At 69.7% G+C, this 56893-nt stretch carries 47 protein-coding genes, 1 tRNA gene and 8 pseudogenes (1 of these 56 running past the window's edge); 42 read left to right on the top strand and 14 right to left on the bottom strand.

The features are described from left to right. The first annotated feature begins 150 nt into the window (after positions 1-150). Together GVO57_RS00635 and erpA are read left to right on the top strand one after the other, a co-directional pair. Positions 151-807, top strand: coding sequence for a M23 family metallopeptidase (locus GVO57_RS00635; protein WP_233281409.1), 657 nt, complete (start codon positions 151-153; stop codon positions 805-807). Between the two features lie 71 nt (positions 808-878). Next, complete coding sequence (gene erpA, locus GVO57_RS00630) at positions 879-1205, top strand: iron-sulfur cluster insertion protein ErpA (RefSeq protein ID WP_407695733.1); 327 nt, start codon at positions 879-881, stop codon at positions 1203-1205. A 97-nt stretch (positions 1206-1302) separates the two neighbouring features. Here erpA and purL read toward each other — a convergent pair whose 3' ends face one another. Together purL and GVO57_RS00620 are read right to left on the bottom strand one after the other, a co-directional pair. Next, entirely contained in the window at positions 1303-3516 is a 2214-nt protein-coding gene (purL, locus tag GVO57_RS00625; protein ID WP_160590994.1) for a phosphoribosylformylglycinamidine synthase subunit PurL, read from the bottom strand. Between the two features lie 32 nt (positions 3517-3548). Then, positions 3549-4085, bottom strand: coding sequence for a DNA-deoxyinosine glycosylase (locus GVO57_RS00620; protein WP_160590992.1), 537 nt, complete (start codon positions 4083-4085; stop codon positions 3549-3551). Positions 4086-4161: 76 nt separating this feature from the next. Here GVO57_RS00620 and GVO57_RS00615 point away from each other — a divergent pair, with 76 nt between their 5' ends. From GVO57_RS00615 to GVO57_RS00470, 30 genes and pseudogenes are all read left to right on the top strand, one after another. Then, complete coding sequence (locus tag GVO57_RS00615) at positions 4162-5151, top strand: cysteine synthase A (RefSeq protein WP_160590990.1); 990 nt, start codon at positions 4162-4164, stop codon at positions 5149-5151. Between the two features lie 69 nt (positions 5152-5220). Then, positions 5221-5562 carry a hypothetical protein gene (locus tag GVO57_RS00610; protein WP_233281408.1) on the top strand — a complete coding sequence of 114 codons (342 nt, stop codon included), beginning with the start codon at positions 5221-5223 and terminating at the stop codon, positions 5560-5562. Between the two features lie 301 nt (positions 5563-5863). Next, positions 5864-6325 (top strand): division/cell wall cluster transcriptional repressor MraZ, encoded by a 462-nt coding sequence (locus tag GVO57_RS00605; RefSeq protein WP_160590989.1) that lies wholly within the window; start codon positions 5864-5866, stop codon positions 6323-6325. After that, entirely contained in the window at positions 6322-7308 is a 987-nt protein-coding gene (rsmH, locus tag GVO57_RS00600) for a 16S rRNA (cytosine(1402)-N(4))-methyltransferase RsmH (protein WP_160590987.1), read from the top strand. The genes GVO57_RS00605 and rsmH overlap by 4 nt, the downstream gene beginning before the upstream one ends. Next, positions 7305-7931: a hypothetical protein gene (locus GVO57_RS00595; protein ID WP_160590985.1), complete on the top strand. Its 627-nt coding sequence runs from the start codon at positions 7305-7307 to the stop codon at positions 7929-7931. The genes rsmH and GVO57_RS00595 overlap by 4 nt, the downstream gene beginning before the upstream one ends. 95 nt (positions 7932-8026) lie before the next feature. Then, positions 8027-9652, top strand: a complete 1626-nt coding sequence (locus GVO57_RS00590; RefSeq protein ID WP_160590983.1) for a peptidoglycan D,D-transpeptidase FtsI family protein — start codon at positions 8027-8029, stop codon at positions 9650-9652. Between the two features lie 3 nt (positions 9653-9655). Then, positions 9656-11074, top strand: a complete 1419-nt coding sequence (locus GVO57_RS00585) for a UDP-N-acetylmuramoyl-L-alanyl-D-glutamate--2,6-diaminopimelate ligase (protein WP_160590981.1) — start codon at positions 9656-9658, stop codon at positions 11072-11074. After that, positions 11071-12459, top strand: a pseudogene (locus tag GVO57_RS00580) (UDP-N-acetylmuramoyl-tripeptide--D-alanyl-D-alanine ligase); the annotation flags it as partial. The gene GVO57_RS00585 and the pseudogene GVO57_RS00580, both read left to right, overlap by 4 nt. Positions 12460-12472: 13 nt before the next feature. Beyond that, on the top strand, positions 12473-13543 hold the full coding sequence (gene mraY, locus GVO57_RS00575) for a phospho-N-acetylmuramoyl-pentapeptide-transferase (RefSeq protein WP_160590979.1): 1071 nt from the start codon (positions 12473-12475) through the stop codon (positions 13541-13543). Continuing rightward, positions 13540-14822 (top strand): annotated as a pseudogene (gene murD / locus GVO57_RS00570) (UDP-N-acetylmuramoyl-L-alanine--D-glutamate ligase). The gene mraY and the pseudogene murD overlap by 4 nt, the downstream one beginning before the upstream one ends. Continuing rightward, positions 14819-16023: pseudogene (locus tag GVO57_RS00565) on the top strand (FtsW/RodA/SpoVE family cell cycle protein). The pseudogenes murD and GVO57_RS00565 overlap by 4 nt, the downstream one beginning before the upstream one ends. Positions 16024-16088: 65 nt before the next feature. Continuing rightward, positions 16089-17145 (top strand): annotated as a pseudogene (locus GVO57_RS00560) (UDP-N-acetylglucosamine--N-acetylmuramyl-(pentapeptide) pyrophosphoryl-undecaprenol N-acetylglucosamine transferase). After that, positions 17142-18547: pseudogene (gene murC / locus GVO57_RS00555) on the top strand (UDP-N-acetylmuramate--L-alanine ligase). Before GVO57_RS00560 ends, murC begins: the two co-directional pseudogenes overlap by 4 nt. An 11-nt stretch (positions 18548-18558) precedes the next feature. Beyond that, positions 18559-19439 (top strand): annotated as a pseudogene (gene murB / locus GVO57_RS00550) (UDP-N-acetylmuramate dehydrogenase). Further along, positions 19436-20368 carry a D-alanine--D-alanine ligase gene (locus GVO57_RS00545; protein WP_160590977.1) on the top strand — a complete coding sequence of 311 codons (933 nt, stop codon included), beginning with the start codon at positions 19436-19438 and terminating at the stop codon, positions 20366-20368. Before murB ends, GVO57_RS00545 begins: the two are co-directional and overlap by 4 nt. Beyond that, positions 20368-21399, top strand: coding sequence for a cell division protein FtsQ/DivIB (locus GVO57_RS00540; protein WP_160590975.1), 1032 nt, complete (start codon positions 20368-20370; stop codon positions 21397-21399). Before GVO57_RS00545 ends, GVO57_RS00540 begins: the two co-directional genes overlap by 1 nt. Continuing rightward, entirely contained in the window at positions 21396-22682 is a 1287-nt protein-coding gene (gene ftsA / locus GVO57_RS00535; protein ID WP_160590974.1) for a cell division protein FtsA, read from the top strand. Before GVO57_RS00540 ends, ftsA begins: the two co-directional genes overlap by 4 nt. A 110-nt stretch (positions 22683-22792) precedes the next feature. Next, positions 22793-24265: a cell division protein FtsZ gene (gene ftsZ, locus GVO57_RS00530; RefSeq protein ID WP_160590972.1), complete on the top strand. Its 1473-nt coding sequence runs from the start codon at positions 22793-22795 to the stop codon at positions 24263-24265. Between the two features lie 141 nt (positions 24266-24406). After that, positions 24407-25981 (top strand): SPOR domain-containing protein, encoded by a 1575-nt coding sequence (locus GVO57_RS00525; RefSeq protein WP_160590970.1) that lies wholly within the window; start codon positions 24407-24409, stop codon positions 25979-25981. Next, positions 25978-27144: a deoxyguanosinetriphosphate triphosphohydrolase gene (locus tag GVO57_RS00520; protein ID WP_160590968.1), complete on the top strand. Its 1167-nt coding sequence runs from the start codon at positions 25978-25980 to the stop codon at positions 27142-27144. Before GVO57_RS00525 ends, GVO57_RS00520 begins: the two co-directional genes overlap by 4 nt. Before the next feature lie 342 nt (positions 27145-27486). Beyond that, a complete protein-coding gene (gene argS / locus GVO57_RS00515) occupies positions 27487-29214 on the top strand; it encodes an arginine--tRNA ligase (RefSeq protein WP_160590966.1) in 1728 nt (575 codons plus the stop codon). Further along, positions 29214-29963 carry an SPOR domain-containing protein gene (locus tag GVO57_RS00510; RefSeq protein WP_160590964.1) on the top strand — a complete coding sequence of 250 codons (750 nt, stop codon included), beginning with the start codon at positions 29214-29216 and terminating at the stop codon, positions 29961-29963. The genes argS and GVO57_RS00510 overlap by 1 nt, the downstream gene beginning before the upstream one ends. A gap of 10 nt (positions 29964-29973) precedes the next feature. After that, on the top strand, positions 29974-31002 hold the full coding sequence (nagZ, locus tag GVO57_RS00505) for a beta-N-acetylhexosaminidase (RefSeq protein WP_160590962.1): 1029 nt from the start codon (positions 29974-29976) through the stop codon (positions 31000-31002). Positions 31003-31059: 57 nt separating this feature from the next. Then, positions 31060-31884: a segregation and condensation protein A gene (locus GVO57_RS00500; RefSeq protein WP_160590960.1), complete on the top strand. Its 825-nt coding sequence runs from the start codon at positions 31060-31062 to the stop codon at positions 31882-31884. After that, positions 31787-32404 carry an SMC-Scp complex subunit ScpB gene (gene scpB, locus GVO57_RS00495; RefSeq protein ID WP_233281406.1) on the top strand — a complete coding sequence of 206 codons (618 nt, stop codon included), beginning with the start codon at positions 31787-31789 and terminating at the stop codon, positions 32402-32404. Before GVO57_RS00500 ends, scpB begins: the two co-directional genes overlap by 98 nt. Positions 32405-32464: 60 nt before the next feature. Further along, entirely contained in the window at positions 32465-32722 is a 258-nt protein-coding gene (locus tag GVO57_RS00490) for a twin-arginine translocase TatA/TatE family subunit (RefSeq protein ID WP_160590958.1), read from the top strand. A gap of 602 nt (positions 32723-33324) precedes the next feature. Continuing rightward, positions 33325-34575 (top strand): lipoprotein-releasing ABC transporter permease subunit, encoded by a 1251-nt coding sequence (locus GVO57_RS00485; RefSeq protein ID WP_160590956.1) that lies wholly within the window; start codon positions 33325-33327, stop codon positions 34573-34575. Continuing rightward, a complete protein-coding gene (locus GVO57_RS00480; protein WP_160590954.1) occupies positions 34568-35266 on the top strand; it encodes an ABC transporter ATP-binding protein in 699 nt (232 codons plus the stop codon). Before GVO57_RS00485 ends, GVO57_RS00480 begins: the two co-directional genes overlap by 8 nt. A gap of 39 nt (positions 35267-35305) precedes the next feature. Beyond that, on the top strand, positions 35306-35785 hold the full coding sequence (locus tag GVO57_RS00475; RefSeq protein WP_233281405.1) for a RidA family protein: 480 nt from the start codon (positions 35306-35308) through the stop codon (positions 35783-35785). Further along, on the top strand, positions 35786-36376 hold the full coding sequence (locus tag GVO57_RS00470; protein ID WP_160590952.1) for a GNAT family N-acetyltransferase: 591 nt from the start codon (positions 35786-35788) through the stop codon (positions 36374-36376). A gap of 30 nt (positions 36377-36406) precedes the next feature. Here the strand turns inward: GVO57_RS00470 and GVO57_RS00465 are convergent, their stop codons facing one another. Further along, entirely contained in the window at positions 36407-37141 is a 735-nt protein-coding gene (locus GVO57_RS00465; RefSeq protein ID WP_160590949.1) for a hypothetical protein, read from the bottom strand. Positions 37142-37201: 60 nt separating this feature from the next. Here GVO57_RS00465 and lipB point away from each other — a divergent pair, with 60 nt between their 5' ends. The 3 genes from lipB to GVO57_RS00450 all read left to right on the top strand — a co-directional run bounded on the left by lipB (position 37202) and on the right by GVO57_RS00450 (position 39058). Next, the gene (lipB, locus tag GVO57_RS00460; protein WP_160590947.1) at positions 37202-37858 is read left to right on the top strand and encodes a lipoyl(octanoyl) transferase LipB; all 657 of its coding nucleotides are present in this window, start codon (positions 37202-37204) and stop codon (positions 37856-37858) included. A gap of 90 nt (positions 37859-37948) precedes the next feature. Then, the gene (locus GVO57_RS00455) at positions 37949-38221 is read left to right on the top strand and encodes a hypothetical protein (RefSeq protein ID WP_201752661.1); all 273 of its coding nucleotides are present in this window, start codon (positions 37949-37951) and stop codon (positions 38219-38221) included. A gap of 225 nt (positions 38222-38446) precedes the next feature. Then, positions 38447-39058 (top strand): hypothetical protein, encoded by a 612-nt coding sequence (locus GVO57_RS00450; protein ID WP_160590945.1) that lies wholly within the window; start codon positions 38447-38449, stop codon positions 39056-39058. A 26-nt stretch (positions 39059-39084) separates the two neighbouring features. Here the strand turns inward: GVO57_RS00450 and dnaE are convergent, their stop codons facing one another. From dnaE to GVO57_RS00435, 3 genes are all read right to left on the bottom strand, one after another. Continuing rightward, positions 39085-42579, bottom strand: a complete 3495-nt coding sequence (dnaE, locus tag GVO57_RS00445) for a DNA polymerase III subunit alpha (RefSeq protein WP_160590943.1) — start codon at positions 42577-42579, stop codon at positions 39085-39087. Positions 42580-42676: 97 nt separating this feature from the next. After that, positions 42677-43153 (bottom strand): glutathione peroxidase, encoded by a 477-nt coding sequence (locus GVO57_RS00440; protein WP_160590941.1) that lies wholly within the window; start codon positions 43151-43153, stop codon positions 42677-42679. A gap of 82 nt (positions 43154-43235) precedes the next feature. After that, positions 43236-44699, bottom strand: coding sequence for a glycerol kinase (locus GVO57_RS00435; RefSeq protein ID WP_160590939.1), 1464 nt, complete (start codon positions 44697-44699; stop codon positions 43236-43238). A gap of 179 nt (positions 44700-44878) precedes the next feature. Between GVO57_RS00435 and GVO57_RS00430 the strand changes: the two genes are divergently transcribed. Further along, positions 44879-44955, top strand: a tRNA-Asp gene (locus GVO57_RS00430). Positions 44956-45047: 92 nt separating this feature from the next. Here the strand turns inward: GVO57_RS00430 and GVO57_RS00425 are convergent. Both GVO57_RS00425 and GVO57_RS00420 read right to left on the bottom strand, forming a co-directional pair. Continuing rightward, the gene (locus GVO57_RS00425) at positions 45048-45257 is read right to left on the bottom strand and encodes a DUF2842 domain-containing protein (RefSeq protein WP_201752660.1); all 210 of its coding nucleotides are present in this window, start codon (positions 45255-45257) and stop codon (positions 45048-45050) included. Then, complete coding sequence (locus tag GVO57_RS00420; protein WP_160590935.1) at positions 45254-45832, bottom strand: 5-formyltetrahydrofolate cyclo-ligase; 579 nt, start codon at positions 45830-45832, stop codon at positions 45254-45256. Before GVO57_RS00420 ends, GVO57_RS00425 begins: the two co-directional genes overlap by 4 nt. A gap of 210 nt (positions 45833-46042) precedes the next feature. Here GVO57_RS00420 and GVO57_RS00415 point away from each other — a divergent pair, with 210 nt between their 5' ends. From GVO57_RS00415 to mltG, 3 genes are all read left to right on the top strand, one after another. After that, the gene (locus tag GVO57_RS00415; protein ID WP_160590933.1) at positions 46043-46279 is read left to right on the top strand and encodes an acyl carrier protein; all 237 of its coding nucleotides are present in this window, start codon (positions 46043-46045) and stop codon (positions 46277-46279) included. 107 nt (positions 46280-46386) lie between these two features. Then, a complete protein-coding gene (gene fabF, locus GVO57_RS00410) occupies positions 46387-47646 on the top strand; it encodes a beta-ketoacyl-ACP synthase II (protein WP_160590931.1) in 1260 nt (419 codons plus the stop codon). A gap of 7 nt (positions 47647-47653) precedes the next feature. After that, positions 47654-48613 carry an endolytic transglycosylase MltG gene (gene mltG, locus GVO57_RS00405; protein ID WP_160590929.1) on the top strand — a complete coding sequence of 320 codons (960 nt, stop codon included), beginning with the start codon at positions 47654-47656 and terminating at the stop codon, positions 48611-48613. 84 nt (positions 48614-48697) lie between these two features. Here mltG and argC read toward each other — a convergent pair. The 3 genes and pseudogenes from argC to GVO57_RS00390 all read right to left on the bottom strand — a co-directional run bounded on the left by argC (position 48698) and on the right by GVO57_RS00390 (position 51607). Continuing rightward, positions 48698-49629: pseudogene (gene argC, locus GVO57_RS00400) on the bottom strand (N-acetyl-gamma-glutamyl-phosphate reductase). Between the two features lie 42 nt (positions 49630-49671). Then, positions 49672-49971, bottom strand: a complete 300-nt coding sequence (locus tag GVO57_RS00395; RefSeq protein ID WP_407695732.1) for a MarR family transcriptional regulator — start codon at positions 49969-49971, stop codon at positions 49672-49674. 230 nt (positions 49972-50201) lie between these two features. Continuing rightward, positions 50202-51607 (bottom strand): annotated as a pseudogene (locus GVO57_RS00390) (leucyl aminopeptidase family protein). A gap of 240 nt (positions 51608-51847) precedes the next feature. On the opposite strand from GVO57_RS00390, the gene GVO57_RS00385 reads away from it, so the two are divergent. The 3 genes from GVO57_RS00385 to GVO57_RS00375 are packed head-to-tail and all read left to right on the top strand — an operon-like array spanning position 51848 to position 53378. Then, entirely contained in the window at positions 51848-52453 is a 606-nt protein-coding gene (locus tag GVO57_RS00385) for a phage tail protein (protein WP_160590927.1), read from the top strand. Continuing rightward, positions 52396-52851 carry a phage tail protein gene (locus tag GVO57_RS00380; RefSeq protein ID WP_233281587.1) on the top strand — a complete coding sequence of 152 codons (456 nt, stop codon included), beginning with the start codon at positions 52396-52398 and terminating at the stop codon, positions 52849-52851. Before GVO57_RS00385 ends, GVO57_RS00380 begins: the two co-directional genes overlap by 58 nt. A gap of 11 nt (positions 52852-52862) precedes the next feature. Further along, positions 52863-53378, top strand: a complete 516-nt coding sequence (locus tag GVO57_RS00375; RefSeq protein ID WP_160590923.1) for a phage tail protein — start codon at positions 52863-52865, stop codon at positions 53376-53378. Between the two features lie 249 nt (positions 53379-53627). On the opposite strand, the gene GVO57_RS00370 is transcribed toward GVO57_RS00375, so the two are convergent. The 3 genes from GVO57_RS00370 to surE form a co-directional block, all read right to left on the bottom strand. Beyond that, positions 53628-54356: a PEPxxWA-CTERM sorting domain-containing protein gene (locus GVO57_RS00370; RefSeq protein ID WP_233281404.1), complete on the bottom strand. Its 729-nt coding sequence runs from the start codon at positions 54354-54356 to the stop codon at positions 53628-53630. 393 nt (positions 54357-54749) lie between these two features. Beyond that, positions 54750-56105, bottom strand: a complete 1356-nt coding sequence (gene rimO, locus GVO57_RS00365) for a 30S ribosomal protein S12 methylthiotransferase RimO (RefSeq protein ID WP_160590921.1) — start codon at positions 56103-56105, stop codon at positions 54750-54752. A gap of 75 nt (positions 56106-56180) precedes the next feature. Next, positions 56181-56893 carry the 3' portion of a 5'/3'-nucleotidase SurE gene (gene surE, locus GVO57_RS00360; protein WP_160590919.1) on the bottom strand. 52 nt of this gene lie beyond the right edge of the window, so the window shows 713 of its 765 coding nt (coding positions 53-765); the start codon falls outside the window, past its right edge — the gene reads right to left on this strand; it ends in the stop codon at positions 56181-56183.

Raw genomic sequence — 56893 nt, 5'->3', positions numbered from 1 at the left:
ATGTCCGCCGGCTCCAAAGCCCGGCAAGTCCGTGTGGCGCAACGCCATCTGGGGATTGTCGGGCGCAGGGTCGCTGGGGTTTGGATGCGTTTGTTCGGAAACGATAAACAAGGCTGGATCCGTTTGTGGGCCGCATGCGCCCGCAGCATCGTGGTCGCCGCTTCGCTGATCCTGGGCGCCGTGGCGCTCGGCACGCCCGCTGCCGCCGATCCGGGCCGCACCGATGCCGCCGCGACCAAGTCCGATGCCCAGTTCCGCGCATTGTTCATGACGTGGAAGCGGCTCGACCAGGCCGAGCATGGCGTGATGTCGGTGCCGTCGATCAAGCCGGTCGATAACCTGACCCTGACCTCGTTCTTCGGCGTGCGCGCCGATCCGTTCCGCGGCACCGCCGCGATGCATGCCGGGGTCGATATTCCCGGTGCGGTCGGCACGCCGATCTACGCCACCGCCGACGGCATTGTCGGCCGCGCCGGCTGGTATGGCGGCTATGGCAATCTCGTCGAACTCGAACATGGCCAGGGCCTGCAGACCCGCTACGGCCATCTGTCGCGGATCATGGTCGCGCCGGGCGCGCGGGTGAAGCGCGGCGACGTGATCGCGCTGATGGGCTCGACCGGCCGTTCGACCGGCAGCCATCTGCATTATGAAGTGCGCATGGACGGCCGTGCCGTCGATCCGATGCCGTATCTGGACACCGAACGCTATGCGGTGGCGATGCGCCAGCGCGTCAATGCGATGACCGCGCGGCTTGCTCAGGGCGGCCCTGAGGATCTGGCCCCCGAACAGACCGGCAGCGCCGACTGACAGCCCGCACACCGCGCCTGGCACGCCCGAGCTTGCCGCGCGGGGCCTGACCCCCTAACTTATCGGACATGATCGATCCGATTCAGCTGACCCCGTCGGCGGCCGCACGCGTGGCCGCCATTGCCCAGCGTCAGGGCAAGCCCGCGATCCTGCGTCTGTCGGTCGAAGGCGGGGGCTGTTCGGGGTTCCAGTATCGCTATGGTCTTGCCGACACGGTCGAGGCCGATGACGTGCGCGTCGATACCGACGGGGTGGCGCTGGTCGTCGATCCGGTCAGCCTTGATCTGGTGCGCGGCGCGGCGGTCGATTTCGTCGAGGATCTGGGCGGCGCGGCGTTCCGCATCGTCAACCCCAATGCCGCCTCGGGCTGCGGCTGCGGCGCCAGCTTCTCAGTCTAGAGCTTCGGCAAACCGGGTCGAACGCCCGGCGGAGCGAAACCAGGTTTGACAGGCGCGGCAGCCGCTTTCGGGGCCGCCGCGCCTGATCCTTTTCCTGTCAGGCCGCCGGACCCATCAGCGCGGGGAAAAAGCCCTCGTGTGCGGCGCGCAGCTCGTCGAGCGTGATCGCGCAGTCGCGGTCGGGCCGTTCGAAGATGATCCGCGACCGGATCGTCCGGCCCAGCGGCTCGACCGGCACGCCGGCGGCGTCGGCGGTCGCCAGAAACTCGATCAGCGCGCCGTCCTCGACGGTGACGATGTACAGCCCCTGATCCTCGCCGAAGAACGACCGCGCACAGTCGAACGGCTGCGGCTTGTCGATGATCGCCCCGATGCCGCCGGCCAGCGCCATTTCGGCGATGGCGACCGCGATGCCGCCGTCCGACACGTCATGGGCGGCGGTGACATGGCCATGCTCGATCGCCGCGCGCACCAGCTCGCCCGCCCGGCGTTCGGCCGCCAGGTCGACGGGCGGGGGCGGGCCGTCCTCGCGGCCATGGATTTCGCGCAGCCACAGCGACTGGCCGAGATGCCCCGAACGTTCACCGACGACGAGGATGATGTCGCCCACGCCCTTGAACGCGATCGTCATCGAGCGCGACCAGTCGTCGAGCAGGCCGACCGCGCCGATCGCCGGCGTCGGCAGGATCGCGCTGCCCGTTCCGTCCTCATTCTTGGTTTCGTTGTAGAGCGAGACATTGCCCGACACGATCGGCATGTCGAGCGCGGCACAGGCCTCTGCCATGCCCTCGATGCAGCCGACGAACTGGCCCATGATTTCGGGCCGCTGCGGGTTGCCGAAGTTCATGCAGTCGGTGGTGGCAAGCGGGCGCGCGCCGACCGCGCACAGGTTGCGGAACGCCTCGGCAATCGCCTGACGGCCACCCGTCACCGGATCGGCAAAACAGTAGCGCGGCGTGCAGTCGGTGGTGATCGCCAGCCCCTTGTCGGTGCCATGGACGCGGACCACGGCCGCGTCGCCGCCGGGGCGCTGCACGGTGTCGGCGCCGACCATATGGTCATATTGTTCCCAGATCCACCGCCGGCTGGCGAGATCGGGCGAGGCGAGCAGCGCCTTCAGCTCGCCGGTGATGTCGATGCTTTCCGGCACATCGGCCAGCGGCGCGCGCGGCGGCGTCGGCACGTGCGGCCGGTCATAGACCGGGGCATCGTCGCCCAGCGGGCCGAGCGGAATGTCGGCGGCGGTCGCACCCTGCCATTTCAGCACCAGCCGCCCGGTGTCGGTGATCCGGCCGATGACCGCGAAATCCAGTTCCCATTTGCGGAAAATCGCCTCCGCCTCGGCCTCGCGGCCGGGCTTCAGCACCATCAGCATCCGCTCCTGGCTTTCCGACAGCATCATTTCATAAGGCGTCATGCCGGTTTCGCGGCAGGGCACGGCATCCATGTCCAGCTCGATGCCCACGCCGCCCTTGGACGCCATTTCGACCGAGGAGGAGGTGAGCCCCGCCGCGCCCATGTCCTGGATGGCGACGATGGCGTCGGATGCCATCAGCTCAAGGCATGCCTCGATCAGCAGCTTTTCGGTGAACGGATCGCCGACCTGCACGGTCGGGCGCTTTTCCTCCGAATCCTCTGAGAAATCGGCCGAGGCCATGGTCGCGCCGTGGATGCCGTCGCGCCCGGTCTTGGAGCCGACATAGACGACCGGATTGCCGATGCCGGCGGCTGCCGAATAGAAAATGCGGTCGGTGCGCGCGACGCCCACCGTCATCGCGTTGACCAGGATGTTGCCGTCATAAGCGCGGTGGAAGTTCACCTCGCCGCCCACCGTCGGCACGCCGACGCAATTGCCGTAGCCGCCAATGCCGTGAACGACGCCGGCGATCAGGTGGCGCATCTTGGGATGGTCGGGCCGGCCGAAGCGCAGCGCATTCATGTTGGCGACCGGCCGCGCGCCCATGGTGAACACGTCGCGCAAAATGCCGCCAACGCCCGTCGCCGCGCCCTGATAGGGCTCGATATAGGACGGGTGGTTGTGGCTCTCCATCTTGAAGATCGCCGCCAGCCCGTCGCCAATGTCGATGACGCCGGCATTCTCGCCCGGACCCTGGATCACCCAGGGGGCCTTGGTCGGCAGCTTCTTCAAGTGGATGCGCGAGGATTTGTAGGAGCAATGCTCCGACCACATGACCGAGAAGATGCCGAGTTCGGTCAGGTTCGGCTCCCGGCCGAGCGCGGCGAGGACGCGCTGATATTCTTCCGGGGACAGGCCGTGCTCGGCGACGGTTTCGGGCGTGATCGCGGACATGCCCGGCCCTTTAGCGAGGTGGTTCGCTTTCGTCACCCCGCCCGTTGCGCGCGCGCGGCGGATGGCGGCCGGCCGGCAAAGCCGGCAATCGCCGCCCAGCGGTCGCGCTTGGCGGCATAGGGCAGGGCGGCATAAGCGGGGCTGGACGAGGGCAGGTCGATCAGCGCCAGATTCGCCAATCCGGGCAATCCCGCCAGCCGCGCCCGCCCGATCCGTGCGGCGGTCGCGCCGTTGAACGCGATGGCGGCGAGCGCGGGCAGGGTGCGGCAAAGGGCCGCCAGATCATTGGCGTTCGCCGCGCGGATCGCCGCATCGAGGCTGCCGGGCCGCGTCGCATCGGCGATCACGTCCCACAGCCCGATGCCGTGCGCGCCGAGCGTCGCCAGCCGCGCCTCGTAATCAAGCGCGGCCAGATCCACGCCCAGCGCGTCGCCCGCCAGCCGCCAGAACAGGTTGCGCGGATGGGCATAATAGCGCCCCGCCGCCAGCGAGGCGCGTCCCGGCAGGCTGCCCAGCAGCAACAGCCGCGTGTGCGGATCGACGACCGGGGGGAAACAGGCGGCGTGCATCACCGGCAATGTCGGCTTGGCCGCGCCCAAGACAAGCCCGCTTGCCCTGATGCGGCGCGCTGCCTAGGTCAGTGACATGATCCGTTCCGACACACTGGCCCTGATCGGCAACACCCCGCTGGTGCGCCTTGCCGGGCCGAGCGCGGCCACGGGCTGCGACATTTACGGCAAATGCGAGTTCTACAATCCCGGCGCGTCGGTGAAGGACCGGGCGGCGCTCGGCATCATCGAGGATGCCGAGGCGCGCGGCCTGATCGGCCCGGGCGGCACCATCGTCGAGGGAACGGCGGGCAATACCGGCATCGGCCTCGCGCTGGTCGGCAATGCCAAGGGCTATAAGACGATCATCGTCATGCCCGAGACGCAGAGCCGGGAGAAGATGGACACGCTGCGCGCGCTGGGCGCGGAACTGGTGCTGGTGCCCGCCGCACCCTATGCCAGCCCGCAGCATTTCGTGCACACCTCGCGCCGCATCGCCGAGGAAACGCCCGGTGCCTTCTGGGCCAACCAGTTCGACAATGTCGCCAACCGCCATGTTCATATCCGCACGACGGCGGAGGAGATCTGGGAGCAGATGGGCGGGCAGATCGACGGCTTTACCTGCGCGGTCGGCACCGGCGGGACGCTGGCGGGCGTCGGCATGGGGCTGAAGGCGCACGACCCGTCGGTCACCGTCGCACTCACCGACCCGCATGGCGCGGCGCTGTTCAGTTTCTACGAGTGCGGCGAGCTGAAGGCCGAGGGCAATTCGGTCGCCGAAGGCATCGGCCAGGGGCGGATCACCGCCAATCTCGACGGCGCGCCGATCGACATGCAGTTCCGCATTTCCGACGCCGAAGGGCTGGCGCTGGTGCATGAGCTGCTGCGCGACGAGGGGCTGTGCCTCGGGCTGTCGTCCGGCATCAATGTCGCCGGCGCGATGGCGCTCGCCCGGCGGCTGGGGCCGGGCAAGCGGATCGTGACCATCCTGTGCGACACCGGCTTTCGCTATCTCTCGACGCTGCACAATCCCGAATGGCTGGCGGCCAAGGGGCTGGCGGTGCCCGACTGGCGGCAACGGGGCTGAACCGGGGGCAAATCCCCCCACCTGACCAAGCGGCTTTCACTTTGCCGCCGAACGCGTTACCCTGTGCCAATGCCTGAAGACACGCAGGTCCGCATGCAGCGCGTGCGCGTCGGCCTGACCGGCCTGGCCGCCGTGCTGCTGATCGTCGCGGTTTCGACCGCGATCTTTGAATCCGCCAAGGTCCGGCCCGAAGCCGGTCCGGTGGCGGCGGAAGACGTGCGCTCCGGCCAGGCGGTGGCCAACATGATGGCCAATGTCGCCGCCGCACCCAGCGAGCCGCTCGCCGAAATCGGCGTCACCCCGGCGGCGCCCGCCGCCCAGGATCAGGCCGCGCCCGCGCAAAATCCGGCCCAAAACCCGGCCCAGACCCCCGCACAGGCCCCGGTCCAGCCCGCCCAGCCGGCGCGCTGACCCGCATTTTCCCGCGCCGCCCCGCAGCCCGACCATGAACAGGTGAAGAACATGCGCCCGGATTCCGTCCATCCGGCCCGATCCTTGCGGCAATTACGGGGCTTTTGCCCGTAAAATCCCGTGAAAACCCGTTGTCTCCCGTAAGTGCCCAAGCTATGACTCGGCGCATTACGTGGGGCGATTCCTGCTTGGAATGATCGTGGCCGGCTGAGCGACGCATGCGCTTTTCCGGGCGGTCCGCTGTGCGCCCCGCGCGGGAAGAGTGGCGTTGGGCGAGCGAGAGGCCTTTAACGGGTTTGCGATGACCGCGATCGACGGCAAGGGCCGCGTCGCGATCCCCGCCGCCATGCGCGCCGTCATCGAAAAGAATGTCGAGCGGTTCGGCGGCGAGCAGCGCACCGTCGTCATCGGCCTGCACCCCAAGGATCCGTGCCTGATCGGCTATGACCCCGCCTGGCTGAAGCTTGCCCATGCCCGGATCGAGCGCATGGCCGAGGACGCGGGCGACGAGGTCGATTTCAACCTTGCCCGCCGCCGGCTGGGCCTGACCGAAAGCGCGGGCTTCGATGCGAGCGGGCGGTTCATCCTGCCCGATTTCTACGCGATGAAGGGCAGGCTTCTCCCCGGCACCGATGCGGTGTTCCAGGGCGCGGGCAATTTCTTCGAAATCTGGAACCCCGACGTGCTGCTGGCGACGCCCGGCATCGACGAGACGGTCAAGGAACTCGTCGCCTTCACCCGCGCCAAGCGGAGCGCGAAATGAGCGGCGTCCCCACCGCCGCCGATCGCGCGCCGCATGTGCCGGTGCTGCTGGACGAGGTGCTGGCCGGGCTCGCCATCGCGCCGGGCGAATGCCATGTCGACGGCACGTTCGGCGCCGGCGGTTACAGCCGCGCGATGATCGACGCTGGCGCGCGGGTGATCGCGTTCGACCGCGACCCCGATGCCATCGCCGCCGGCCGCGCGGTCGAGGCGGCGAGCGGCGGGCGGCTGGTGCTGGTCCCGCGCCGCTTTTCCGAAATGGCGGCGGCGCTCGCCGAGCTGGGGCAGGGGCCGGTCGATGGCCTGACCCTCGATATCGGCGTGTCGTCGATGCAGCTCGACCGGCCCGAGCGCGGCTTTTCGGTGCAGGCGGACGGCCCGCTCGACATGCGGATGGAGCAGGACGGGCCGAGCGCGGCCGACTGGCTCAACGCGGCCGACGAGGCCGAGATTGCCGACATCATCTACCGTTATGGCGAGGACCGCCGGTCGCGGCGGATCGCGCGCGCCATCGTCCAGGCCCGCCCGCTCGCACGCACGGCGGAACTGGCAGCGGCGGTCCGGCGCGCGGTCGGCTATGTCGCCGGGCGCGACAAGGACCCGGCGGTGCAGGTGTTCCAGGCGATCCGCATCCATCTCAACCGCGAACTGGATGAGCTGGAGGACGGGCTGCGCGCCGCCGAACAGGTGCTGGCCCCCGGCGGTCGGCTGGCGGTCGTCACCTTCCACAGCCTTGAGGACCGGATCGTGAAGGCATTTCTGCGCGACCGGAGCGGTGCTGCGCCCGGCGGCTCGCGCCATCTGCCCGCCGCCGCCGCTGCCCGCGCGCCAAGCTTCGAAGCGGTTGCCCGCCCGGTGCGGCCGGGGGGCGCCGAACTCGCCGTCAATCCGCGCGCCCGGTCCGCCACGCTGCGGGTCGCGCGCCGCACCGCCGCCGCCCCCTGGGGCGCGTCTTCCGCCCCGACCAAAGAGGCAAGAGCATGATCGCCCATCGTCTGCGTCCGATCGGCTGGGTCGCCGGTGTCGCCACCGCGACCCTCGGCTTCTATCTGGTCTCGCTTCAGGTCGCGACCGAGCGGGCGGCGCTGGAGCGGGTGGAGCGGCGGATCGCGGTTGCACGGCGCGATATCCGCCGGCTGGAGACCGAGTTCGCCGCGCGGGCGAGCCTGCGCCAGCTTGAGCAATATAATGGCGAGGTGCTGGCGCTCGCCGCGCCGCGCGCCCAGCAATATCTGACCAGCGACGTCCAGCTGGTGGCGTTCGATCCGCGTTCGCTCGATGGCGCGCTGCCGCCGCCGGGCCAGGTCGCGCTTGCCCGCGCCGAATCGGCTGCCCCCGCGCCCGCGCCTGCCGATGCTGCGCCCGCGCGCCCGAGCTTCAAGCCGGCAATCGTCGAGGATGCCGCGCGTGACGATGCGCCGGTGGTGCCGGCGGCGCGCCGGGTCGCGCCGCTTCAGGCTGTCGCCTATGCCGCGCCCGCGCGCGGCGCGGCGGGGCGGGCGACGCCGGCCCGCATCCCGACGGTCGAAAAGGTCGCGATGCTCGATGATTCGACGCTGGGCGAACTGGCGCGCCGCGCGGCCAAAGAGGCGAAAGCGAAACGGTGACCGGGGCGGCCGCCACCCCCCGTGCGGCGTCCGGAGCGGCGCGGGCGCGCGCCACCGCCAGCCTGCCGGGCGGCCGACCCGTGCCTGATCGCCGCATGCCGCAGGCGACCGTCCATGCGCGGCTGATGCTGCTGATGCTGCTGTTCATCGCGGCCGTCGCGATCATCGGCCTGCGCATCCTGTGGCTGGGCATTGCCGGTGGCGGAGCGGGCGGGGCCGGGGTGGCCGCAACCGCGGCGCGCGGCGACATTTACGACCGCAACGGCGTGCCGCTTGCCCAGACCATCGATGCCTGGTCGATCGGCGTCCATCCGCAGCGGCTGATCAGCGACCGGGCCGAGCTGGCGCAGCGCCTTGCGCAGCTGATGCCCGAACGCAGCGCCGCCGATTATCTGCGCATCCTGAACTCTGGGCGGCGCTTCACCTATCTGCGCCGCCGCGCCGCGCCCGAGCTGGTCGCGGCGGTCAACGCGCTCGGCGATCCGGGGCTGGCCTTTGCGCGCGAACCCGACCGGCTCTATCCGCAGGGCGCGCTTGCCAGCCATGTGCTCGGCTATGCCGATATCGAGGGCCGCGGCGTCGCCGGGATCGAGCGGGTGTTCGATGCCGAGCTGCGCGCGCGGCGCAGCGTCACTTTGTCGATCGACCGCCGCGTGCAGCAGGCGCTCGAATCCGAACTGGGTGCGGCGATGGCCCGGTTCAGCGCCATCGGCGCGGCCGGCGTGGTGATGGACATTCACAGCGGCGAGGTGCTGGCCCTGACCTCGCTGCCCGAACTCAATCCCAACCGGCCCGGCAAGGGTGCGGCGGATGCCGGGTTCAACCGCGCGACGCTTGGCGTTTATGAACTGGGTTCGACGTTCAAGCCGTTCACCGTCGCGATGGCGATGGATCTTGGCGTGGTGCGCAGCCTTGGCCAGCTTTATCAATGCCCCAAGGCGCTGAAGGCCGGGCGGTTCCGGATCACCGACACCCATCCGTTCGGCCGCGCCTGTTCGGTCGCCGAGATCATGCAGGAAAGCTCCAACATCGGCACCGCGCAGATTGCCGAGCAGATCGGCGGCGGGCGGCAGAAGGAGTTTCTGCGCCGGATGCATTTCCTGCGCCCCGTTGCGATCGAGCTGAAGGAACAGGGACGGCCGCTGACGCCGGGGGCGAACTGGGGCGATATCTCGACGATGACCGTCGGCTATGGCCATGGCATCGCGGTGTCACCGCTGCATCTGGCGACCGGCTATGCCACTTTGTTCAACGGCGGGCTGTGGCGGCCCGCCACGGTGATCCGGCGCGGCCCGGCCAATCCGGTGCCGGCGGGCGAACGGGTGTTCAGCGCCGACACGTCCTACAAGATGCGCGCGCTGTTGCGCCTTGTCGTCACCCACGGCACGGGCAGCAAGGCCGATGCGCCGGGCTACCGTGTCGGCGGCAAGACCGGGACCGCCGAAAAGATCGTCGGCGGCCGCTATACCGGGGCGGCGGTCGTCACCACCTTCGCGGGCGTTTTCCCGATGGACGCACCCCGCTATGTGGTCGTCGCCATGCTTGATGATCCCAAGGCCACCAAGGAAACTTTCGGCTTCCACACCGCCGGCTGGAATGTCGCGCCCGTCGTGTCGGGCGTGGTCAGCCGCATCGGCCCGATGCTGGGCGTGATCCCCGATCCGGCGCGCGAGGCCAATCTGGGCGAGGTGCTGCCCTTCATCCGTCCGAAGGGGCACTGATCCATGCGGCTTGGCGAACTGGCCGGCATCGACTCTGCGGCCGAGGTGACGGGCTTTGCCATCGATCACCGCAAGGTCGCGCCGGGCACGGTGTTCGGTGCCTTTCAGGGTGCGCGCGTCAATGGCGAGGATTTCATTCCCGCCGCCGTCGCCGCCGGCGCGGTTGCCGTGGTCGCCCGGCCCGAGGCGCGGGTGGAGGGGGCGGTCCATATCGCCGATGCCGATCCGCGCCGGGCGTTCGCGCTGCTCGCCGCGCGCTATTTCGCGCCCTATCCCGACACTGCCGTCGCCGTCACCGGCACCAATGGCAAGACGAGCACGGTCGAGCTGACCCGTCAGCTGTGGCGGCTGGCCGGGCACAGCGCGGCGTCGATCGGGACGCTGGGCGTCACGACCGCGCACGACCAGGTGGTGACCGGCCTGACCACGCCCGACATCGTCACCTTCCTGTCGAACGTCGCCGGGCTGAGGCGCGAGGGCGTCAGCCATCTGGCGTTCGAGGCGTCGAGCCACGGGCTTGACCAGCATCGCACCGAAGGCCTGCCGGTCGCCGCCGTCGGCTTCACCAATCTCAGCCGCGATCATCTGGATTATCACGGCACGATGGAGGCCTATTTCGCCGCCAAGCTGCGGCTGTTCACCGAAGTGGTCAGCGATGGCGGCCGCGCGGTCGTGTGGGCCGATGACGATCCCTGGTCGGGCCGGGTGATCGAAGCGGCGCGCGCGCGCGGGCTGGATGTGCTGACCGTGGGCATGGCGGGCGAGACGCTGAGGCTGATCGAGCGCACGCCGACCCGGCTTGGCCAGGCGCTCACCATTTCGGCGGGCGGGGCCAGCCACAAGGTCATGCTGCCGCTGATCGGGGCCTATCAGGCGGCCAATGCGCTGGTCGCCGCCGGGCTGGTGGTGGCAACCGGCGGCGATCCTGCGGCAACGCTTGCCCATCTGGCGCGCGTCACCCCGGTGCGCGGACGGCTGGAGCGCGCGGCGATCACGCGGGCGGGCGCGCCCGTCTATGTCGATTATGCGCATACGCCCGACGCGCTTGTCGCCGCGATCGCCGCGCTGCGCCCGCATACCGCGCAGCGGCTGATCCTGGTCTTTGGCGCGGGCGGCGACCGTGATCAGGGCAAGCGGCCCGAAATGGGCCGGGTGGCGGCGGCCGGGGCCGATCATGTGATCGTGACCGACGACAATCCGCGCAGCGAGGATCCGGCGGCGATCCGCCGCGCGGTGCTGGACGGCGCGGTCGGGGCGGAGGAGATTGGCGACCGGCGCGCGGCGATTGCCGCGGCGATCGCAATGGCCGCGCCCGAAGATGTCGTGCTCGTCGCCGGCAAGGGCCATGAACAGGGACAGATTGTGAAGGACCGGGTGCTGCCGTTCGACGATGTCAGCGTTGCGCGCGAGTGCGCGGCATGACGCTGTGGCGCGCTGACGAGATTGCCGCCGCGACCGGCGGTGCCGCCTCGGCCGACTTCGCGGTCGGCGGCGTCGCGTTCGACAGCCGCGAGGTCGGCCCGGGCGACCTGTTCGTCGCCCTGCCCGGCGAGACCAGCGACGGCCACCGCTTCGTCGATCAGGCGGCGGCGCGCGGCGCTGCCGGCATGATCGTCGCCCGCCCGGTCGCACACCCCCATGTGCTTGTCGCCGACACCCACCGCGCGCTCGAGGCGCTGGGCCGGGCGGCGCGCGTCCGGGCCGAGACGGTGGCGGGCGCGCGCATCATCGGCGTGACCGGATCGGTCGGCAAGACCGGCACCAAGGAAGCGATCTTCCGCGCGCTCGACCGGCTGACGCCGGGGCGCGCGCACCGCTCGCTCAAAAGCTACAACAACCATGTCGGCGTGCCGCTCAGCCTGGCGCGGATGCCGGCGGCGACCCGGTTCGGGGTGTTTGAAATGGGCATGAACCATGCCCAGGAAATCGCCGCGCTGACCCGCATGGTGCGCCCGCATGTCGCCGTCATCACCGCGATCGCGCCCGCGCATATCGAAAATCTCGGCTCCATCGAGAATATCGCCCGCGCCAAGGCGGAGATTTTCGAGGGGCTGGAGCCGGGCGGCACCGCGATCATCCCGTTCGACACGCCGCAGCGCGACATTCTGATCGACGCGGCGACCGCGTGCGGCGCGCGCATCGTGACGTTCGGCCTGGGCGCGGGCGCCGATGTGCGTGCGCTCGACCGGGTGCCGGCAAATGGCGGCGGGACGCTGATCACCGTGCAGATGCCGGAGGCGAGCCTGTGCCTGACGGTCGCGCAGCCCGGCGAACACTGGGTGTCGAACGCGCTCGCCGTGCTGGCGGCGGTCGAGGCGGCGGGCGGCGATCTGGGCGTTGCCGGGCTGGCGCTTGCCGAGCTGCCGGGCATGGCCGGGCGCGGCGCGCGGCTGGATATCGAGGTGCCGGGCGGCACCGCGCTGATCATCGATGAAAGCTACAACGCCAATCCGGCGTCGATGCGCGCGACCCTGGGCGTGCTGGCGGCGGAGCCGGCGGCGCGGCGGATCGCCGTCCTGGGGGCGATGCGCGAACTGGGCGAAAACGGCCCGCTTTTCCATGCCGAACTGGCCGGTCCGGTCGCCGATGCCGGCATCGATCTGGCGGTGCTGGTCGGTCCGGAAATGGCCCCGCTTGCCGATGCGCTTGGCGGGCGGGTCGCATTCGTCCATGTGGCCGATGCCGATGCCGCCGAAGCGGCGCTGGCCGGGCGGATCGCGCCCGGCGACGTGCTGCTGGTCAAGGCGTCCAACTCGGTCGGGCTGGGCCGGCTCGTCGCCCGCCTCGGCGCAACCGCGGGCCAAGGGGGGAATAGGGACGATGCTGTATCTGATCGCCGAACAGCTGGGCTTTCCCGGCGTCCTCAACCTGATCCGTTATCTCAGCTTCCGCACCGGCGGGGCGGTGGCGACCGCGCTGCTGATCGGGCTGATCATCGGGCCGCGCTTCATCGGCTGGCTGCGCGTGCGCCAGGGCAAGGGACAGCCGATCCGCGCCGACGGCCCGCAGACCCATCTCGCCAAGCGCGGCACGCCGACCATGGGCGGGCTGATGATCCTGACCGCGCTCACCGTGTCGCTGCTGCTGTGGATGGACCTGTCCAACTCCTATGTCTGGGCGGTGCTGGCGGTCACGCTCGGCTTCGGGCTGATCGGGTTCCTCGATGATTATGACAAGGTCCGCAAGGCGAGCACGGCGGGCGTGTCGGGGCGGATGCGGCTGCTGCTCGAGTTCGCGATTGCCGGCTTTGCCGCCTGGATCATCGTGCGCCAGAATGGCGGGCTGCTCTATCTGCCGTTCCTGAGCAAGCCGGTCGCCGATCTCGGCATGTTCTACATCGTCTTTGCCGCCTTCACGATCGTCGCCTTCGGCAATGCGGTCAACCTGACCGACGGGCTGGACGGGCTGGCGTCGATGCCGGTCATCATCGCCTCGGTCGCGTTCATGATCATCGTCTATCTGGCCGGCAATGCGAAGTTCGCCGCCTATCTCGGCATCCCCCATGTGCCGGGCGCGGGGGATCTGGCGATCATGTGCGGCGCGATCGTCGGCGCGGTGCTGGCGTTCCTCTGGTTCAATGCGCCGCCTGCGGCCGTGTTCATGGGCGATACGGGCAGCCTTGCGCTCGGCGGCGCGCTCGGCGCGCTGTCGGTCGTCGCGCATCATGAAATCGTGCTCGGCATCATCGGCGGGCTGTTCGTCGTCGAGGCGATGAGCGTCATCATCCAGGTGTTCTTCTTCAAACGCACTGGCAAGCGCGTGTTCAAGATGGCACCGATCCACCATCATTTCGAACAGCTGGGCTGGAGCGAGCCGACCGTGGTGATCCGTTTCTGGATCATCGCGCTGGTGCTGGCGCTGGCCGGCCTGTCGACGCTCAAGATCCGGTGATCACCAGCCCGGCCTGGCGCGGCGGACGCTATCATGTGCTGGGGCTGGCGCGCTCCGGCCTGGCGGCGGTCGCGGCGCTCCGGGCCGCAGGTGCCGAGGTGACCGCGTGGGACGCGCATGAGGACGCGCGCGGCGCGGCGCCGCCGGGCGTGGCGCTGGCCGATCCGCTGACGCTGGACCTGACCGGCTGGGCCGGGATTGTCGCGTCGCCGGGCATCCCGGTCAACACCCATGCCATCACTGCCCATGCCGCGCGCACGGCCACGCCGCTGATCGGCGATATCGAGCTGTTCGCCCAGGCGCGGCCGCATCTGCCGCCGCACCGGGTGGTCGGCATCACCGGCACCAACGGCAAATCGACGACGACCGCGCTCATCCATCATCTGCTTGGGCAGGCCGGGGTGCCGGCGCAGCTTGGCGGCAATATCGGCCTGCCGATCCTGGGGCAGCCGCCCTTGCCGGCAGGCGGCGTCTATGTGCTTGAGCTGTCGAGCTTCCAGATCGATCTGACGCACAGCCTCGACTGCGATGTCGCGGTGCTGACCAACATCACCCCGACCATCTCGACCGCTATCCGGACTTTGCCGCCTATGCCGCCGCCAAAGAAAGGCTGTTCGCGATGCAGGGGGCGGGGCGCACCGCGGTGATCGCCGCCGATGATCCCCAGACCCGCGCCATCGCCGGGCGGCTGCCGCGCGCGACGGTGGTGCATGCCGGCGATGCCGCGATGCTGGGCGATCAGGCCGGCTGGCCGGCACTGGCCGGGCCGCACAATGCGCAGAATGTCGCGGTCGCGGTGGCCGCCGTCCGCGCGCTTGGGCTTGATGATGCGGCGATCGCGCGCGGGCTGGCCTCCTATCCCGGTCTGCCGCACCGGATGGAGCGCGTGGCCGAGCGCGACGGCGTGCTGTTCGTCAATGACAGCAAGGCGACCAACCCCGCCTCGACCGCCCCGGCGCTGGCCGCCTATCCGCGCATCCGCTGGATCCTGGGCGGGCTGGCCAAGACGCCCGACCTTGATGCCTGCGCGCCCTATTTCGGGCATGTCCGCCACGCCTATACGATCGGCAAGGCGGGGCCGGGTTATGCACAGATTTTGGCGCCGCACATGCATGTCCGGGAATGCGGAACGCTTGATGAAGCGGTAAGGCAGGCGGCGCGGGACGCGGAACCCGGCGATGTCGTGCTGCTGTCGCCGGCCTGCGCCTCGTTCGACCAGTTCCGGGATTTCGAGGCGCGCGGCGAGGCATTCCGCGCGGCGGTGGAGGCGCTCAGGTGACGGAAGCGACGCTCAGCCAGCGGACGCGCAGAAAGCAGGTGGCCCGGCTCGGCCGCGCCGACCAGTCGGCGCTTGGCCGCTGGTTCTGGGAAATCGACCGGCTGCTGCTGATCCTGCTGACCGTGCTGATCTCGATCGGCCTGCTGGCGGTTGCGGCGGCGGCCCCGGCGGCGGCGCAGCGTTATTCGGGCAATGGCGTGACCGTGGCGGCGCTGCATTATTTCTGGCGGCAGCTGGCCTGGGTGGTGCTGAGCGTGCCGGTGATGCTGGGCATTTCGATGCTGCCCAAGGTGATGGCGCGGCGGCTGGCGCTGGCCGGGGCGGCGTTTTTTCTGGTGATGCTCGCGCTCGTCCCGCTGATCGGGGTCGAGGTCAACGGCGCGCGGCGCTGGATCGGCGTCGGGCTGGGCCAGTTCCAGCCCTCCGAGTTCTTAAAGCCGCTGTTCGTCGTCGCGCTCGCCTGGCTGCTGTCGCTCAAGCAGCAGGACAGGACCTTGCCGGTCGCGCAGATTTCGGCCGCGCTGTTCGGGGCGGTCGCGGTCATGCTGATGAAGCAGCCCGATCTGGGCCAGACGGTCGTGTTCGCGGCGATCTGGATGACGCTGTTGCTGCTCTCGGGCGTGTCGGGGCGGATCATCGGCGGGCTGGTGGGGCCGGCTTTGTCGGCATCATCGCCGCCTATCTGTTCTATCCGGTCGCCACCAACCGCATCAACAACTTCATCTATGGCGAAGGCGATACCTATCAGGTCGACAAGGCCCATGCGACGATCACCGGCGGCGGCTTTTTCGGCACCGGGCCGGGGGCGGGCGAGGCGAAGTTCCAGCTGCCCGAGGCGCATACCGACTATATCTTCTCGGTGATCGGCGAGGAATTCGGGCTGATCGCCTGCCTCGCCATCGCGGTCGTCTATCTCGCCATCGTCGTGCGCGTGCTGCTCAAGCTGCTTGACGAGGATGATCTGTTCACCCTGCTCGCCGCCGCCGGGCTCGCGACCCAGTTCGGGGTGCAGGCGATCATCAACATGGCGGTCAATCTGCAACTCGCACCGTCCAAGGGCATGACGCTGCCGCTGATCAGCTATGGCGGGTCGTCGATGCTGGCGCTCGCGCTCGGCATGGGGCTGCTGCTCGTCTTCACCCGCCGCAATCCCTATCTGAAGCGTTCGCCCTATGTCGTCACCTGGCGGGGGCAGGCATGAGCATCACGGATCTGAACATCCCGCCGATGCGCTTCGTCCTCGCCGCCGGCGGCACTGGCGGGCACATGACGCCCGCCCAGGCGCTGGCCGAGGTGCTGATGGCGCGCGGGCACGAGGTCGCGCTGATCACCGATGAACGCGGCGCGCGGATTCCGGGGCTGTTCGACGGCGTCGCCACCCATGTGCTGCCGGCCGGGCGGCTGGCGGGCGGGCCGCTCGGCTGGCTGCGCGCCGGGCGGTCGATCCTGGCGGGCCGGGCGATGGCGCTGGCGCTCTACCGCGCGATCGAGCCGGCGGCGGTGATCGGCTTTGGCGGCTATCCGGCGCTCCCCAGCCTGATCGCCGCGCTCGGCCGCCGCATCCCCACGGTCATCCATGAACAGAATGCGGTGCTGGGCCGGGTCAACCGGCTGCTCGCCCGCCGCGTCGATGCGGTCGCAACCGCCTATCCCGATGTCGCGCGCCTGCCCGCTGACCTGGCCGAGCAGACCCATCTGGTCGGCAATCCGGTGCGCGCCGAGGTGCTGGCGTTGCGCGACCGGCCCTATCCCCGCTTGATGCCGAGGGGTGTTCCGCATCCTCGTGACCGGCGGCAGCCAGGGGGCGACCATCCTGTCCGATGTCGTGCCCGAGGGGCTGGGGATGCTGCCGCCGGGGCTGCGCCGGCGGCTGCAGGTGACGCAGCAGTGCCGCAGCGAGGATATCGACCGGGTGCGCGCCCGTTACGGCGAACTGGGCATCCCGGCTGATCTTGCCACCTATATGCCCGACCTGCCGGACCGGCTGGGCTGGGCGCATCTGGTGATCGCGCGCGCGGGCGCCTCGACCGTCGCCGAGCTGACGGCGGCGGGGCGGCCGGCGATCCTGGTGCCGCTGCCGGGCGCGACCGACGATCATCAGACGCACAATGTCCGCGAACTGGTCGCGGCGGGCGGGGCGCGGTCGATCGCGCAGGCGCGCTTCACCGCGGTCGAACTTGCCAAGCAGATGCAGAAACTGGGGCTGGAGCCGCAGGCGCTCGAAAATGCCGCGCGGCGCGCGCGCGGGTGCGGCCGCCCCCATGCCGCCGAGGATCTGGCCGATCTGGTCGAAAGCCTCGGCGCTCAGGGACGGGAATCATGAAGGGCATCGGCACCGATATCGGCACCATCCATTTCGTCGGCATCGGCGGCATCGGCATGTCGGGCATTGCCGAGGTGATGCACAATCTCGGCTACCGCGTGCAGGGATCGGACGTGGCCGAAGGCTATGCGATCGAAAACCTCCGCCGGCGCGGCATCCCGGTGATGATCGGCCATGCCGCCGCCAATGTGGAGGGGTGGCCGTCGTCGTGGTGTCGACCGCGATCCGGCGCGACAATCCCGAAGTCGCTTATGCCTATGAACACCGCATCCCGGTGGTGCGCCGCGCCGAGATGCTGGCCGAGCTGATGCGCCTCAAATCGACGGTCGCGGTCGCCGGCACCCACGGCAAGACGACGACGACGTCGATGGTCGCCGCGCTGCTCGATGCCGGGCATATCGATGCGACCGTCATCAATGGCGGCATCATCAACAGCTATGGCTCGAACGCGCGGCTCGGCACGTCCGACTGGATGGTGGTCGAGGCCGATGAGAGCGACGGCAGCTTCCTGCGTCTCGATGGCACGATCGCGGTCGTCACCAACATCGATCCCGAACATCTCGACCATTATGGCGGGTTCGACGCGATCAAGGACGCGTTTGTCGAGTTTGTCGAGAATGTGCCCTTTTACGGCGCGGCGATCCTGTGCCTCGATCATCCCGAGGTGCAGAACATCCTGCCGCGCATCCGCGACCGGCGGGTCGTGACCTATGGCTTTTCCGCCCAGGCCGATGTGCGCGCCAATGCGGTGACGCCCGAGGCCGGGGGCAACCGCTTCGATGTCGCCGTGCGCGACCGCGACGGGCGCAGCCGCGTGATCGCCGATGTGCATCTGCCGATGCCGGGGCGGCACAATGTCCAGAACGCGCTCGCGGCGATCGCGGTTGCGGTCGAACTGGGGGTGGAGGACGATCAGATCCGCCAGGGCTTTGCCCGGTTCGGCGGGGTCAAGCGCCGCTTCACCCGCGTGGGCGAGGTGGATGGCGCGGCGATCATCGACGATTACGGCCACCATCCGGTCGAGATCCGCGCGGTGCTGGCGGCGGCGCGGGAGACGGCGCGCGGCCGGGTGATCGCCGTGTGCCAGCCGCACCGTTTTTCGCGGCTGCACAGCCTGATGGAAGAGTTCGAGACCGCGTTCAACGATGCCGACATGGTCTATGTCACCCCGGTCTATGCCGCCGGCGAGGCGCCGTTGCCCGGCGTCGATGCCGCGGCGCTTGTCCAGGGGCTGAAGGCGCGCGGTCACCGCGCCGCCGCCGAGATTGCCGATGCCGCATCACTTGCCCGCGCGCTGGCGGGCACACTTGGCCCCGGCGATCTGGTCGTGTGTCTGGGCGCGGGCGACATCACCCGCTGGGCGGCAGGGCTTGCCGATGCGATCCGTGCGGAGGGGGCGTGACGGCTGAACCCCTGCCCCCGGTGCGCGGGCGGCTGACGCCGGATGCGCCGCTGGCCCCCTGGTCTGGTTCAAGGCCGGCGGTGCCGCCGACTGGCTGTTCGAGCCTGCCGATGCCGAGGATCTGGCCGCCTTTCTCGCCGCGCTCGACCCGGCGGTGCCGGTGATGGCGATTGGCCTCGGGTCGAACCTGATCGTGCGCGACGGCGGCGTGCCGGGCGTGGTCGTGCGGCTGGGCAAGGCCTTTGCCCGGGTGGAGCGCGCCGGGCCGCTGTCGCTGTCGTGCGGCGGCGGGGCGAGCGGCATCCTGGTGTCCTCGACCGCGCGCGATCTCGGCATTGGCGGGATGGAGTTTCTGCGCTCGATCCCCGGCACGGTCGGCGGGTTCGTGCGGATGAACGGCGGCGCCTATGGCCGCGAGGTGCGCGACATTCTGGTGGCGTGCGACGTCGTGCTGCGTTCGGGCGAGCGGCGGCGGCTCGGCCCCGATGATCTGGCCTTTGCCTATCGCCACAGCGCGCTGCCGGCGGGTGCGATCGTGATCGCGGCGGAGTTTGCCGGCCATGACGCCGCGCCCGCCGACATCCAGGCGGAAATGGACCGGATCGCGGCGGCGCGCGAGGCGTCGCAGCCGCTGCGCTCGCGCACCGGCGGCTCGACGTTCAAGAATCCGCCCGGCGACAAGGCATGGCGTCTCGTCGATGCGGCCGGCTGCCGGGGCTTGACCCGGGGCGGCGCGCAGGTTTCGGAAAAGCATACCAACTTCCTCATCAATCTTGGGGACGCGACCAGCGCCGATATCGAGGCGCTGGGCGAGGAAGTGCGTGCGCGGGTCCGCGCGCATGCGGGCGTCGAGCTGGAATGGGAGATTGCGCGCGTGGGACGGCCGGCATGAGCCTTCACATCCTGGTGCTGATGGGCGGCTGGTCGGCCGAGCGCGCGGTGTCGCTGATGTCGGGGGCCGGGGTCGCCGATGCGCTCGAGGCGCTCGGCCACCGCGTCACCCGGCTGGACATGGACCGCGACGTCGCGGTGCGCATCGCCGAAGCGCGGCCCGATCTGGTGTTCAACGCGCTGCACGGCACGCCGGGCGAGGACGGGTCGGTGCAGGGCATGCTCGACCTGATGGGCATTCCCTACACCCATTCGGGGCAGCAGACATCGGTCATCGCCATCGACAAGCAGCTGACCAAGAATGCGCTCGTCCCCCATGGCATCCCGATGCCCGGCGGGCATATCGTTGCATCCGAAAGCCTGTTTGCCGGCGATCCGCTGCCGCGCCCCTATGTGCTCAAGCCCGTCAATGAAGGCTCGTCGGTCGGCGTCGCGATCGTGACGGAGGGCGGCAATCACGGCGCGCCCATCGCCCGCGATGCCGCCGGGCCGTGGCAGATCTTCGACACATTGCTGGCCGAACCGTTCATTCCGGGCCGCGAGCTGACGGTCGCGGTGCTTGGCGACCGGGCGCTCGCCGTCACCGAGCTGCGCCCGCGCACCGGCTTTTACGACTATGACGCCAAATATACCGACGGGCTGACCGAACATGTCTGCCCGGCGGAGATCCCCGCGCCGGTTGCCGAACGGGCGATGGAGCTTGCGCTGGCCGCGCACCGGCTGCTCGGCTGCCGCGGCGCGTCGCGCGCCGATTTCCGCTGGGACGAGACGCGCGGGCTGGACGGGCTGTTCCTGCTCGAGGTCAACACCCAGCCGGGGATGACGCCGCTCAGCCTGGTGCCCGAACAGGCGCGGGCGGTGGGGATGAGCTATCAGCAACTGGTGGCCGCCATCGTCGCCGACGCGCTCGGCCACCGGGAGCAGGGCTGATGGCAGAGGCGCGCGCGACCATCCGGCGGGGGGCGGCACGGCCGGCCGCGCCGGCGCGGCGCGCGCGGGCCACGGTACCGGCCCGGCCGGGCCTGTTCGCGCGGCTGCTCGGCCTCGCCCCGATCAGCCCGGAGACGGTCGAGCGGACCGTCACCGGCGCAATCCTGGCCGGCGGGGCGGCGTTTGCGCTGCTGATCCTGCATCTGATGGGCGTGCCCGCCATGGCCGGCGCGGCGCTTGCCGATCTGACCGCGCGGGCGGGATTTCAGGTCAAGCGGGTCGAGCTCAACGGCGTGAACAACATGGACCGGCTGACCGTCTATGCGATCGCGTTCGACCAGCATTCGCTCGCCATGCCGCTCGTCGATCTCGACCGGGTGCGCGAGCAGCTGCTGCGTTATGGCTGGATCGCCGATGCGCGGGTGTCGCGCCGGCTGCCCGACACTTTGGTCGTCGACCTCGTCGAACGCCGCCCGGCTGCGGTGTGGCAGCATCAGGGGCAGCTGCGGCTGGTCGATGCGGCCGGGGTCGTGCTCGACGATGTCTCGGCGGTGGCGATGCCCGATCTGCCGCTCTTGATCGGGCCGGGCGCGAACCGCCATGCCGGGGCGCTGCTGGCGCTGGTCGACAAGGTGCCGGCGCTGCGCCCGGTGCTGGTCGGCGCAACCTGGATCGGCGACCGGCGCTGGGACCTGCGCTTCCAGTCGGGCGAGACGCTTGCCCTGCCCGAAGGCGATGCCGCCGCGCAGCGCGCCCTGGTCAAATTCGCGCGGCTCGATGCCGACCGGCGGCTGCTGGGCGGACAGTTTGTGCGCTTCGACATGCGCGATCCGACGCGCTTCGTCGCGCGGATCAACCGGCAGGCGCGGGCGATCGACGAGCAGGCGGATGAAGCCGCCATCGACGCGGGCGATGAAACTGCGGGGGACGGGGCGGAAGGGGCGACAGCACCCGGTGCGGGGGGCATCCGGCCGGCGCGGCCCGCAGCGCCCCGGAACGGCGGACTGGCAAAGGTGAGCGACAGCATATGAGCAGGCGGGACGGGCGGAGCGCGGGCGCGCGGACGGAGCGGCTGATCACGGCGCTCGACATCGGATCCTCCAAGGTTTCCGCGCTGATCGCCGCGCGCGGCGAGGGCGGGGCGATCGAGGTGCTGGGCACCGGCCAGCGCGAAAGCCGGGGCGTCAAGCGCGGCTATGTGGCCGACATGGCGGCGACCGAACTGGCGGTGCGCGAGGCCGTCGAACAGGCCGAACGCATTGCCGGGGTCAATATCGAGGATGTCTGGGTCAGCTTTTCAGCCGGCGGGCTGGTCAGCAACATCGCCTCGGTCGAGGTGGAGCTGGGTGGGCACCGGATCGAGCAGCAGGATATCGACCAGCTGCTCGCCGCCGGGCGCGATTCCATCGACCCGGCCGGGCGGATGGTGCTGCACGCCCAGCCGACGCTCTACACGATCGACGGGCTGACCGATGTGCGCAACCCGCGCGGGCTGCATGCCGACCGGCTGGGCGTCAACATCCATGTCGTGGCGGCCGATCCGTCGCCGGTCCGCAACCTCGATCTGTGCGTCAGGAGCGCGCATCTCGACGTGCGCTCGATCGTCGCCGCGCCGGTCGCGACCGGGCTTGCCTGCCTGTCGGACGAGGAACGCGATCTGGGCGTGGCGCTGGTCGAGCTGGGCGCGGGGGTGACCAATGTGTCGCTGTTTTCAGGCGGGGTGCTGGTCGCGCTCGCTTCGCTGCCGATCGGGGCTGCCGACATCACCGACGATATCGCCTCGGCCTTCGGCACCAGAAGGGCCCAGGCCGAACGGATGAAATGCTTCTACGGCTCGGCCACCGCCAGCCCGCGCGACAATCATGACATGATCGACGTCGCCCCCCTTTCCGCCGAGGAGGAAAGCGGCGATGTCCAGCGCATCACCCGCGCGCAGCTGATCGCCGTGATCCGCGAGCGGCTGGAACAGATGATGGGCGACATTTCCCGGGCGCTCAAGGATATGGGCTTTGCCGGTCCCAATGGCCGGCAGGTGGTGCTGACCGGCGGCGGCGCTGAACTGAAGGGCATGGCCGATTATGCGCAGGGCGTGCTCGGCCGCGCGGTCAGGGTCGGCCGGCCGCGCGGGCTGGCGGGCCTGCCCGACGCGCATAGCGGCCCGGCCTTTGCGACGCTTGCCGGGCTGACCTGCTATGCCGCGTCCGACCCGGTCGATCTGCGCGCGGCACCGCTTGCCGCCGCGCAGACGATGGTCCGGGCCAGCGGATCGGCGCTGATCCAGCGGCTGGTGGCCGCCTTCCGGACCAATCTGTGAATAATGTTGTGGATTATTAAGATTTGGCTCGATTTGGTGAATCCGCTGATTCATAAGTGATGCGGGGGCGAGCGCTTCGCCGACGGGAAAGCGACGGGAGTTTTTGAGGTATGAGCATCGAGTTTATCCCGCCCGAGGTCGATGAACTGCGGCCGCGGATCAGCGTCATCGGCGTCGGCGGCGCGGGCGGCAATGCGATCGCCAACATGATCGCGTCCGAGGTGCAGGGCGTTGATTTCATCGTCTGCAACACCGATGCCCAGGCGCTCAACGCCTCGCCTGCCGAACGGCGCATCCAGCTTGGCCTCAAGATCACCCAGGGGCTGGGCGCGGGGTCGCGGCCCGAAATCGGCCGCGCCGCCGCCGAGGAAACGATCGAGCAGGTCGAACGCGCGCTCGACGGCGCGCATATGTGCTTCATCGCCGCCGGCATGGGCGGCGGCACCGGCACCGGGGCTGCCCCGGTGATCGCCAAGGCAGCGCGCGAGCGCGGCATCCTGACCGTCGGCGTCGTGACCAAGCCGTTCAGCTTTGAAGGCACGCGGCGGATGAAGTCGGCCGAATCCGGCATTGCCGAGCTGCAAAAGCATGTCGACACGCTGATCGTCATCCCCAACCAGAATCTGTTCCTGATCGCCAACCCGAACACGACCTTCAAGGAAGCGTTCCAGATGGCCGATCAGGTGCTGCAGCAGGGTGTGCGCGGCATCACCGACCTGATGGTCATGCCCGGCCTGATCAATCTCGACTTTGCCGATGTGCGTTCGGTGATGGGCGAGATGGGCAAGGCGATGATGGGCACCGGCGAGGCGACCGGCGACAATCGCGCCATCGAGGCGGCGGAAAAGGCGATCGCCAACCCGCTGCTCGACGGCGTGTCGATGAAGGGCGCAAAGGGCGTCATCATCTCGATCACCGGCGGCGAGGACATGCGCCTGATGGAGGTCGACGAGGCGGCGAACCATATTCGCGAACTGGTCGATCCCGAAGCCAACATCATCTGGGGTTCGGCGTTCAACAACGAGCTGGAAGGCAAGATCCGCGTGTCGGTGGTCGCGACCGGGATCGAGGCCGAACAGGCCGCCCAGCCCGAGCCGGCGCGCGTGTTTTCGTTCCCCGGCGCGCGCAAGGCGGATGACAAGGCCGAGCCGCGCCCGTTCGTGATGCCGGCGGCCAAATCGGCTGATCCGGCCCCAGTTGTCCAGCCCGCGCCGGTGGCCGCTCCGGAAGAGGAGGTGCGGTTCGTCGACGACGCTGCCGAGGCGGAGCCGCTGACCCTCGACACGCCGGTCGCCGAGCCGGTGGCCGCCGCGCCCGAGCCGGTGGTTGCGCCGCCCGCGCATGACGAGCTGCTGCTTGACGCCCCGGCGGCCGAGCCTGCGCCGGTGGTGCCCGAACCGGCGGCGCCGTCCTGGCTCAAGGGCGGGCGCGAGGACAAGGCCCCGCGTCCGGGCGGCGGCACGCTGTTCGAGCGCATGTCGTCGATCGCGCGCGGTTCCGCCCGCACGCCGGGCGCGCCCGATGACGAGCGGTCCGACCCGCTCGACATTCCGCGTTTCCTCAACCGTCAGAACAACCAGTAAGCCGGCGGGCGCTGACGGGGCATGGCGTTCATGCCCCGGGGCGGCGGCGAACTCCGGTTCGTCGCCGTCTCGCCACATCTGGGCGCGCCGCCGTGCGGTTCAGATTGGCGACAGCGGCCGTGGTGCAGCTATGCTCGCATCGTGATCCGATCCTCCCTTCTCGGCAGCGGATTGGCGGCGCTCGCCCTGGCGCTCGCCGCCCCTGCCCATGCGCAGCCCGCAGCGGGTGCCGCCGAGCGCCTGTCCCAGCATCTGCGCGATCTGGCGCGCGACCCGACCAGCCTGCCGGCGCTGATTGGCGCGGGTGAGGCGGCGCTGGGCGTGGGTGACAGCAATGCCGCGCTCGGCTTTTTCGCGCGCGCCGACGAACAGGCCCCGCGCAACGGCCGGGTGAAGGCGGGCCTCGCCCGCGCGCTGCTGATGAACGACAATCCGCGCGATGCGCTGCGCATGTTCGAGGCGGCGACTGCGCTGGGCGTTCCCGAAGCCGATATCGCCGGCGACCGCGGCCTCGCCTTCGACCTGCGCGGCGACCAGCGGCGGGCGCAGCGCGACTATGCGATCGCGCTGCAGCGCGGCGGCAATGACGAGGTGACGCGCCGCTATGCGCTGTCGCTGGCGATCAGCGGCGACCGCGCGGGCGCGCTCAAGCTGCTCGACCCGCTGCTCTACAAGCGCGACCAGGCGGCGTGGCGGGCACGCGCCTTTGTGCTGGCGCTGACCGGCGATCTGCCGGCTGCGAACCAGATTGTCGGCCAGGTGATGCCCGAACGCATGGCGGCGCTGATGACGCCGTTCATGGCACGGCTGGCCACGCTCAAGCCCGCCGAAAAGGCCGCCGCCGTCCATCTGGGCGAAATGCCCGCCGATGGCGTGCGCATGGCGGGGGCCGAGGCTGATGCGCAGGTGGCGGCGATGGCCCCGATGTCGCAGGCGGCACGGCTGGCACCGGTCATCCAGTCCACACCGGCGCCTGATGCCGCGCCCAAGCCGGCTCCGGCCGCTGTCGAGCCGCGCGGCGCGCGCCGCCGCGGACGCGCTGCGCCCCCGGCCGCCGCACCTGCCCCTGCGCCGGCACCGCCACCCCCGCCGCCGCCGCCCGCGATGCTGGCGGGTGACGCGCTCGATCCCGTGCTGGCCGGGTCCGGGGCGGCGGGTGCGGGGCGTGGGCCGGCGGCATTGCCCGCCGCGCGGCGCGGCGATCTCGATGCGATCATGGCCGATATCCGCGCGGCCGCGCGCGCCGATCGCGAGTCGCCGCTCGGCACGTCAGTGCGCCGCGCCGCACCTGTCGCGGCAGCGCCCGAGACGGAGGCCCCGGCCCCCCGCGTCGCCGAGGCGCGCAAACCCGATTCCGCGAAGCCCGATCCGAAAAAGCCCGATCCCAAGAAACCGGACCCCAAAAAGCCCGACCCCAAAAAGGCCGAGGCGCGCAAAAAGCCCGAACCCAAAGTGCCGCCGCGCATCTGGGTGCAGGTGGCGGGCGGAGCCAATCGCGCCGATATGCCCAAGGAATGGAAGCGGCTGACCGGCCAGGCCCCGGCGGCGCTCAAGGGGCGTCAGGCCTCGCTTGCCCCCGGCCGGCTGCTGGTCGGCCCGTTCAAGAGCGATGGCGAGGCGCAGGATTTCGTGCGCACGCTGCGCAAATCGGGCGTCGGCGCATTTCAATGGGACAGCCCCGCCGGGGCCGATGTGCGCAAGCTGGGGGCGAAATGAGGGGACATAGCAGCTGGGCCTGCGATCCCGCCCGCAGCCGTGGCCGGCTGTTTGACGAGCATACCAACATGATGCGCGGGCCGCGCGACGCCTATCAGCGCGACCGGGACCGCATCGTCCATTCGATCCCGTTTCGTCGCCTGCGCCACAAGACGCAGGTGTTCGTGGCCCCGGACGGCGATCATTTCCGCGTGCGGCTGACCCACAGCCTCGAGGTCGCGCAGATCGGCCGCACCATCGCCCGCGCGCTCGGCCTCAACGAGGATCTGACCGAGGCTTTGTGCCTTGCCCATGACATCGGCCACCCGCCCTTCGGCCATGCCGGGGAAGAGGCGCTGGAGGCGGCGACCGCCCATGCCGGCGGGTTCGATCACAATGCCCATACGCTGCGCGTGCTGATGCGGATAGAGCGGCCCTATCCGCGTTTCGACGGGCTGAACCTGACCTGGGAGACGCTTGAGGGGCTGGCCAAGCATAACGGCCCGGTCGCCGAGCCGAGCTGGGCGATGCGCGAGGCCGACCGCGACTTTCCGCTGGCGCTCGACCAATGGCCGTCGCTGGAGGCGCAGGTCGCGGCGGTGGCTGACGACATCGCCTATGACAATCACGACATTGACGACGGGGTCCGCGCCGGCCTGCTGACGCGCGACCAGATCATGGCCGTGCCGCTGGTCGCGCGCGGGTGGCGCGAGGCCGAGACGCGTTACCCCGATATCGGCGAGCGGCGGCTGCGCGCCGAGCTGATCCGGTCGCAGATCGGGCTGATGGTCAACGACCTGATCGTCGAGACGCGCCGCCGCATCCGCGAATCGGGCGTGCAGAGCGTCGACGATGTCCGCGCGGCGGGGCGGGCGCTGGTCGGCTTCAGCCATGCGATGCAGGCCGAGGAACGTGAACTGAAACAGTTCATGTATGCCAATCTCTACCATCATCCGCGCCAGCTGGAGGCGGCGGCCGCCGCCAACCGGATCATCGCCGGCCTGTTCGCCGCCTATGCCGCCGATCCGGCGCTGCTGCCTGACGCATGGCGCGAGACGCTGCCGCCCGACGAACCCGAGCGCACGCGCCATATCGCCGATTTCATCGCCGGCATGACCGACCGCTACGCGATCGCCCGTTACCGCGAGGCGGTGGGACCGATCGACCTGCCGGATTGTTTTTGAGGGGAGCTCCGGGGGGTGCTGCTGTCGCAGCACCGGATGTTGTTTGTTGGGAAGAACGGCACCGGGTGTGTTCGTTTAGGAAGAACGGCACCGGCCCTCACCCCCACCCGGCCTCCCATAGCGTAACCTGCCGCCCATGAGGCCGGGTGGGGGTGAGGGCCGGTGCCGCCCCCCGCGCCGCAAGGCGCGGCACAGACAACGCCGCCCGTGCGGCGTGAGCCGCACCACAAACAACCCGGTGCCGCCCCCGCGCCGTGAAGCGCGCAACAGAAAACCGGGGGCTGGTGCGCGCCGGGCCGGTTCGATATTGGGCGGCCATCCCAGTCATCACGGATCCAGGCCTTGACCATCTTTGCCCGTTTCACCGCCATCACCCATGACATTCTCGACCAGCTGACCGGCGACGGCCAGCTGCCGGCGGGGCTGGGGCGATCGGGCGTGGCGGTCGAGGCCCCGCGCGATCCCGCGCATGGCGATCTGGCGATCAACGCGGCGATGGTGCTGGCCAAGCCTGCGGGCACCAATCCGCGCGCGCTCGCGCAGCTGATCGCCGACCGGCTGGGCGCGCTGCCCGATGTCGCTGCGGTCGAGATTGCCGGGCCGGGCTTCATCAATCTGCGCCTGGTCGATGCCGTCTGGCGTGACGAGCTGGCGGCGATCCACCGGCTGGGTGCCGATTACGGCCGGTCCGATCTTGGCGGCGGGCGGCGCGTCAATGTCGAATATGTGTCGGCCAACCCGACCGGCCCGATGCATATGGGCCATTGCCGGGGCGCGGTCGTCGGCGATGCGCTGGCGAGCCTGCTCGAGTTTTCGGGCCACTGCGTGACGCGCGAATATTATGTCAACGATGCCGGCGGCCAGGTCGATGTGCTCGCCCGGTCCGCGCATCTGCGCTACCGCGAGGCGCTGGGCGAGGCGATCGGCGAGATCCCCGAAGGCCTGTATCCGGGCGATTATCTGAAGCCGGTCGGCGCGGCGCTCGCGGCCGAATATGGCGCGCGCTATGCAACCGCGCCCGAGGGCGAATGGCTGGCGCTGTTCCGCACCCGCGCGGTCGCGGCGATGATGGAGATGATCCGCGCCGATCTGGCGCTGCTCGGCATCCATCACGATGTCTTTTCATCCGAAGCCGAGCTGCAGGCGGCGGGCAAGCCCGAGGCGGCCGAGGCGTGGCTGCGCGCGCGCGACCTTGTCTATGACGGGGTGCTCGAAGCGCCCAAGGGCGAGACGCCCGAGGACTGGGAACCGGTCGAGCTGCCGCTGTTCCGCTCGACCCGCTTCGGCGACGATCAGGACCGCCCGATCCGCAAATCGACCGGGCAATGGACCTATTTCGGCGCGGACATGGCCTATCATTTCCAGAAGGCCGAGAATGTCGATGCGATGATCGACATCTGGGGCGCGGACCATGCCGGCACGGTCAAGCGGATCAAGGCGGCGGTCGCGGCGCTGACCGAGGACCGGGTGCAGTTCGACGTCAAGCTGATCCAGATGGTGCGGCTGCTGCGCGCGGGCGAGCCGGTCAAGATGTCCAAGCGGGCGGGCAATTTCGTCACGCTCGCCGATGTGGTGCGCGAGGTCGGCCGCGACGTCGTCCGGTTCTCGATGCTCACCCGCAAGGCCGATGCCCAGATGGATTTCGACTTTGCCAAGGTGGTCGAGGCGTCGAAGGACAATCCGGTCTTCTATGTCCAATATGCCCATGCGCGTATCTGCTCGATCCGCCGCCGCGCCGCCGAGGCGGGGGGGATTGCGGGCGCGGCCGACCGGGCGCTGCTCGATGCCGAGGATCTGGCGCTGGTCAAGCTCGCCGCCCAGTTTCCCCGCATCGTCGAGGGCGCGGCGGCGGCGCGCGAGCCGCACCGGATCGCGTTTTTCCTCTATGACCTTGCCGCCGCCTTCCACGCCTATTTCAATGCCGGCAATGACCGGCCGGAACGGCGCGTGCTCGTTGCCGGCAATGATGCGCTGACCGCCGCGCGGCTCGACCTGATCGACGGTGTCGGGCAGGTGATCCGCAACGGCTTGGCGGTGATGGGGGTCGCGGCTGCCGAGGAGATGCAGTGATGGGCGATTTCGACCGGGACGGCTATCTGCTGCGCGACGAGGACCGGCTGCCTTGGCTGGAGGCGGTCGATGACGAGGATGATCTCGCCCGCCCCGGCCCCGGCCGGATTGCGGCGATGCTGCTGGGGGCGGTGGTCGCAGTCACAGCGGTGCTCGCCGGCATCTGGTGGTGGCAGAGCCGCCCGGTCAGCCCGAGCGGCGCGGGCGAACTGATCGCCGCCCCGGCCGGGCCCTACAAGGTCCGCCCCGCCGATCCGGGCGGCATGGAGGTCGAGGGCAAGGGCGAGGCCGCGTTCCAGACCAGCGAAGGCGCGGATCCCAAGGGCGCGCTCGACCTGACGGCGGTGCCCGAGGCCCCGGTGACGCGCGCGCCTGCAGCTCCCGCGACGCCTGCCGCGCGCCCGCCCGCCAGCACCGCTGCCGGTCCGGGGGCAGCGAGCGCGTCCGTCGCCGAAGGCGGGCGGCTGACCGCCAAGGCGCCGCCTGCGCCCGCATCCGCCCCCGCCGGCCCGGCGGGCAGCGTGATCCAGCTTGGTGCGTTCGACAGCCAGTCGGTCGCGCTGTCGGCCTGGACCGGGCTGTCGCGGCGCTTTGCCTATCTGGACGGGCTCAATCGCTTCGTCGTTCCGGCCAAGGTCGGCGGGCGGACCTTCTACCGGCTGCGCGCCACCGCGCCCTCTGCCGATGCGGCGCGCGATGCCTGTGCGCGGCTGAAGGTCGCGGGCGAAGCCTGTCTGGTCGTCAACTGAGCGCGCGGCGATGATCCCGGTCGTCTTCGGCCTGTCCGGCCCGGTGCTGACGCCCGATGAGCGGGATTTCTTCCGCGACGTCGATCCGGCGGGCTATATCCTGTTCCGGCGCAATTGCGTCGACCGCGCCCAGTTGCGCGCGCTGACCGACGATCTGCGCACGCTCCACGGCCGGGACGATCTGCCGGTGCTGATCGATCAGGAAGGCGGGCGGGTGGCGCGGATGCAGCCGCCGGAATGGCCGGCCTTTCCGCCGGCGGCGCTGTTCGGCCGGCTTTACGACATCGCGCCGGCTTCGGCGATCGCGGCGGCCAGGGCCAATGCCCATGCGCTTGGCCTGATGCTCGCCCAATGCGGGATCAATGTCGATTGCCTGCCGCTGCTCGATGTGCGCCGCGCCGGGGCCGATGACGTGATCGGCGACCGTGCGTTCGGCTTTGAACCGATGCGGGTGGCGGCGCTTGGCCGCGCGGTGCTGGCGGGGCTTGCCGAGGCCGGGGTGATCGGCGTGGTCAAGCATATGCCGGGCCATGGCCGGGTGCTCGTCGACAGCCACAAGGCGCTGCCGGTGGTCACCGCCGGCGAGGATGAGCTGGCCGAGGATCTGGCGCCGTTCATCCGCCTGGCCGACGCGCCGATCGGGATGAGCGCCCATATCGTCTACACCGCCTGGGACGCGGACCGCCCGGGGACGTTGTCGCCGGCGGTGATCGACGGCATCATCCGCCGCCGCATCGGTTTTGACGGGCTGCTCCTTACCGACGATATCGACATGAAGGCGCTGTCCGGCACGCCGGCTGAAAAGGCGGTCGCCGCGCTCGCCGCCGGGTGCGACATCGTGCTCGACTGCTGGGCGCGGATGGACGAGATGACCGCGATCGCCGCCGCCGTGCCGCCGATCACCGCCGCCGCGCGCGACCGGCTGGACCGCGCGATGATCGGGGCCGGGCGTGCGCCCGACCTTGCCGTGATGGCCGATCTGGTCGCGACGCGCGACCGGCTGCTCGCCCCGGTCGTCACGGCCAGCGCCGCCGGCTGACGCCCATTGGCCGGGGCGCTGGCGGCGCCGGGGCGCGGGCGTGATACTCTGTCGCGCGTGACCGATTCGTCCGCATCTTTGGTGATCGAGATTGACGGCTGGGAAGGGCCGCTCGACCTGCTGCTTGCGCTGGCGCGCGGGCAGAAGGTCGATCTGCGCGAAATCTCGATCCTCGCGCTGGTCGAGCAATATCTCGCCTATCTGGCCGGGGCGCGGGCGCTGCGGCTGGAAATCGCCGCCGATTATCTGGTGATGGCGGCGTGGCTTGCCTATCTGAAATCGGCGCTGCTGCTGCCGCGCGATCCGGAGATCGAGCCCAGCCCCGAGGAGCTGGCGCTGCGGCTGCAACTCCGGCTCCAGCGGCTGGCGGCGATGCGCGAGGCGGGGGCGCGGCTGATGGCGCGTGACCGGCTGGGCCGCGACGTGTTCGCGCGCGGCGCGCCCGAAGGGCTGGCGACCGTGCGGCAGAGCCTGTGGCAGGCCGATCTTTACGCGCTGATCCAGGCCTATGGCCGGGTGCTGGCGCGCACCCGGCCGGTCGTCCACCAGATCGCCCGCCGCCCGGTGATGACGCTGGAGGCCGCGCTCGAGCGTCTGGGCAGGCTGATCGGGGCCAAGCCGGACTGGGCGCGGATCGAGGCGTTCCTGCCCTATGCCGCCGATCCCGCGCTGGCGCGGTCGTCGCTCGCCTCCAGCTTCGTCGCCGCGCTCGAACTGGCGCGGCAGGGGCGGGCCGAGCTGCGCCAGGACGGGCCGTTCGCGCCGCTTTATCTGCGGGGGCATCGTGAGCCGTTCGATCCCGGACGATCCGTCCCCGGCCGATTTCGGCGTGCGCGCGGTCGAGGCGGTGCTGTTCGCCGCCACCGCGCCGCTCAGCGTTGACGAGATTGCCGCCCATGTCGGGCCGGATGTCGATGTGCGCGCGGCGCTTGCCCGGCTTGCCGCCGATTATGCCGGGCGCGGCATCGGCCCGGTCGAGCGCGGCGGGCGCTGGCATTTCCAAACCGCGGCCGATCTTGCCCATCTGCTGCGCCGCGACCGGGAGGAGCCGCGCCGGCTGAGCCGGGCGGCGGTCGAGACGCTGGCGATCATCGCCTATCAGGAACCGGTCAGCCGCGCCGAGATCGAGGCGGTGCGCGGCGTGCAGATTTCCAAGGGCACGCTCGACGTGCTGATGGAGGCGGGCTGGGTGCGGCCCGCCGGGCGGCGCGAAGGGCCGGGGCGGCCATTGCTTTACGCGACGACGCCGGGATTCCTGGCGCATTTCGGGCTTGGCAGCCGCCGCGACCTGCCGGGGATCGACGATCTGCGCGCCGCCGGGCTGCTCGATCCGGTCGATCTTGCGCTGGCGGGTGCGATGCCGGGCGAGGACGAACTGGAAAGCGGCGACGAGAGCGACTAGATAGGCGGCACAGACGCGCGGCCGCGCGACCGGGGCGACCCGCCCCTGAGGAGATTTTTCATGGGTGGTTTCAGCCTCTGGCACTGGCTTGTCGTCGGCATCATCGTGCTGCTGCTGTTCGGCAAGGGCCGGTTTTCCGACATGATGGGCGATGTCGCCAAGGGCATCAAAAGCTTCAAAAAGGGCATGGCCGAGGACGATCAGCCCGCCGCCCCGACCGCCGGGCGCGTCGAGGCGATCGAACAGGCGCGCCGCGTGGACGGGGAGGCCCGCCCGGTCGACACCCGTTCCGCCGCCGAGGATCGTCAGCAGGGCTGAGAGGTGCCGCCGCTGTCCGCCGCCGCGCCGCATCGCGGCCCCGGCGGTTCAGGGCGCGCAATCTGCTGCCCCTCGCGACCTGCTTGACTGGCCGTGGGGCGCTGCGCTGATCCCGCGGATGCGCGGCCCGGCATGCTGATCGAGCCTCGCCCAGCCTGGACCTTTGGCAGCCCGGATCTTTAGCGGCCCGGACCTTTGGCAGCGCTGGCCTTCAGCAACCGCCGCTCCGAAAAAAATTTGCCCAGAAACGGAGAATGCCCGGATCGTTTCCGATCCGGGCACCCGCGTGACGATCGCTCGTCAGCCCCCTTTTGACGTCCCGCTCGACGCCCGCCTGCTCCCCTTCAAGAGGCTGGCGGAGCGAGACTTTCCCCGAACCATGGCCATTGCCTGTGTTCAGTAATGCAAGGCTATGACGACTCTGCGCCGCTGTCATGTGCGTTTATCCGGGGTTCAGCCTATTTCCCCCATGCTGTGGCCTTGCTGCAACAGCCGGGGCGGGGGTTCCGGCGGAGCGGGGGCGGACGAAACGGACCGAAGGCGATTCCCCTGCCGCCGCAAACCTTCTAGAGCGGCCGCATGGCCAGCAACCGGAACCCGGAATGATCCTTTCCGCCTATGAACGGATGATCGCCAAACGCTATCTGCTGCCGGGCAGGGGCGAGGGCTTCATCGTCCTTGTTGCCTCGATCAGCCTGGTGGCGGTCATGCTCGGCGTTGCCGCGCTGATGGTGGTGATGAGCGTGATGAACGGCTTTCGCGCCGAGCTGTTCGACCGCGTCGTCGGCCTCAACGGACATGCGGTGATTCAGGGCTATGGCGGCCAGCTGCGCGACTGGCGGACGCTGCTTGCCGACGCGCGGGCGACGCCGGGCGTGGTGTCGGCGACGCCGCTGATCGAACAGCCGCTGATGGCAAGCTATGACGGGCGGGTCGAAGGCGTGCTGGCGCGCGGGATGCGGGTGGCCGACATCCGCGCCAATCCGGTGGTGCGCGGGGGCGTGGTCGCCGGGCGGCTCGCCGATCTGGTGCCGGGCAGCGACAATGTCGCGATCGGCGCACGGCTGGCCGAGGCGCTGGGCGCGCGCGTCGGCGGATCGATCAGCCTGATCAGCCCGCAGGGGCAGGCGACCCCGTTCGGCACGGTGCCGCGCATCGTCAGCTACCGGGTGGCGGCGATTTTCGAGGTCGGCGTCTATGACTATGACAAGGCGTTCGTCATCCTGCCGATCGAAGACGCGCAGACGCTGCTGATGCTGGGCGATTCGGTGGGGATGATCGAGGTCAAGACCGCCGATCCCGACCGGGTCGGCGAGATCCTGGCCCCGCTTGCGCCGCGCATCGGCAATCAGGGGGTGATGACCGACTGGCGGCAGATGAATGCATCGCTGTTCGAGGCGTTGCAGGTGGAACGGGTGGCGATGTTCGTCGTGCTGTCGATCATCGTGCTGGTCGCGGTGTTCAACATCCTGTCGGCGCTGATCATGCTGGTGCGCGCCAAGACCCGCGACATCGCGATCCTGCGCACCATGGGCGCGACCCGCATCGGGCTGATCAAGGTGTTCGTGACCATCGGCACGGCGATCGGCGCGCTCGGCATCGCCGCCGGGCTGGCACTGGGCGCGCTGTTCCTGTTCTACCGCCAGGCGGTGGTCGAGGCGGTGCAGTTCGTGACGGGGCAGAATCTCTGGGATCCGTCGATCCGCTTCCTGACCGAGCTGCCCGCGCGCACCGACCCGGTCGAGGTGGCGGCGATCGTGATCATGGCGCTGGTGCTGAGCTTCCTCGCCACGCTCTATCCGGCCTTCCGGGCGGCGAGCACCGATCCGGTGCAGGTGCTGCGTTATGAATGACGTGCTGGTGGTGCGCGACCTGACGCGCAGCTTCACGCAGGGCACGGAGACCGTGCATGTGCTGCGCGGTGTCGACCTTGATGTCGCGGCCGGCGAGATCGTCGCGCTGCTCGGCCCGTCGGGATCGGGCAAGTCGACGCTGTTGCAGGCGGTCGGCCTGCTCGAAGGCGGGTTTGGCGGATCGATCCGGATCCTGGGCGAGGAGGCGGCCCGGCTGGACAATGACGCGCGCACCCGGCTGCGCCGCGACCGCATCGGCTTTGTCTATCAGTTCCACCATCTGCTGCCCGATTTCAGCGCGCTCGAAAATGTCGTGCTGCCGCAGCTGATCCGCGACACCCCGCCGGCCGAGGCGGAACAGCGGGCCGCGGCGCTGCTCGGCGCGCTCGGGCTGCAGCACCGGCTCGGCCACCGCCCGGCCAAGCTGTCGGGCGGCGAGCAGCAGCGCGTCGCCGTCGCCCGCGCGCTCGCCAACCGCCCGGCGCTGGTGCTGGCCGACGAGCCGACCGGCAATCTTGATGAGGCGACCGCCGACATGGTGTTCGACGCCTTTCTGGCCGCCGTGCGCGAACAGAATGCCGCCGCGCTGGTCGCCACCCATAATGAGCGGCTGGCGACGCGGATGGACCGGGTGCTCAGGCTGCATGAGGGCCGGCTGCACGATGCAGCCGCGCCGGCAAAGGCTGTCTGAACGGGCCGGCACCGGCCGATGATGAAGGGGGATGGGGCGATGACGCGGATCGACAGGCTGGCCCGGCAGGGCATGACGGCGGTTCTGGCACTGGCGGCGGCTGCAGCGGCTGCACCGGCACAGGCGGTGCCCCCGCCCGTCAGCCATGTGCCCGCTTACGCCCCGGACGGGACACGCCGGCCCTTTTCGCAGTCGGTGCGCGCGGGCGACATGGTCTATCTGTCAGGCCAGCTCGGCACGCGCCCGGACGGCACTTTGCCCGAGGGGATCGAGGCGCAGAGCCGCCAGATGATGGAGAATATCGCGGTCGCGCTGCGTGCGGCGGGGCTGGGCTTTGAACATGTCGTCCACTGCCTCGTCATGCTCGACGACATGGCGGATTGGGAGGCGTTCAACCGCGTCTATGTGCCCTATTTCCCGGCCGGGCAGCTGCCGGCGCGCAGCGCGATGGGCGTCGAGGCGCTGGCGCTTGGCGCGCGGGTCGAGATGGAGTGCCAGGCCAATGCCGCCTGGCGCTGAATGATCGTCGCGGTCGCGCCCGGCACGGTGGCGACGGTCGTCACCTCGCTCGAGATGCGCGTGCGGCCGCGTCCCCGGCCGCTTCCCTCGGGCCCGCTGGCGCTCAGGCGCTGGCCCGCGCCCGGCCTTGCCGCCTATCGCCAGCTGTTCCGCCGGGTCGGCGAACCCTGGCTGTGGTTTTCCCGGCTGGTCATGCCCGATGCCGAACTCGCCGCGATCCTCGCCGATCCGGGGGTGGAGGTGCATGCGGTGATCGACCGGGCCGGGATCGAGGTCGGCATGCTGGAACTGGATTTCCGCCGCCCGGCTGAATGCGAGATCGCCTATTTCGGCCTCGTCCCCGAACTGACCGGGCGGGGCCATGGCCGCTGGCTGATGGCCCATGCGCTGATGCTGGGCTGGCGCGCGGGGGTGGAGCGGCTGTGGCTGCACAGCTGCACGCTCGACCATCCGTCCGCGCTCGGCTTTTACCGCGCCCACGGCTTTGTGCCGTTCCGGCGCGAGATCGAGACGTTCGACGATCCGCGCCTGACCGGGCACCTGCCGCCGGACGCGGCGCCGCACGTCCCGCTGCTCGCTGCGCCGGCCTGAGCCGATTGAGGGTCTGATTCGGGCGGGCGCTCAGCCCTGCGGGGCAAGCTGGCGATAGATGGCGATGGTCACCAGCAGCAGCACCAGCGTCACCCCCGCGCCGAACAGCGCCGACACCAGCGCCCCCAGAAAGCTGGTCACATCGCCCGCGCCCGCGACCAGCTGGATCACCGCGACGATGGCATTGGCGAGGCCCGTGACGACAAAGCCCGCGACATAGATGATCGCCGCCATGGCAAAGATCCGCCAGCCATTGCCGCGCGTGACGCTCAGGCTGCGCGTGATCGCCGCGACCGGGTTTGACAGCCGTTCGGCGACCAGCGTGACTTCGGCAAGCAGCGTGCGCCCGGCCAGATACAGGCCCGGCAGGATCAGCAGCAGCGTGCCGGCAAACAGCATCAGCCCGACAAGGATGTTGGCAATGACGAAGATCGGCAGCAGCCTCAGCCCTGCCGACAGCGCTTCGGCCACGGTCGGCCGTTCGGGGGCGAGCAGCAGGATCAGCACCGCCAGCCGGCCGAGCGCGGCGATCAGCGCGCTCAGCACCAGATAGGGCCAGTTGCTGTCGATCCACAGCTCCAGCGCCTCGACCGGCGGCAGGCCCTGCGCGATGTCCATCGGCCGCAGGATGTTCATCACCAGCGTCGGCATCAGCAGGAACACGCCGGCAATCGCGATCAGCAGATCGCGCTGGCTGCCAAGGATCGCCATGGCATCGCTCCATGCCCGGCTGAGGTCGAGCTTCATTCCCGTCTCCCGCATCATGCCCCGCATATAGCCGATCCCGCGCTTGAAGCGAGGCCCGCCAGTCGCGATGTGGGGGGCATGACGACCGAGATCGAATGGACGCTGTCTCCCGGACTGACCGATTATCAGGCGGCGCTTGCCGATATGGAGGCGCGGGCGGAGGCGATTGCCGCCGGACAGGCACCGGAGCGCATCTGGCTGCTCGAACACCCCCCGCTTTATACCGCGGGGACCAGCGCCGACCCTGCCGAGCTGCTTGCGCCGCGTTTTCCGGTGTTCCCGACCGGGCGGGGCGGGCGGTACACCTATCATGGCCCGGGCCAGCGGGTCGGCTATGTCCAGCTCGATCTCAGCCGGCGCGGGCGCGACGTGCGCTGCTTCGTCCACCGGCTGGAAGGCTGGCTGATCGCGGCGCTCGCTGATCTGGGGGTGACGGCGCGGGCGATTGACGGCCGGGTCGGCATCTGGACCGATTTTCAGGGGCAGGAGGTCAAGATCGGGGCCATCGGCGTGCGCGTGCGCCGCTGGGTGACGTTCCACGGCTTTTCGCTCAACATCGACCCCGATCTCAGCCATTTTGGCGGCATCGTGCCGTGCGGCCTGCCCGAGTTTCCGGTCGCCAGCCTCAAAAGCATCGGCCAGCCGCGCAGCTTTGCCGAAGTCGATGCGGCGCTTGCCGCAAACCTTGCCGGGTTCGTTGACGGATTGGGTTGCAGCCGCAAGAACCACTCTTGAGGGGTGAAGATTTTCTGTCTAAACACGGCGGCGATTTGGCTAAAGCAGGGCCTGCGAGCCGGCCAAATCCGAAAAACAAGGGAGTTTCGAATGCGTGACCTTCTCGCGAAGATGATGACCGGCTCGATGATCGCCGGCGCCGCTCTGCTGGTTGCCGCCTGCGGCAGCAAGGAAGAAGCCAATGTCGCCGACGCCAACGTCGCCGAAATGAACGCCATGGACATGAATGTCGCCACCGACAACATGACCGAAATGGATGGCGCGATGGCCAATGACGGCGCGATGGCGAACGACATGAACGCCACCGACGCCAATGCCGCGGCCCCGGCCGCTGCCGAAAACGGCACCGAAGCCGCGAAGTAAGCTTCGCAGCCAATGGCTGGAAGGGCCGTCCGGGCGACCGGGCGGCCCTTTTTGCATGTCCGGCGGGCTGGACGGCCGGGACGGCAGACCCCGTGCACCGCCGCCGCGCGTCGCCCGGCCACGGATCGGCGCAAAGCGCTTTTGCCGTCTGCCAAAAGGCGTTAGGCAGACGGCGCGGTGCGGAGTTTTTTGATGCGTCACGTTCGCCTTGTTGCCCTGGCCCTGATGATGGCGGCGCCGCTTGCGCCGGTGAGTGCCAATTTCTTCTGGAAACAGCCCGATTTCAGCGGCCCGCCGGTGCGCGGCGACGAACCGGGGGTCAGCGCGGCCCCGTTGCCCGGTGCGACGCCCGCCGAACTGCGCGCGATGGTGGTGTGGAATCTGCGCTCGGCGCTCAACGTCGCGGCGCTGCAATGCCAGTTCGATCCGACGCTGCTGACGCGCAACCAGTATAATCACATGCTCGACAATCATAAGGCGGAGCTGGCGGCGGCCTATCAGACGCTGTCGGGCTATTTCACCCGCCGCCACAAAAAGGCCGGGGCCAGCCATCTCGACGCCTATGGCACGCGCACCTATTCGAGCTTTTCGGCCGTCGGCCTGCCGCAGTTCAACTTTTGCGCGACCGCCGCGCGGATCGGGCGGGAGGCGCTGTTTGCCCGGCGCGGGCAGCTGCATCTGGTCGCCGAACAGCGGCTGACGACGCTGCGCAACAGCCTGACCCGCCGGCTCGCCGAACAGCAATTCACCTATGCGCCGCCCTATTTCACGCCGCTGCCGGTGCCGCTGGAAGAGGCGTGCCGCAAAAAGGGCCGCAACGGGCGCTGCCGCACCTGACCGGCAGGCGGCTGGGCACTGCTGGGTCAGGACACCAGCGCGAGGCGCGGTGTCTCGACCGCGCTCAGTTCGACGCGCACCACCCCGGGCAGCTGCTCGATCCGGGCCGCCAGCTCGGCATCGAGCCGAAAGCCGCGGCCCAGCCGCACATCGGCGGTTCCAGCCGGCCCGGCTGCTGACAGGCGCACCTCGCCGCGCCCGCTGCCGGTCCCGCCGAGCAATGCCGCGATGCCTGCCAACGCCTCCGGCGCTGCCACTTCGAGGCGCAGCATCAGCCGCGCCGCATCGCCCAGCCCTTCGAGCGGCTGCAGCCGCTTGATCGCGACGCGCGGGCTCTCCTCGCCGGGGCGCTTGTCCAGCTCGACCGACAACAGGCCGCAGCCGCCGGTGCGGGCGGCGTCTTCCAGATCCTTGGCCGCCATGTCGTCGAAACAGCTGGCGACGAACTGGCCGCTCGCATCCGAACAGGTGGCGAGCAGATAGCGCCGCCCCTTGGCCGAGGTCCGCCAGCGCACATCCTCGATCAGCGCGGCCATGGTCGCGCCGACACGCTCGTCACCGATATTGACCGTGCACAGCTGCATATAGCTGCGCGCGCCATGCGCATCGGCGATGTGGCGGTAACGGTCGACCGGATGGGCGGAGAAGTAAAAGCCGAACGCGTCCTTTTCCTGCGCCATCCGCTCGGCCAGCGACCAGCTTTGCCCGGCGGGCAGGGCGATGGCGGCCCCCGCCATTTCGGCCTCGCCGAACAGGCCGCCCTGGCCGGTCGTGCGCTGGTCGGCGGCGCGCGCCGCTTCGGCAAGGATGGTTTCGGCAGCCGCGAACACGCCCGCCCGGTCGTGCGCGATGGTGTCGAACGCGCCGGCGGCCGCCAGGCTTTCCATCTGGCGGCGGTTGAGCAGTTTCGGGTCCACCCGGTTGGCGAAATCGTCGAGCGAGGCAAATGCGCCGCCGCGCGCGCGCTCCTCGACCAGCTGCGCCATCGCCCGTTCGCCGACATTGCGCAGCGCGCCCAGCGCATAGCGGACGGCCAGTCCCGGACTGTCCTTGGCATCTTCATCGACGACCGGCTCGACCGAAAACTCGGCCTCCGACCGGTTGATGTCGGGCGGCAGCAGCGTCAGCCCCAGCCGGCGCATATCGTCGACGAACACGCAGAGCTTGTCGGTCTGGGCGATGTCGTAGCACATCGACGCGGCGAAGAATTCGTGCGGATGATGCGCCTTCAGCCAGGCGGTCTGATAGGCGAGCAGCGCATAGGCGGCGGCGTGCGACTTGTTGAAGCCATAGCCGGCGAATTTGTCGATCAAGTCGAACAGCTCGTTCGCCTTGTCGGCGGGAATGCCGTTCACCTTCTCGCAGCCCTCGACGAAGATCGCGCGCTGCGCGTCCATCTCGGCCTTGATCTTCTTGCCCATCGCGCGGCGCAGCAGGTCCGCGCCGCCCAGCGAATAGCCGGCCAGGATCTGCGCGGCCTGCATCACCTGTTCCTGATAGACGAAGATCCCGTAGGTTTCGGCCAGCACCGGTTCGAGCAGCGCATGCGGATAGGTGACCGGCTCGCGCCCGTTCTTGCGGGCGCCGAACAGCGGGATATTGTCCATCGGCCCCGGCCGGTAGAGCGAGACCAGCGCGACGATGTCGCCGAAATTGGTCGGGCGCACGGCTGCGAGCGTGCGGCGCATGCCTTCGGATTCGAGCTGGAACACGCCGACCGTGTCGCCGCGCTGGAGCAGGTCATAGACCGCCGGATCATCCCAGCCGAGCGCGCCCAGATCGACCATGATCCCGCGCGCCGCCAGCATCTCGACCGCGCGCTGGAGCACCGACAGCGTTTTCAGCCCCAGAAAGTCGAACTTCACCAGCCCCGCGCCCTCGACATATTTCATGTCGAACTGGGTGACCGGCATGTCGGAGCGCGGATCGCGGTAAAGCGGCACCAGCTGGGCCAGCGGCCGGTCGCCGATCACCACGCCCGCGGCATGGGTCGAGCTGTGGCGCGGCAGCCCTTCCAGCCTGCCGGCAAGGTCGAACAGCCGCTTCACCTCGGCATTGGTCTTGTATTCCTGCGCCAGTTCGCTGACGCCGTTGAGCGCGCGGTCGAGCGTCCAGGGATCGGTCGGGTGATTGGGCACCAGCTTTGCCAGCCGGTCGACCTGGCCATAGCTCATCTGCAGCACCCGGCCGGTGTCCTTCAGCACCGCGCGCGCCTTCAGCCGCCCGAAGGTGATGATCTGGGCGACATGGTCGCGGCCATATTTCTGCTGGACGTAGCGGATCACCTCTTCGCGCCGCGTTTCGCAGAAATCGATGTCGAAGTCGGGCATCGACACGCGTTCGGGGTTCAGGAAGCGCTCGAACAGCAGGCCCAGCTTCAGCGGATCGAGATCGGTGATGGTGAGCGCCCAGGCGACGACCGACCCCGCGCCCGATCCGCGCCCCGGCCCCACCGGAATGCCCTGCGCCTTCGCCCATTTGATGAAATCGGCAACGATCAGGAAATAGCCGGGGAACCCCATCTGGATGATGACGTCCAGCTCGAAATCCAGCCGTTCGACATAGGCGGCGCGCGCCGATTGATCGGTGATCCGGGCGGCGGCCAGCCGCGCCTCCAGCCCGGCATGGGCGTCGGCGCGCAGCTTTGCCGCCTCGCCCTCGCGGTCGCCGGCAAGGCTGGGCAGGATCGGCTTGCGCTTGGGGGCTGCAACCGCGCAGCGCTGGGCGATGACCAGCGTGTTCGACAGCGCCTCTGGCAGATCGGCAAACAGCGCCGCCATGTCGGCTGCCGGCTTCATCCACGCGTCGGGCGAGCTTTTGCGGCGATCGTCGCTGTCGACATAGCTTGACGAGGCGATGCACAGCATCGCGTCATGCGCGGGGTGGAAATCGGCCTCGGCAAAGCAGCAGGGATTGGTCGCGACCAGCGGCAGGTCATGCGCGAAGGCCAGATCGATCAGATGGCGTTCGGCGCGCGCCTCGGTCTCGTCCATCCGCCGCGACAGCTCGATATACAGCCGTTCGGGAAACAGCCGTTCGAGCTGGTCGACATAATCGATGGCGGCCGCCGCCTGCTCCTCGGCGAACAGCCGCGCCAGCGCGCCTTCGGCCCCGGCGGTGAGCGCGATCAGCCCCTCGGTGCGCCCGGCCAGCGCCTCGAACGGCACATGCGGGTCCATTTCGATCGGCCGGTCGAGATGGGCCATCGACACCAGCTCGCACAGGTTGAGATAGCCGGTCTCGTTCTGCGCATAGAGCGCCAGCCAGTCGAGCGCCGGGGGCTGATCGCCGTGCCGGGGGCGCGCAACGCCCAGCAGCGTGCCGACGATCGGCTGCACCCCGGCCTTCATCGCCGCCTCGCAAAAGGCCATCGCGCCGTAAAGCCCGTTGCGGTCGACGACCGCGACCGCCGGGAAACCATGGCCGCGTGCGGCCTTTGCCACATCCTTCGGGTCGATCGCGCCTTCAAGCATCGTGAAAGCGGAAAAGACGCGCAGGGGAACGAACGGGGCGTGCGGCATGCCCCGCTTATGGGTCCTGGCGCTGCGAAGGGGAAGGGCGGGGTGCCCTTTATCCCCAGCTTATCCGGTCAGCCCGCCATGGCCCGACGGGCTCCGGTCAGAGCAGCGCCTCGATGTCGCGGGCAATGGCTTCGGGCTTCACCGTCGGGGCATAGCGGCGCACCACCCGGCCGCTGCGGTCGATCAGGAATTTGGTGAAGTTCCATTTGATCGAGCGCGTGCCGAGCATGCCCGGCGCGCTCGCCTTCAGATGCGCATAGAGCGGGTCGGCACCGGGGCCGTTGACATCGATCTTGGCAAAGACCGGGAAGGTCACGTCATAGCTGGTCGTGCAGAAGGTGGCGATTTCCTGCGCGTCGCCCGGCTCCTGCCCGGCAAACTGGTTGCAGGGAAAGCCGAGCACGGCAAAACCCTGATCGGCAAAGCGGCGGTGCAGCGCCTCAAGCCCTGCATATTGCGGGGTGAAGCCGCATTTGCTCGCGACATTGACGACCAGCAGCACCTTGCCGGCATGGTCGGCCAGCCGGGCCGTGCCGCCGCCCGGTGCCTTCACCTCGAAATCCGTCACGTTCATCGCCGTCTCCCCCGGTTTGACGCTCTTGGCCCTTAAAGCCGGTTCGGCCAATCCGGTGCAAGGCGCGAAAACACACCCCCGCTCAGTCGATCAGCACCCCGCGCACCGCGCGTGCCCAGCCATCGAGCCGGGCGCGGCGCTGGTCGGCGGTTGCCGCCGGGCGGAAGCGGCGCGCGCCGCCGCGCATTGCCGCCGCTGCGCCAAGCGAATCGAACAGGCCCGCGCCCAGCCCGGCGAGCATCGCCGCGCCCAGCGCCGTCGTCTCGACGCTGTCGGGCCGTTCGACCTCCAGGTCCAGCAGATCGGCCATGTCCTGCGCCATCCAGTCATTGGCGGCCATGCCGCCATCGATCCTGAGGCAGGTCCAGTCGAACCCGTCGGCGGCAAAGGCGGTCTTCAGATCATGGGTCTGGTGCGCCTGCGCCTCGAGCGCGGCGCGCACGATATGGGCGCGGCCGGCGGCAAAGCTCAGCCCGGTGATCGCCGCGCGCGCCTCCGGCCGCCACCAGGGCGCGCCCAGCCCCGACAGCGCCGGCACCAGATAGACGCCGCCATTGTCGGGAACGCTCGCGGCCAGCGCCGCGGTTTCGGCGGCTGCGCCGATCAGGCCGACATCGTCGCGCAGCCATTTGATCAGGCTGCCGGCGACGAACACCGATCCTTCGAGCGCATAGGCGCGCTGGCCGCCAATCTGCCAGGCGATGGTGGCGAGCAGCCGGTTGCGCGAGGTCGGCAGGGTCGTGCCGGTTGCGGTCAGCACGAACGCGCCGGTGCCATAGGTCGCCTTGGTGTCCCCCGGCGCGAAACAGGCCTGGCCGATCGCCGCGGCCTGCTGGTCGCCGGCCAGGCCGCAGATCGGAATCGGATCGCCGAACAGCCGCGTCTCCCCGAATCGGCCCGCGCTGTCGGTGATTTCGGGCAGGGCGGCGCGCGGCGCGCCGAACAGCGCCAGCAGCCCGTCGTCCCAGCCGCCGCTGCCGATCGCCATCAGCGCGGTGCGCGACGCGTTGCTGGCATCGCTGATGTGCAGGCCGCCGGTCAGTTTCCACACCAGCCATGATTCGATCGTGCCGACCGCCAGCCGGTCGCCCGCCTCGGCCAGCTGCGGCCAGTTGCGCATCGCCCAGCCGATCTTGGAGCCGGAAAAATAGGGATCGAGCAGCAGCCCGGTCTTGGCCTGGACGGCCGCCTCATGGCCCTGCTCGCGCAGATCGGCGCACAAAGCTGCGGTCCGCCGGTCCTGCCAGACGATCGCGGGGGCGAGCGGCTGGCCGGTCTGCCGGTCCCAGAACACGATGGTCTCGCGCTGGTTGGTGATGCCGATCGCGGCGATTCGCGCCGCGCCGCCGGCGCGTTCGACCATCTCGGCGGCGCAGGCGAGGGATTTTTCCCAGATTTCGGAGGCATCATGCTCGACCAGCCCGGGTGCCGGATAGGATTGGGTCAGCTCGCGCTGGCTCATCCCCCGGCACTCGCCATCGGCTGAAAACAACATCGCCCGGGTCGAGGTCGTGCCTTCGTCGAGCACCAGGATCAGCTCTGCCATCGTCATCCTTTCGCCACCGGCTTCTATGTCCGTCGCCTCGGCATAGCGGCGGGGATGCGGCAGCAAAAGCGGGTGGGCGGACGGAAAATCGCCATCCGGGCAGATGATTTCGCACGATCGGCAATGATCTGCTTGACAGGGCTGTGCGGCTCACCTAACCGGCGCGCCTCAGCCGAAGCGCGGGTGTAGCTCAGTCGGTTAGAGCGCCGGCCTGTCACGCCGGAGGTCGCGGGTTCGAGCCCCGTCACTCGCGCCATTCGGTTGCACCGAAAAGGCCCGCAGGCACATCCAAGTGCTTGCGGGCCTTTCGTTTTTTCCGGTCCGGTGAAACAGGGGCGGCGGTGCGGATCAGCGCCAGCGGCCGGTCACCACCCAGCGCATCAGCGGGCGCGCCGGCAGCACCCAGATGATGCCGGCCAGGATATAGATCGGGGCCTGCACCAGGATCGGCAGCCCGCCGATCAGCGGCGAGAAGCTGGCGACGATCACCGCCCAGATCGCGATCAGCGCGAGCAGCGCAAACATGCCGACGACATTGCGGATGCTGGGGTCGATCATGTGATCCATTCCTTTTCGGTGACGACCGCATGGAGCGGCACGTCCCATGGGTCGTCGGGCACCAGCGGCACTTCCTGCACGCTCCACGCGACGCCGATGCGCTGCGCGTCGGGATAGCGTGCAAAGGCCCGGTCGTAAAATCCGGCGCCCTGGCCCAGCCGCCTCAGGCCCCGGTCGAACGCGATCAGCGGGGCGAGAATCAGATCGGGGGCAAGCTCCTCCGCCGTGTCCGGATCGGGCTGCATCAGGCCAAGCGGGCCGGGGCGGAGCGAATCACCCGCCGCCCAGGCCAGAAAGCGCATCGGCACCGCCGGCCGCGACACGAAGGGCAGGGCGATGCGCGCGCCGCGTGCCGCCGCCCAGTCGAGCAGCCCGGCGGGCGAGGCTTCGCTGCCGATCGCCAGATAGCCGGCGACGACCGTCGCATGGGCGAGCAGCGCCTGCAGCGGCGACGGGGGCATGCGCAGCGCGAGCGCCCGGCCGGCGGGATCGAGCGCCGCGACGAAATCACGCCGCGCCGCGCGGATGCGGGCGCGCATCGCCTGTTTTCCGTCGTCATTCGCTTCGCCGGTCATCGCCCGCCGCCCTTTCCGTGCCGCATTGTCCTATCCGCACCGGCCGCCGCCCGAACCCGGTGCCGCCGAGGTTCCACCCTCAGGCATGTTCAACCCTCAGGCATGGCGGATTTTTCCCTGGGGCCGGGTGCCATTGCCGCGCGGGGCTTGCCAGCTTTTCGTGGCGCGATTAAGCGCAGTGTCAAATTTACCTCTCGAAAAGGATCTCTCATGAGCGAGACTGCGGATCGCGTGAAGAAAATCGTCGTCGAGCATCTCGGCGTCGAAGCGGACAAGGTGACCGAGGACGCCAGCTTCATCGACGATCTCGGTGCGGACAGCCTCGACATCGTCGAACTGGTGATGGCGTTCGAAGAAGAATTCGGCGTCGAAATCCCCGACGATGCGGCCGAGAAGATCACGACCGTCAAGGACGCGATCGCCTATATCGACAGCAACAAGGGCTGATCGGACGGGCGGGGCGCTTGCTCCGCCGGCCGGCTTGAGCTGAAAAACGAAGCGGCTCTCCGGCCCATTTGGGGCCGGGGAGCCGTTTCGCGTCAACGGAGAAGAACATGCGTCGTGTCGTCGTCACCGGACTGGGTCTCGTCACGCCGCTCGGCAGCGATGTCGAGACGGCCTGGGGCAACATCATCGCCGGCAAGTCCGGCGCGGGGACGATCACCCGTTTCGATGCCAGCGACTATGTCTGCCGCATCGCCTGCGAAGTGAAGCCGGCCGACCATCCTTATGGCTTTGATCCCAATCGCCGCGTCGATCACAAGGTGCAGCGCCAGGTCGATCCGTTCATCATCTATGGCATCGACGCCGCCGGCCAGGCGCTCGAGGATGCCGGCCTGACCGACATGAGCGAGGCCGAACGGCTGCGCGCCGGCTGCTCGATCGGGTCGGGCATTGGCGGCCTGCCGGGGATCGAGAGCGAATCGCTGGTGCTCGAGCACAAGGGGCCGCGCCGTGTGTCGCCGCACTTCGTCCATGGCCGTCTGATCAACCTGATTTCGGGCCAGGTCTCGATCAAATACGGGCTGATGGGGCCGAACCATGCGGTCGTCACCGCTTGTTCGACCGGCGCCCATGCGATTGGCGATGCGGCGCGGATGATCGCGCTTGGCGACGCCGATGTCATGCTGGCGGGCGGCGCGGAAGGCGCGATCTGCCCGATCGGCATTGCCGGGTTCGCGCAGGCGCGGGCGCTGTCGACCGCGTTCAACGACACGCCGGAGCGCGCGTCGCGCCCTTATGACCGCGACCGTGACGGCTTCGTCATGGGCGAAGGCGCGGGCGTCGTCGTGCTCGAGGAATATGAGCGGGCCAAGGCGCGCGGCGCGAAGATCTATGCCGAGCTGGTCGGCTATGGCCTGTCGGGCGATGCCTATCACGTCACCGCGCCGCATCCCGAAGGGTCGGGGGCGTTCCGCTCGATGGAAATGGCGATCGCCAAATCGGGGCTGGCGCTTGCGGACATCGATTATGTCAACGCGCACGGCACCTCGACGCCGCTGGGTGACGAGCTGGAGCTGGGGGCGGTGCGCCGCCTGTTCGGCAGCGCGACCGAAACCTTGTCGATGAGCTCGACCAAATCGGCGATCGGCCATCTGCTCGGCGGCGCCGGCGCGGTGGAGGCGATTTTCTGCATCCTCGCGCTGCGCGACCAGATCGTGCCGCCGACGCTCAACCTCGACAATCCGAGCGACAGCTGCGCGGGCGTCGATCTGGTGCCGCACAAGGCCAAGGAACGGCGGGTGCGCGCGGTGCTCAACAACAGCTTCGGCTTTGGCGGCACCAATGCCAGCCTGGTGCTGAAGGCGGTCTGAGGCGGCGATGAAGCGGCTGCTGCTCGTCCTGGTGGCCGCCGCGTTCATCGCGGGAGGCGCGGTCTGGCTCGCCTGGGCCGGGCCCGGCCCCGCCGCCCGGCCGGTTGCGGTCACCATTGCCCCCGGCTCGACCCTGACCGGGGCGGCGACGGCGCTCGAACGGGCCGGGGCGATCGGCTCGGCGCGGCGCTTCCTGCTGCTTGCCCGGCTGTTCGGCGGCACCGGCGCGATCCAGGCCGGCGAATACCGGGTCCCGGCGCGGACGAGCGCGCGCAGCCTGCTGAATCTGCTCCGCTCCGGCCGCGTCACCCGGCTGATGGTGACGATCCCCGAAGGCATGCCCTCGGTGCTGGTTGCCGAGCGGCTGGCCGCGATCCCCGAACTCACCGGGCCCGCACCGGTGCCGCCCGAAGGCTCGGTGCTGCCCGACAGCTATGCCTATCGGCGCGGCGAGGCGCGCACCGCCGTAATCGCGCGCATGCAGAAGGCGATGGACGCCACGCTCGCCCGGCTCTGGGCGGCGCGCAGCCCGCGCGCCCCGGTCGCCAGCCCGGAGGAGGCGGTCATCCTCGCCTCCATCGTCGAAAAGGAAACCGGCGTTGCAGACGAACGCACGATGGTTGCGGGGGTCTATGCCAACCGGCTGAAGGTCGGGATGCCGCTTCAGGCCGACCCGACGGTCATCTATCCGGTCACGCGCGGGCGTCCGCTCGGGCGGCGGATCCTGCGGTCGGAGCTCAGGGCGAAGAACGGCTACAACACTTACGCCTCGCCGGGCCTGCCGGTCGGGCCGATCGCCAATCCGGGGCGCGAATCGATTGCCGCCGTGCTCGATCCCGCGCCCACCGATGCGCTCTATTTCGTCGCCGACGGGCGCGGCGGGCATGTGTTTGCCGCCACGCTTGCCGAGCACAATGCCAATGTCCGCCGCTGGTATGCGATCCGCCGCGCGCGCGGCGAGATGTGAGGCCTGATGCCAGCGCGCTGAGACGCTCAAGCGCGGCACGGGCTTCACCACTGCCCGATGCGTGAAGCTCATCGGGCAGTGGTGTTACACCCTCAGACCCTGATATTCGCCAAGGCCGAGCGCGAGGTTCATGTTCTGGACCGCGGCCCCCGCCGCGCCCTTGCCCAGATTGTCGAGCGCCGCAACCAGCCGCACCTGCCGCCGCGCATCATTGCCGAACACGAACAGGTCGATCCGGTCGGTGCCCGCGACATGTTCGAGCGTCAGCACCTCGGTCGCATCGGCCTCGTCCAGCCCGGCGACGCGCACCAGCGGGCTGCCGGCATAGGCGGCGGCCAGCGCCGCGTGCAGCTCGGCGCGCGGCGGGGCGGCGGCCAGCGGCACCTCGACGATCATCCCGCGATAGCTGCGCGCGACCGCCGGGGTGAACAGCGGCGGATGGGCAAGCCCGGCATGGGCCTGCATCTCCGCGACATGCTTGTGCGCCAGCCCCAGGCCATAGATGCGAAAGCCGGTGTCGGTCGCGCCGGGGGCATCGCGGTCCTCGAACGCGGCGATCATCGCCTTGCCGCCGCCCGAATAGCCCGATGTGGCATGGACGCTGAGCGGCCGGTCGGCGGCGATCAGCCCGGCGCGCACCAGCGGCGCGACCAGCGCGAGAAAGCCGGTCGGGTAGCAGCCGGGGTTGGAGATGCGGCGGCTGGCGGCGAGCGCGTCGCGCCCGACCAGCTCGGGAAAGCCATAGTCCCAGCCCGGCGCGACGCGGTGCGCGGTCGAGGCATCGATGATCCGCGTCGCCGGATTGTCGATCAGCGCCACCGCCTCGCGCGCGGCATCATCGGGCAGGCACAGGATGACCGCATCGGCCTCGTTCAGTGCCGCGCGCCGCGCCGCCGGGTCGCGGCGCCGGTCGGGGCGAGGCGGATGATCTCGATATCGCTGCGGCCGTCCAGCCGGTCCGCAATCTCAAGCCCGGTGGTGCCGGCCCCGCCGTCGATGAACAGCCGCGCGGTCATGCGCCTGCCGCTCCCGTCGCAGCACAGTCAGACGTGGCCCGGTCAGGCGTGCGCCGGTTCCCGTGCCCGGCGCGGTTCATCGGGCTGCGCATCGGTGACGCGGCCTGCGGTGCCTGCGGTGATGAACTTGCCGAAATGCTCAAGAAACCGTGTCCCTTCCCGTGTCGGCGCGACGAAGATGTTGCGGCGGTCCGCATCGTCGCGCTCGCGCCGCAGATAGCCGAGCGCGCCGAGCCGGTTCAAGGCGCGGGTGATCACGGGTTTCGAGACGTTGAGCGCGGCGGCAAGGCCGCGCACCGTATGCGGGCCGGGCTGCAGGCAGACGAGCAGCAGCAGCGCCATCTGCCGGTTGGTCAGGTCGGGCTCGCCGGAGCGGACATAGCCGAGCAACGTCTGCAGCCACGGGTTGAGACCGGTTTCCCTCACGCATCACTCTCCTGCCGCCCTCCGGCCGGACACGGGACGGAGAGGCATGTGGAGCCTGAAACGCGCGGCACGCCCAACGGTTGCCTCGACCGCGCGCTTTTTCGGCCATCGGCTGCGTGCCGGTGCGCCGATGTGGCGTCAGGCGGTCAGGCGGACGGATAACGGGCGCGCAGCATCGCCCAGGCCGCGCGCAGCCCCAGCGCCTCGCCGCCCTTGGGCCGCCCCGGCCGGGGCTTGGATGCCCAGGCAAAGGTGTCGAGATGCGCCCAGGGGATGGCGGACGGCACGAAACGCTGCAGGAACAAGGCGGCGGTGATCGCCCCGGCCATCCCGCCTTCGGGCGCATTGTCGAGGTCCGCAATCTCCGACCGCAGCATCTCGTCATAACCGGCCCAGAGCGGCAGCCGCCACAGCGGATCATGCACCGCACCCGCCGCGGCGGCCAGATCGCCGGCCAGCCGGTCGTCATTGGCGAACAGCGCCGGCAGATCGGGGCCAAGCGCCACGCGCGCCGCGCCGGTCAGCGTGGCGAAATCGAGCATCAGCTCGGGCAGCTGCTCTCCGCCCGCACCTTCGGCGGCGCGGGCGAGCGCATCGGCCAGGATCAGCCGTCCCTCCGCATCGGTGTTGCTGACCTCGACGGTCAGCCCCTTGCGGCTGCGCAGCACGTCGCCGGGGCGCATCGCATTGCCCGCGACGGCATTTTCAACCGCCGGGATCAGCAGATGCAGCCTGACCGGCAGCCGCCGCCGCATCACCAGCCGGGCAAGCGCCAGCGCATGGGCGGCCCCGCCCATGTCCTTCTTCATCAGCCGCATCGCCCCGGCAGGCTTCAGGTCAAGGCCGCCGGTGTCGAAACACACGCCCTTGCCGATGATGGCGATGCGCGGATGGTCGCCCTGGCCCCATTCCAGCTCGATCAGCCGGGGTTCGCGGCCCGGCGCTGCGGCGCGGCCGACGGCGTGGATCAGCGGATGTTCGGCGGCCAGCGCCTCGCCCGCCGTCACGCGCAGCATCGCCCCGCAGTCCCCGGCCAGCGCCTCGGCCGCCGTCTGCAGCCCGGCCGGTCCCATATCTTCGGCCGGCGTGTTGACCAGATCGCGGGTCAGGGCGACGCTTTCGGCCAGCGCGACCAGTTCGTCGATGCGCGCCGGATCGGGCGTCAGCAGCACGCGCGGCCCGACCGGATGTTCGGGGCCTTGTAGCGGTCGAACCGGTGCTGGGCGAGCATCCAGCCCAGCGCCCCGGCGTCCGGATCGCCATCGGCCAGCCGGTAATGCCCCTCGGGCAGCTGTTCGCCGAGCGAGGCGAAACGCCAGGGCGAGCTTTTGGCCTCGTTGCACACCAAGAGCATCGCCCAGTCGTCAGGCGCATCGCCGGGCAGCACCGCGCGGTTGCCGGGACGCCCGGTCAGCCGGTGCGCGGCGACGATGGCGCGGATGCGCGGCGGCTGCGCGGCCAGCCATGTTTCCCAGCCATCGGGATGAACGATGTGCAGCGTGCGCGCGGGCTGGCCGCGATCCGGGACCAGAAGGGCGGAGAAATCGGTCATTCCCCCTGTCTAGGCCGGATCGCGGCGCGCGCAACCGCCACCATGCGCCGGGCGCGCGGCAACCGCGGGTGGCACCCGATGATCGCCGGTGCGCCGCGGGGAAAGGTCCGGGACGGATGCGAATGGCTTTGGGGCTCCGCCGTCCGCCGGGTTAGGGTGCGCCCCGGCCCGGACGCTGGCGACAGCGTATCGGCAAGCCAGCATGGGCAAACAAGCCAGCATGGGCAAAGGGGTGCGGGCATGGCCTTGATCGGGGAAATCAAGCTCTGGGCGGGCACCTATGCGCCGCAGGGCTGGGCATTCTGTGCCGGGCAGTTGCTGCCCATCAGCGACCATGAACTGCTCTATGCGACGATCGGCACCATTTATGGCGGCGATGGCAGCACCACCTTCGCGCTGCCCGATCTGCGCGGGCGCGTGCCGGTGCACCAGGGGCCAAGCTATCCGCTCGGGCTGCTGACCGGCAGCGAAAAGGTGGCATTGCTTGCCGCGCAGCTGCCGCAGCACGGCCATGCGGTCGCCGCGGCGGCAACCGCGACCGGCGGCAATCCGGCCGGCAATGTCTGGGCGGCAATCGCCAGCGAGGAAAGCGCGCCCTATTCGACCGCCGCCGCCAACGCCGTGATGGCGGATGCCTGTATCGGCCAGACCGGAAGCGGCGTGCCGCACGAAAACATGATGCCCTATCTGGTGCTCAACTACATCATCGCGCTCGAACAGACCTATGATGACACCCCTATCTCGCCGAGGTGCGGGGATTTGCCTTTGGCCGCATCCCGAAAGGCTGGGTGGCGTGCGATGGCAGCCTGCTTGCGATCTCGTCCAACTCGGCCCTGTTCGCGCTGATCGGCACCTATTTCGGCGGCAACGGCGTGGCCACCTTTGCGATGCCGAACCTTGTCGGGCGGGTGCCGGTGGGCGTCGGGGCGGGGCCGGGCCTGTCGCAGCGTGTGCTGGGCGGAGCGGCGGGTGTCGAGCAGGTGACGCTGTCGCCGGAAGAACTGGCGGCGCACAATCATCTTCCCAGCTGTTCGGGGGCCGCCGGCAACAGCGTGACGCCGGTCAACGCGGTCTGGGCGGCCGATCCGTCGGAAACGGCCAAATATGCGGCGTCCGCCGGGGCGGCGATGGCGGTCAACGCCATCGGCCAGACGGGCGGCAGCGGCGCGCATGAGAACCGCCAGCCCTATTTGGCCATCAGCTATGCCATCGCCCGCGAGGGCATTTTTCCGCCCCGCGGATAAGGGAGTTCCAGATGGTCGACGCGCCCTATGTCGGCGAGCTTCGCCTGTTCAGCGGTCAGGTTCCCGATGGCTGGGCGCCGTGCGACGGCACCCTGTTGTCAATCGCCGCCAACCAGGCGCTGTTTGCGCTCATCGGCACCATCTATGGCGGCGACGGGCGGATCAACTTTGCGCTGCCCGACCTGCGTGAGCGGGTGGCGATCGGCTATGGCTCCGCGGCGGACCTGTCCGCCTATCCGATCGGGGCAAGCGGCGGCCAGGCGGCGGTCGCGCTGACCCGCGACCAGATGCCCGCCCATGGTCATCAGGCCTTTTGCGCAACCGGTCCCGGCGGCGCGGACAGCCCCGGCAACGGCGTGTGGGCGGTCAACATGAACGAGGCCGCTTATGCCCAGACCGCAACCGGCACCATGGCCCCGCTTGCGCTGACCCTGGTGGGCGACAACCAGCCGCACCCGAATGTGCAGCCGACCCTGGCGGTGAACTGGGCCATCTGCCTGCAGGGCGTTTTCCCGAACTTCGAATAGGGCGTTTTCAGGCCGGGTGGACGTGCCCCGGCGGGTCGGAAAACGCGGCAAACCAGACACCGAGATCGGCACTGGGTCCGCGTGCATCGGCCCGGCCGGTCCGGGGGGCTGGTCGGCTCCATCTTCCGGGTCGCGGGCAGATCCGGCCCGGCGCAGCGATGCGGAGACGGCGGTCGCGCGCCTCGAGGCCCCAAAAAAAGAGGCCGGGCGGTTGTCCGCCCGGCCCCGACATCATTCGTCGATCCGCCCTCAGGCGGTGCGGAGCACCGGGCGGCGGCGGCGCAGCGCCGTGCCGGCCAGGCCGAAGCCCGCGATCATCATCGCCCAGCTTGCCGGCTCGGGGATCGGGTCCGGCCCCGGCGGGGTCGTCGCAGTGTTGATCGTCAGCTTGGCGAAATCGAGGATCGCGGCGTTGAAGTTCGTGCCGCCCAGCACATTGATGCCCGGCCCCTGCAGGTTGAGCACGAAGGTCGACGTCCCGCTCAGCAGCTGGGCATAGACCAGCTCGGGCAGCTCGATCGTGTAGAGCCCGTAAATGCCGGTGCCATAGGGGCGCGACTCGACTTCGCGGTCGAGCAGCGCCTTCAGGCTGAGGCCGTTCAGCGTCAGCAGCCCGACCTGGCTGCCGGCGGCTTCGGAATCGATGTCCCAGATGCCGATCTGGAGAAAGGCGCTGCTGACCGTGCCGCTGAGCGCACCATAGCTGTGCGTCCAGCTGGCGCTGAAGTTCTGCTGGCTGTCGATGCCCAGCAGCACGTCGAACGGCGTCGGGTCCGCAGAGCCGCTGAAGCGCAGCGATCCGAATTGCTGGCCGTCCGCGGCGGCGACGCCGTCGACCTGCACCTGCGTGCCGCGTTGGTCGATGGTTGTCGCCGCGCTGACCGCCGGGGCCAGCACTGCGGCGGCTGCCATGGCGGCGATGGTCCGCACGGTGCGCGCGCCGGCCCATTTCATGATGTTGTTCGTGACCTTGCTCATGACGTTGATCTCCACCCCTGATGGGCCGCCGGAATGTCCGGGCGGCCGTGCCCGATGCGCGCCAGATGCAAAGGCCGTGGCCGGGCCGACATTCAGTGAACGTCGCGTTTACCTTTAGTCAGGTTCAGTAATCGCGCAACATCAACTTTGATGTCATGGATGCTCAAAGCGGGACAATTGCCGGAGTTCGGGTGGCGGCTGCGCCCTGTCAATTGACCGCGGTCATGGTGCTGGCCTCAGTCATTGAACGGCCCTGGTCATCGCCGGCAGTCAGCGCAGCGATGGCCGGGGCTGTTTGGGGATGCGCGCATGGCGGACGGCCCCGGCCGGCACTCCGGCCGGTCAGCCCATCGCAATATCCTGTGCATGGCCGGCGCGGCGTCGCCGGGCCGGTCAGATCGCCGGGCCGGACGGAACCCCGAACAGGTCGTGCGCGTCCGCATCCTCGATCAGGACGGGAACGATGTCGCCGGGCTTGAGGCCGGCGGCGTCGCGCAGCAGCACCTGGCCGTCAATCTCGGGCGCGTCGGCCTGGGACCGGCCATTGGCGCCGCCTTCTTCATCGACCTCGTCGATGATCACCGGAAGCGTGCGCCCGATCCTGGCCTTGAGTTTGGCAGCGGAGATCGCGGCGGTCTTGTCCATCAGCCGCTGATACCGCTCTTCCTTCACCTCTTCGGGCACCGGATCGGGCAGGGCGTTCGCCGCCGCGCCCTCGACCGGCTCAAAGCGGAAGGCACCGACGCGGTCGAGCTGCGCCTCGTCCAGCCAGTCGAGCAGATACTGGAAATCGGCCTCGGTCTCGCCCGGAAAGCCGACAACGAAGCTCGACCGGATCGCCAGATCGGGCGCGATCGCCCGCCAGGCGCGGATGCGTTCCAGCACCTTGGCGTCATTGGCCGGGCGGCGCATCGCCTTCAGCACCTTGGGGCTGGCATGCTGGAACGGGATGTCGAGATAGGGCGTCACCAGCCCGTCCGCCATCAGCGGGATCACCTGATCGACATGCGGATAGGGGTAGACATAGTGCAGCCGCACCCAGACCGGGCGGTCGGCGGTGCCGAGCCGCCCCAGCTCGCGCGCCAGGTCGGTCATGTGCGCGCGCACCTCGCCGCCCTTCCACGGCCAGGACTGGTGGCGCAGGTCGAGCCCGTAAGCCGATGTGTCCTGGCTGATCACCAGCAGTTCGCGCGTGCCGGCGGCAACCAGCTTTTCCGCCTCGCGCAGGATCGCGTCGGGACGGCGGCTGGCCAGATCGCCGCGGATCGAGGGGATGATGCAGAAGGCGCAGCGATGGTTGCAGCCCTCCGAAATCTTCAGATAGCTGTAATGGCGCGGTGTGAGCTTCAGCCCCGCCTCGGGCACCAGATCGAGGAAGGGCGACGGCACGGGCGGCGCGGCCTCATGCACCGCACCCACCACCGCTTCATATTGATGCGGCCCGGTGACGGCGAGCACGTCGGGGAAGCGGGCGCGGATGACGTCCGCCTCATTGCCCATGCAGCCGGTGACGATCACCCGGCCGTTTTCGGCAATCGCCTCGCCGATCGCCTCCAGGCTTTCTTCCTTGGCGCTGTCGAGAAAGCCGCAGGTGTTGACCAGCACCACATCGGCATCGGCATAGTCGCCCGACAGCTGATAGCCATCGGCGCGCAGCTTGGTCAGGATGCGCTCGCTGTCGACCAGCGCCTTGGGGCAGCCGAGCGAGACCATGCCGATCTTGGGCGGGGTGGGGAGGGTGGTGGTCATGATGAAGCCGCGCCCATTAATCCAGACGCGCCGGCTTTTCCAGTCCGGGTCCGTGCGGAGGGGGGCAGGCCCCGATCAGTCGAACAGCCGGGCGATGGGCGCGAGCGACTCGCGGTGGGTCAGGTCGAGCTGAAGCGGCGTGACCGCGACATAGCCGTCCTGGACCGCCTCGAGATCGGTGGCATGGGCCGGCGTCTCGATCGTCGGCCCGAGGCCGAACCAGTGATACTCATAGCCGCGCGGATCGCGGTTGGAGACGATGCGCAGCCGGCCATAGTCGCGAAAGCCCTGGGCGACGACGCGCACGCCCCTGACCTGATCGGCCGCGCGTGCCGGAAAGTTGACGTTGATCAGCGTGCGCGGCGCAAGCGGCAGGCCGATGAGCGGGCGGAGCACGCGTTCGCCCCAGGCGCGGGCGGCGGCGAAGGGCACATCATCGCCCGGTGCCTCGGCCGCATGGACCTGGCTGAGCGCGATCGACCGCACCCCGGCCAGCGCCCCTTCCATCGCCGCCGACACCGTACCCGAATAAGTCACGTCCTCGGCCAGGTTGGCACCGCGATTGACCCCCGACAGGATCAGGTCGGGCGGCGTGTCGCCCATCACCTTGGCGAGCGCCATCATCACCGAATCGGTCGGCGTGCCGGTGACGCAGAAGCGCCGCTCGCCCAGGCGCCGCAGCCGGAGCGGGCGGGTGATGGTGAGCGAATGGCCGGCGCCCGACTGTTCCTCGGCCGGGGCGACCACCCAGATATCGTCCGACAGGGTGCGGGCGATTTCCTCCAGCA

The sequence above is a fragment of the Sphingomonas changnyeongensis genome, from assembly GCF_009913435.1.
GTDB classification, from domain to species: domain Bacteria; phylum Pseudomonadota; class Alphaproteobacteria; order Sphingomonadales; family Sphingomonadaceae; genus Sphingomonas_B; species Sphingomonas_B changnyeongensis.
The sequence above is the reverse complement of the archived record's forward strand: the minus strand, read 5'-3'. Positions and strand labels throughout refer to the sequence as shown.

Bases quoted from the DNA above. Each gene is read 5' to 3' on its own strand.
- purL (WP_160590994.1), bottom strand. From the start codon at position 3,516: ATGTCCGCGATCACGCCCGAAACCGTCGCCGAGCACGGCCTGTCCCCG.
- GVO57_RS00620 (WP_160590992.1), bottom strand. From the start codon at position 4,085: ATGCACGCCGCCTGTTTCCCCCCGGTCGTCGATCCGCACACGCGGCTG.
- GVO57_RS00615 (WP_160590990.1), top strand. From the start codon at position 4,162: ATGATCCGTTCCGACACACTGGCCCTGATCGGCAACACCCCGCTGGTG.
- GVO57_RS00610 (WP_233281408.1), top strand. From the start codon at position 5,221: ATGCCTGAAGACACGCAGGTCCGCATGCAGCGCGTGCGCGTCGGCCTG.
- GVO57_RS00605 (WP_160590989.1), top strand. From the start codon at position 5,864: ATGACCGCGATCGACGGCAAGGGCCGCGTCGCGATCCCCGCCGCCATG.
- rsmH (WP_160590987.1), top strand. From the start codon at position 6,322: ATGAGCGGCGTCCCCACCGCCGCCGATCGCGCGCCGCATGTGCCGGTG.
- GVO57_RS00595 (WP_160590985.1), top strand. From the start codon at position 7,305: ATGATCGCCCATCGTCTGCGTCCGATCGGCTGGGTCGCCGGTGTCGCC.
- GVO57_RS00590 (WP_160590983.1), top strand. From the start codon at position 8,027: ATGCCGCAGGCGACCGTCCATGCGCGGCTGATGCTGCTGATGCTGCTG.
- GVO57_RS00585 (WP_160590981.1), top strand. From the start codon at position 9,656: ATGCGGCTTGGCGAACTGGCCGGCATCGACTCTGCGGCCGAGGTGACG.
- mraY (WP_160590979.1), top strand. From the start codon at position 12,473: ATGCTGTATCTGATCGCCGAACAGCTGGGCTTTCCCGGCGTCCTCAAC.
- GVO57_RS00545 (WP_160590977.1), top strand. From the start codon at position 19,436: ATGAGCCTTCACATCCTGGTGCTGATGGGCGGCTGGTCGGCCGAGCGC.
- GVO57_RS00540 (WP_160590975.1), top strand. From the start codon at position 20,368: ATGGCAGAGGCGCGCGCGACCATCCGGCGGGGGGCGGCACGGCCGGCC.
- ftsA (WP_160590974.1), top strand. From the start codon at position 21,396: ATGAGCAGGCGGGACGGGCGGAGCGCGGGCGCGCGGACGGAGCGGCTG.
- ftsZ (WP_160590972.1), top strand. From the start codon at position 22,793: ATGAGCATCGAGTTTATCCCGCCCGAGGTCGATGAACTGCGGCCGCGG.
- GVO57_RS00520 (WP_160590968.1), top strand. From the start codon at position 25,978: ATGAGGGGACATAGCAGCTGGGCCTGCGATCCCGCCCGCAGCCGTGGC.
- GVO57_RS00510 (WP_160590964.1), top strand. From the start codon at position 29,214: ATGGGCGATTTCGACCGGGACGGCTATCTGCTGCGCGACGAGGACCGG.
- nagZ (WP_160590962.1), top strand. From the start codon at position 29,974: ATGATCCCGGTCGTCTTCGGCCTGTCCGGCCCGGTGCTGACGCCCGAT.
- GVO57_RS00490 (WP_160590958.1), top strand. From the start codon at position 32,465: ATGGGTGGTTTCAGCCTCTGGCACTGGCTTGTCGTCGGCATCATCGTG.
- GVO57_RS00485 (WP_160590956.1), top strand. From the start codon at position 33,325: ATGATCCTTTCCGCCTATGAACGGATGATCGCCAAACGCTATCTGCTG.
- GVO57_RS00480 (WP_160590954.1), top strand. From the start codon at position 34,568: ATGAATGACGTGCTGGTGGTGCGCGACCTGACGCGCAGCTTCACGCAG.
- GVO57_RS00475 (WP_233281405.1), top strand. From the start codon at position 35,306: ATGACGCGGATCGACAGGCTGGCCCGGCAGGGCATGACGGCGGTTCTG.
- GVO57_RS00470 (WP_160590952.1), top strand. From the start codon at position 35,786: ATGATCGTCGCGGTCGCGCCCGGCACGGTGGCGACGGTCGTCACCTCG.
- GVO57_RS00465 (WP_160590949.1), bottom strand. From the start codon at position 37,141: ATGATGCGGGAGACGGGAATGAAGCTCGACCTCAGCCGGGCATGGAGC.
- lipB (WP_160590947.1), top strand. From the start codon at position 37,202: ATGACGACCGAGATCGAATGGACGCTGTCTCCCGGACTGACCGATTAT.
- GVO57_RS00455 (WP_201752661.1), top strand. From the start codon at position 37,949: ATGCGTGACCTTCTCGCGAAGATGATGACCGGCTCGATGATCGCCGGC.
- GVO57_RS00450 (WP_160590945.1), top strand. From the start codon at position 38,447: ATGATGGCGGCGCCGCTTGCGCCGGTGAGTGCCAATTTCTTCTGGAAA.
- dnaE (WP_160590943.1), bottom strand. From the start codon at position 42,579: ATGCCGCACGCCCCGTTCGTTCCCCTGCGCGTCTTTTCCGCTTTCACG.
- GVO57_RS00440 (WP_160590941.1), bottom strand. From the start codon at position 43,153: ATGAACGTGACGGATTTCGAGGTGAAGGCACCGGGCGGCGGCACGGCC.
- GVO57_RS00435 (WP_160590939.1), bottom strand. From the start codon at position 44,699: ATGGCAGAGCTGATCCTGGTGCTCGACGAAGGCACGACCTCGACCCGG.
- GVO57_RS00425 (WP_201752660.1), bottom strand. From the start codon at position 45,257: ATGATCGACCCCAGCATCCGCAATGTCGTCGGCATGTTTGCGCTGCTC.
- GVO57_RS00420 (WP_160590935.1), bottom strand. From the start codon at position 45,832: ATGACCGGCGAAGCGAATGACGACGGAAAACAGGCGATGCGCGCCCGC.
- GVO57_RS00415 (WP_160590933.1), top strand. From the start codon at position 46,043: ATGAGCGAGACTGCGGATCGCGTGAAGAAAATCGTCGTCGAGCATCTC.
- fabF (WP_160590931.1), top strand. From the start codon at position 46,387: ATGCGTCGTGTCGTCGTCACCGGACTGGGTCTCGTCACGCCGCTCGGC.
- mltG (WP_160590929.1), top strand. From the start codon at position 47,654: ATGAAGCGGCTGCTGCTCGTCCTGGTGGCCGCCGCGTTCATCGCGGGA.
- GVO57_RS00395 (WP_407695732.1), bottom strand. From the start codon at position 49,971: ATGGCGCTGCTGCTGCTCGTCTGCCTGCAGCCCGGCCCGCATACGGTG.
- GVO57_RS00385 (WP_160590927.1), top strand. From the start codon at position 51,848: ATGGCCTTGATCGGGGAAATCAAGCTCTGGGCGGGCACCTATGCGCCG.
- GVO57_RS00375 (WP_160590923.1), top strand. From the start codon at position 52,863: ATGGTCGACGCGCCCTATGTCGGCGAGCTTCGCCTGTTCAGCGGTCAG.
- GVO57_RS00370 (WP_233281404.1), bottom strand. From the start codon at position 54,356: ATGAGCAAGGTCACGAACAACATCATGAAATGGGCCGGCGCGCGCACC.
- rimO (WP_160590921.1), bottom strand. From the start codon at position 56,105: ATGACCACCACCCTCCCCACCCCGCCCAAGATCGGCATGGTCTCGCTC.